The sequence below is a fragment of the Paenibacillus dendrobii genome (assembly GCF_009807035.1).
Classification (GTDB): domain Bacteria; phylum Bacillota; class Bacilli; order Paenibacillales; family Paenibacillaceae; genus Paenibacillus_AQ; species Paenibacillus_AQ dendrobii.
Genome location: NZ_WUBI01000006.1, coordinates 151,683 through 209,353 on the forward strand (window position 1 = coordinate 151,683; position 57,671 = coordinate 209,353).

Consider the following 57,671-nt stretch of genomic DNA (forward strand, 5'->3'; position numbering starts at 1 on the left):
TTACTACAAGGAAGTTATTGGCTATTTTAAGAATCCGCTTAATTTATATGTAAATGAAACGATGACAGAAATACTTCAAACATCTCTTGAGAAAGACATAATAACCATTGAAGACTTTCAACTTACAGATGATCAATTGTTAAATATAGTGAGAAATTCCGAAGATGATAACATTATAAGTAAATTGGACGAACTGATTAGTATGAAGAATAGTACAACTCAAACAAAGCTACCCAATGATTATTCAATTAAAGTTAAAACTAGAATTATTGATCCTATCGTATTAATTGAAAATAAGAGTTATAAATTAACAGAGATATCAGAAGAGGCAAAAAAAATAAATAACCAAATCACCCAGACAAATTAGGAGGTTTTCATGTCGATATCTGTATGTATACTAGCCAAGAATGAAGAGATGCATATTTTAGAATGTTTGAAAAGTGTAAAGGATATTGCAACAGAAATAATTGTAATTAATAATAACTCGACTGATAATACGAAGGAGATAGCCTTGGATTTTGGTTGTAAAGTTATTGACAGTCCTCATACCGTTTTAGATGAGGGCAGGAATTTATATCTAGAAGCTGCTACATCTAAGTGGATATTTATTATTGATGCTGATGAAAGATTGGATGATTTCACTAGAAATGAAATTCATAAGTCGATAAATGAAGCTGAAAAAAATGAGCGAATCTTGGCTTTAACATTAGATTCTTACCAATATATTGGTAAGGGAAGATGGGCTACTATCAAATTAATCAGAATGGTTAGAAATGGGGAAAATATAAGATATCAAGACACACCTATACATTCTGACTTAGAGACTTCTGTGCTGGAAAATAACGGAGAAATAGCTCACTGCAAAGCATTTGTTCATCATATTGATATTTTGATTAATAACCGAACTAAATTTAAAAGGGAGAGATATAAAAATCACATTATAGAGATGTTGAGAAATGAAAAAATCACATCAATTACAGGAGGATATCTCACTTGTTTCTTAGGTTTGGAATACGCAGCTATGAATCAATTTAATGTAGCTGAATCTCTTTATATTCAAGTCATTAATGATAATAAAGAAATTAGAGATTTTGCGAAGATTTTTCTAGCTCAGAATTACATAATGCAACAAAAATTTAAGGAAGCAGAAAGAACAATTACAACCTTGGAAAATGCGAATAATACTATAGATTATCAAATAACACCAATATTAACTGAAATTCATAGAAGTAAAGGTGAATTAGATATAGCAATAAATTTAATAAATAATTCTATAGAAAAGGAACCTCACCTAGCTCATAACTACTTAAATTTAAGTATTTTATATCAAGATATCAATCCCTTGAAGTCTATAGAAGCCATAGAAGATGCTAGTAGGATAAATAACTATGTGACTAATCCTATTATTAATAAAATAGGGGAGTCTCCGAATATATTTCACCAGCAAACATGTATTATTGATTCAAAATTTACAACGGTAGAAATTATGGAGAAATGTTGCAGAAAATTAGATTGTTTCGAACGATTTAGTCATTTATTTAGTGAAGATCGAGGTTGGATAAATGTTATATAGTGCAGATTTAGAATCGATAATCCCGTATTACAATAATTGGAGTGAAATCAGATTCATAGATAAAGGATTGTCAACGGATGACAAATACTACGTTAAATCAAAGTTAGATAAACAACAATATATAATAAGAATTTCCAGTGTGAATATTTTAAAAAGGAAACAGCATGAATTCGAAACAATGAAAAAAATAGATGAGTTAGATTTACCGATTCAAAAACTTATTGAATTCGGAGTTTGCCCAAACAACAACTATATTTACTCCTTGTATTCATGGATAGATGGAAGAGATTTAGAGGGTGAAATCTTATTTTATAATGAAAGTGAACAATATAGCATCGGTTTTAAAGCAGGGAGTATTCTTCGAAACTTACACCAAGGGAATATTATGCTAGAGAACTATAATTTTATTGAATCGGTAAGAAGGGATTTAGATAAACAAAAGGAAGAATACGACTTATGTAGATATAAAGTATCGAATGATAAGAAGATAATGAACTTTATTCAAGAAAATATTAACTGTCTTAAAGAAAGACCGTACACACTTTTACATGGCGACTTTCATATTGGAAACTTAATAATTAATGATAAAAAAGATGTGGGTGTCATCGATATGAACTGGTATAAATTTGGTGATCCATTCGAGGAATTTAAAAAGTTAATGTTTCTTTCGAGGAGAGTAAGCAAGGAATATGCTACAGGCCAAATTGACGGATACTTTAATTATGAAATTCCAGATAACTTCTTTAGAATAACTGCAGTTTATGTGGCTATCAATATTTTATTTAGTACTTTATGGTCAAGCAAAATAGGACCTGAGGAATTAGAAAGGGATCTGAAGAGAATAAATATGGTATATGATGATTATAATGGATTTTCAACCAATGTACCTAATTGGTACAACAATAAAAATGTTACGAAACATATCGAAGGTTCATGATAAGGTATACTGAAGGGGCTTAACGTGGAAAAAGACATCAAGCGAATGTAAGAGCACCCCTTAGAATAGACATTGGAAAAACCCCTTAGGTTATCCGATGAAATTCTAGGGGGTGCATTTTTTATGGCTATTAAAGGTCAAAAGTTTATGACGTATTCTGAAGAACTTAAAATGGAAGCAATTCGCTTGCATGTAGAGGAAAAAAGGACGTAACGGAAAATCAACAATCATTTGGGAATCCAAGATCAAGGTTGGATGAAGCGTTGGATGCGCAAATACCGTGAACAAGTTGATTTTGGTCTACTAGATCAGTAGCGATATGTTCAGCAGTTGAAACGGGAGAATGCGATGCTAAAAAAGTGTTTGGAAATCTGGATGCGGGAGGGAAAGAACAGCGCTTCAAGCTCATCGAACAAGCAGCGAACATCGTCCAAGTAGCCGAACACTGCCAACTCCCTGGCGTCTCTAGGGGGGGTTATTACGCGTAATTGAAGCAAAAGAAGAATGACCGAGATGCCGAGGCTAAACGACTCCTTCGCACCGTGTATAAACGCTACGAAGGAAAGTATGGCTACCGGGAGCCCAGCTGTTCTTGTGGCAGGATGAAGGTGTATGGATGAATCACAAGAAGGTACTGCGTCTTATGCAAAAGCTTGGTCTTCAAGCCAGTATTCGCCGGAAACGTCGATTTAATATGACATACCAGGCTGCCGAGCGTGTGGCTGATCATCTGCTTAAGCGAAATTGTTCGCTAAAGCATTCGCCAAGCAAAAAGACGTGACCGGATTGGCCGTACACAGCGACCAAGGGTTCCAGTACACGTCTCATGCTTATTACGTAAAATAAACAAACTGACGCCGGTACAGTACCGACGCCAGTATGCAGCCTAGGTGTTTTTTCGTTGTCTACTAAATGGGGTCTTCACCAGGATGGTATCGGATTTTCTTTGGACTTGGCAGACATCGCTTACTCTATCTTAGAGACCAGCTTAAGCAAATTTTCCGGAATTCTGAATTTCTCGTTGTCGATCAGCAATTGAAAATCCTCTTTGGCATCGGACTGATGGGCCAGCTTGATTTCTTCCATCTCGTTGTGAAGCTGCTCCATAGTGGTATCCAAATCAAAGGCCGTGTCTGCGGCTTTTTTTAGATCTGCAATCAGCCGATCCGGCACCGTTTCATTGCATTTGTAGAAGATCTTATGCTCCAGGCTCGCCCAAAAATCCATCGCAATGGTGCGGATTTGGATTTCCACGCACATGGATTCCTCGTGATCGGACATGAACACGGGGACTTCTGCCAGGATATGAAGGCTTTTGTAGCCGTTTGGTTTCGGGTTTTGAATATAGTCCTTGACGGACAGAATCTTCAGATCGCTTTGGCTTTGCAGCATTTCGCTGATTCTGTAAATGTCCGAAATGAAGGAGCAGGTAATCCGGATACCCGCGATGTCCTTAATGATATATTTGATGTCGGATAGGGAATTGGCTCCGCCTTTGCGCATCAGCTTTTTGAAAATGCTCTCCGGAGATTTCAGCCGGGATTTGGTATGCTCGATCGGATTGTAATCATGCAGCAATTGGAATTCCTCTTGCAGAATCTTGATCTTCGTTTCGACTTCCTGCAAAGCAAACTTATATTTCATCATAAATCGCTTAAGCTCTTTTTGGATGACTCGCATTTGTTCAATCGGATGATCTGACACAGTATACCGTCCTTTTTGTATAGATATTATGGTGAGGCGTGCTGCCTGTTTGATATTAGTATGAACGTTATTTTACAAGGCTGTCAAATGGCTGTTATGGGAAGGTGAATTATTGCGATCCGTCGTATCTATGGTAGAATAACGAAGGACAATAACCTATGCACAATCAAGTGGACAAGTAGGGAGCGAATGGACACCCTGCTTCTTTTTTTTTGAGACGATATGTCGTGAAATATACAATGAAGGAGATCAGAAATGCCAACGATTATAGCGAAGCCGTTTGATCCAGACATGCAGCAAGTGTTAAGTGAAATCACAACGGCCTATCATGCTGGGGAATTAAGTGCGAAGGAACCCTCCGAATTGCCGGAGGAAATCTATACCATTGAGGCTGAAGACACGATGGTGGGGTATGGCGTCGTGTGGGAGTATCATAACGGGAAACAGCTGATTCAGAAGGCGGAACGAGATTATTTCAGCGCCGACGAGAGATATCTCGAAAAGGACTTCTATATCGATATCAAAAGTCAAAGGGATTTCGTCTTTATTGAAGCATTGGATGTGCTAAAGGAGTTTGAAAAAAGAGGGTATGCTGCTTCCTTCGTAAACTGGCTTAAAGCGAAATATCCAAACAAAAGAATGTATGTATATACCTTGGATAAATCACGCAACTTTTGGTTTAAGCAAGATTTCGAGGTCTTGGGGAATACACCTTGGATGACCTATAATTGAATAAAGACCGGTAATAATTCATCGAAGCAACCTCTTATCAAGTAGGGGCTGCTTCGTTTTGATTCGCAGAGAAAAGCTTTACCCATCCTAAGCGGTACTGATTCACACCTATCTCCAGGGTCCCGTTGTTACATGTTTTTTTTATGCATCTCCCGGTACTGTCCTGGCGTCATGCCAGTATGCTTCTTGAAGACACGGACGAAATAGGGAGGATTGTACTGAACTATGTAAGCGATTTCATTCACCTTGAGATCGGTAGCGAGAAGCAGCTCCATGCACTTGCACAAACGCAGCCGGGTCACGTAGTCGATGAAGTTTTCTCCCATTACTTGTTTGAAGCCTCTGCTGAGTTTGAATACGCTGACGCCATACCGATCGGCATACTGCTCAAGTGAAATATTCGACAGGAATTCTTCGCGCAGATCGATCTCGATCTTCTCGACTACTTCCTTCATCGCGGTATTGTAGCTTCTGGACAAGGCGTTCACGTAAGGCCGGATGACCTTGATTTGAAACCATTCAATCATTTCATGCGTCTCCCGGATTTGGAGCAGCATCTCGAACAGTTGCGCGTCTTTATAAAGATGATGCGGGTTAATGCCCGATTTCCATACCGCATCGTAAATGCTGCCCAGCAGCTTTAACATTCCTTCTTGAACCCGCAGTTCCGTCCCCAAATGATGCTGAAGTACGGTCATAAATTCGCGAACATGAAGGACTGCCTTTTCCTCTAAGCCCATTCGTAGGTCATGAATGATCTCCCTTTCCAGTTCAAACGGGAACGTTGCCGATGAATTCTCCTCCGAGATGAAAAAATCTTGGACGTCAAGCAGTTGGTGTTCTTCGGTCATATTGCGATAACGCAGCGTTCTACGGGCCTCTTCCAGCATCTCAGGTGTATGCAAAACGGATTCGGACGTTCTGCTGATTACGATCGTTACTTTCAGCCACAACAAGCTTCCGATTGTTGAGACGATATCTTTGGATAGTTGGAGGAGAATTTTTTTATGGTCCTCTTGTGTCATATCCTTGGACATTACCAGCATAGCTCCCACATGCAAATCCTGGAAGTTAAAAACGTGGACATGCTGTGCTCTTGAGCTGCAAAGCTCATCAATGATGTTTGTTGAGGCGAACGCCACGAGTTGCTCATCCTTGCCTGAAACTTTTCCACTCGCCAATCCATGCAGCTTGACGACGAGAAAGGCAAATCTTTTATCATGAATATTCCATTCGAACTGCTGAAGTCTTTCGGCCACGTCCTGCTCCGTCAAATGGACAAATCTCCCTTGGAAAAATTGCTGCAAGAACCCTTCCCGGAGGTAAGGTAAAGACTGTTGGATCCGTGTTTCCAACGCATGCCTTTCCGTAAGCTGCTGCTTCCACTCGGCTTCGATGTAGGCAATCTCGCTGCTAGACGGAACACCAGCACCTTTAGTCTGATGAAACAAATTCAATAGTCGTTGAATGGGATGATATAACCTATTGGAAGTGATCCAGGAGATGGCGAGCGCGATGACGAGACCAAGCAAACTGACGAGAATGATCGCTTTCGACATCGCTGTGACCGGTTGTGTAATTTGCGTAATGGGTGTTGCCGACACATAAATCCATTTGCTGCCGAGTCTGGATATCTCGCCTTGGGAGACGGAATAGTTTAGGCTATTGAATTTATGCACGAATGTGCCAGCGGGTATCTGATTCGTAAGGACTGCTTGCTTCAAAGCTTCCTTAAGTGCCATGTGACGAGGATCTTCGGCATGCTTGTCCGTCGTGATGAGGGTTCCGTCCATTTCCATCATAAAAGCGATTCCTGCATCGGAAGCGAAGCTGTTGACCAGCCGATCAAGAACCTTCTTATCGAGAAAAACGAGAAAAGCGCCAAAGGGTTGCACGTTGGTCTCGATCGGAAGTTTGACCACAATCGCCTTTTTCTGCTTGATATCTGTAACGTAAATACTTTGTTTGCCGGCTAGCAGCGCATGATAAAGCTCCTTCTCGCTTCCATCGATAACAGGGTTCACGCCATTAAGATCGCTGATCACTTTCTCGGCGTTTTCCAGATACAGCGAAATGGATTCTATCAATGGATTGGATTGCTTCATTAGCTGCAGCGATTTATAGAGATCCCGCGTTTTCTCGAATTGTTGGGCGAAATTAATTCCGTTCAACGATTCATTGAAGTCGGGATTAAAGGCGAGCTGCGCCGAAAAAAGCTCAAGTTGGGTCAAATATTCGTCAAACCGCTGGATCGTTTGTTCTAGCTGCGTCTGATGGGCATTATTCAATTCTTTGATAATTCTATCCGTGCCGACGGAATAAATGCTGACTCCGATAAGAACGGCGGGAAGACAAGCGGCGATCAGCACGACGATTAGATTTTTCCAGTAAAAGGAACCTTTTCTCATTCTCGCTCGAATCATTAGTCCGGACCGCATCCTTTCGGGAGGTGATCATATTGTATATCCCGTTCAAGCATTCGGCAATTACTAATCGTTAATATATCGGCTTTTGCAAAAGAGTGCAATAGCCGGAAATGGCCGTGCAAAAAGAGATTGGTTGGCGGAAATGGCCGTGCAAAAAGAGATTGGTTGCCGGAAATGAGTTCGCTTTCCTAGTATGAATCCATACAGTCGTCATCAATAAATCACGAAATGGAGGTTCATGGATGAATACAAAGGATGGCAACGCATCCGTCCCGATTTTAGAGGCACACACGACTAAGAGGTCGTTGCATCGAGGAGTCTGGTCAGACTTGAAACGGGATAAATACTTATATGTGTTGGGGCTGCCGGGAATCATTTATTTTTTGCTTTTTAAGTACATCCCCTTCAGCGGGCTTATCATTGCGTTTGAAAATTACAGCCCCTATCTAGGTATTCTCAAGAGTCAGTGGGTGGGATTCGAGCATTTCCAGCGGTTTTTTTCCAATGATGATTTTTATTTGCTGCTGAGGAACACGCTTGCGATCAGCTTGCTGAATTTGTTGTTCTTTTTTCCATTCCCGATCATCTTGTCCTTATTGCTGAATGAAGTGAGAAACAGCGTGTACAAAAGAGTCATTCAATCGATTGTCTATATCCCGCATTTTTTCTCATGGGTCATTATCGCAGGATTAACCTACCTTATGCTCTCGCAGAGCGAGGGTCTGGTGAATGAGTTGCTGGAAGTGCTCGGCATGGCCAAGATCGGGTTCCTAACGAATTCTAACTCATTCTGGATGATGCTCACCGCGCAATCGATGTGGAAGGAGGCTGGCTGGGGAACGATTATCTTTCTTGCCGCCATCGCCGGAGTGGACCCGCAATTGAGTGAAGCGGCCACCGTAGATGGAGCGGGACGTTTCCGGAAGATGTGGCACATCACGCTGCCCGCCATCCGGAACATCATCATGATCTTATTGATCTTGCAGCTCGGCTCGATTATGGACACAGGCTTTGAACAAGTGTATTTGATGACAAACGGGGCTGTATCCGAAGTTTCAGACGTGTTCGATACGTACGTGTACCGGTCCGGAATCCAACAGGGACAATTCAGCTACAGTACGGCGGTTGGCCTATTTAAATCGGTTGTCGGGGTTGCGTTGATCTGCATGGCTAATTTTCTGGCTAAACGCTTCGGCCAGGAAGGCGTATTCTGAGCGTTTTTGAAAAGGAGAATGAAGCTGACGTGAAAAAGAAAATAAGCGACCACCTCTTTGAGGTGTGCAATATAGGCTTTCTTGCCTTAATCGGGCTTGCCACGCTTTTTCCGATTTACTACACGGTCGTTCTGTCCTTTATGGACCCGACCGAATATTATCAGGGAAAACTGACGCTTTTCCCCTCAAAATGGACCATGGAAGCTTATCGTTATCTGCTCTCGACAAGGACCTTCATCGATGCCCTCAGCGTAAGTGGATTTTTGGCTACAGTGGGTACGCTGCTCAGTCTTACCGTAACCTCAGGCTTGTCCTATATGCTGTCGAGAAAAAGATTGCGGTTCAGAAGACCACTCATGTTTTTGATTCTGCTCACGATCCTGTTCCAACCAGGATTAATTCCTTCTTACTTTGTCGTACGCGAACTTGGTTTGCTTGACAGTGTTTGGTCGCTCATTATCCCAAGTCTGACGGGTGGTTGGTATGTCCTTCTTATGAAAGGCTTCTATGACAGTATTCCTGACAGTCTCGAAGAAGCAGCGAGAATCGACGGCTGCAACGAAATCGGAGTCTGGTTCAAAATCATACTGCCTTTGTCTTTACCTGCTATGGTTGCCTTCGGCTTGTTTTATGCAGTCGGCTACTGGAATACATTTTTTAGCGCCGTGATGTATATCAATGACCACACCAAATGGCCTCTGCAGGTTATATTGAGGAATATGCTTACCGATCCCACTTCTGCCATGTCGGGCAACGGCCTTCAGCAGCTGCGGGAGGGTGCGAAAAAAATGCCGTCGGAGACATTGAAAATGGCGGCTGTGGTCGTGACGACATTGCCGATCATGTTGGTGTACCCGTTCCTTCAGAAGCATTTTGCCAAAGGGGCAATGGTTGGTTCTGTGAAGGAATGATCACATAGAAGTACAATATGTATAAGGGAGGAAATAGAAAATGAAGAGGCGCACACGTCTGACCCACTTGACCCTTGCTGTACCGTTGGCATTCTCTCTTGTTCTTACGGCATGCGGGGGCAGCGATTCGGCCAGCAACCAAGGAGAAGGTGAAAGTAAAACGTCTGGGAAACCGACTGAAATTACGACAGCGATCATGAACTACGAAGCCGATATGGTGGGCGAGGACAATGTCGTATGGAAAGAGCTCGAAAAAAGAACGAATACGAAACTGAAAATCACCTGGATTCCGGAAGCGTCATTTGATGAAAAGCTGAATGTCATGCTTGCTTCGGGGGATTTACCCGAATTGACTTATGTGGAGAGCATCGATACCCCACAGATCAGAAGCTTGATTTCGCAGGGTGTATTTTGGGATCTTACTCCCTTTATCAAGGATTATCCGAATATGAACAAGCTTCCGAAGGAAACATGGAGCAATAGCAAAATTGACGGGAAGCAGTATGTCATTCCGCGCTATTACCCGATTGTCGGTGGGGGGTTATTCCCGATCTTGAGACAAGACTGGCTCGACAAGCTAGGGCTGAAAACCCCGGAGTCACTTGATGATCTTTATCAGGTCCTGAAAGCGTTTACCGAAGGCGATCCGGATGGGAATGGCAATAAGGATACGATCGGCATGGCAGGATATCTTGGTTCGTTCAACTTCATTTTTAATGTGATGAACGAAACGGGAGGTGCATGGAAACTCCGGGACGGCAGCATCTATCCGTTGATTACGGAAGACAAATCCAGAGAAGCACTGCTCTATGTTAAAAAATTATATGATGAAGGGCTGATCTCACCAGATTTGGCCATTTTGAAGCTGAATCAGGTGCTGGAAGCGGTGAAAGGGAACAAGGCGGGGGCAGCCTCATTGTCGATGGCTTACTCATGGGAGGTTACCGGGGAACTGAGGAAAACACTACCAAATGCGGAATTCAGAGCGCTGCCTTATCTCAAAAGTACAAATGATGTGAAGTATGTTCCTGCTACCGGAGGTTTTTACGGGGCTTACTTGATTCCGAAGAAAGTTTCAGAGAGTAAGGTGAAAAGCATTCTGAAGTTCTTGGATTACGGTTACAGCCAGGAAGTAAACGACCTTGCCAACTATGGCATCAAAGGCGTCCATTACAACGAGGAGAACGGTCGGAAAATTTCCACGGAGCAGGCGAACAAGGATCTTGTTAAAGTAGGAGGAAACCTTGGAAGCATTTGGCGTCCCTTGGGCTTTGCACAGGTCATCGATAGTGTCGGGATCGCCAACGACGTTTACGAGCAGAACAAGAAAACTATTGATGAAAGATTGAAATCTTATCTTAAGGACCCTGCACTAGGCGTCGTTTCAGATGCTTACAATAAGTTCTGGCCGGATATCGACAAAAAAGTTACCGACTTCCGGGTTAAGGTCATTCTTGGTCAGGAATCGATCGACGCCTACGATCAACTCATCGCGAAAATAAAAGAAGATGCAAACTATAAGAAAGTGGTAGAAGAAATGAACGCAGCCTACAAACAAAGGGTTGCTGAGAATGGATTGGGCGAATAATGCAAGAGAATGTTGAAGGGAAGTGTGGAAACCATGAAATCAGATAGGAACAAACGAACGAATCCTGCTGACTGGAGAATAGCGACATCGTGGAGCCTGCGGGATGGTCATACGCCAGCCGCTATGAAGGTGGCCGGGCTTAGCAGCGTGGAGCTAGTGCTGGATTACAAAAATCTTGAGGAAATATTCTCCGATGGGAAGCGTCAATTATTTGAAATCTCGGTGCAGCAATTACACGATGCCCAAATGGAGCTTTGGTCCGTTCATTTGCCATTCACCCGGGAATTGGATATTTCAGTGACGGATCCTGTTCACAGACGCGCCGTTATCGAAGCGCAAGCGGAACTGCTTCAAATGGCCGCTTCGTGGAACGTACAGCATGCGGTTATTCATCCGAGCTACGAGCCAATCGAGGACGATGAAAGAGAAGCGCGGATCGCCGCATGCAGCGAATCGCTTCGCGAGCTAAGCTCTCTCGCTACTTCCATGGGCATACGTCTAGCGGCTGAATGCTTACCACGCACTTGTTTGGCTAATACCAGCGAGGAAATGCTGCGCCTTATTGCGGACGCGCCGGAATGTGGAGTCTGCTGCGACGTGAATCATTTGTACCAAGAATCTCCTGCGTCGTTTATCCGTACATTAGAAGGCCGGATTACTACGATTCACATATCCGACTTCGACGGTATTGATGAGAAACACTGGATGCCCGGGGAAGGAGTCATTGATTGGAACGATGTTCTGGATGCATTAGCAGATATCGGGTACAACGGTCCATTTCTGTTTGAAGTCATCAAGTCCGAACCGGAAGCACTGGTGACATGCTACAAAACATTATTGGAAAGAACGTGACAATGGTCAACAACAAACGGCCGGTCATCGTCATCTCGCTCATCACGGCTATTTGTCTACTCGGCGATTCGATGTTGTATGTTGTACTGCCGATCAGGTGGCAGGATTTTGGCCTTACTTCCTTATGGGAGGTAGGCGTGCTGCTCTCGGTCAATCGCCTTATCAGGCTTCCGCTCAATCCGCTGATTGGCTGGATGTATAAGAGAATGTCGAAAAGGGCTGGCATTCTGCTTGCCGTGCTGCTCGCAGTTGTAACGACGGCATCGTATGGAATGGCGGGGAGCTTTTGGCTGTTATTTATCATCCGTTCGGTTTGGGGGATCGCATGGAGTTTTCTTCGATTGGGTGGCTATTTTACGATTATTGAGCTGTCGGATAAAACGAACCGTGGTCAGTTTATGGGTACATTCAACGGATTGACAGGCATTGGCAGCCTTATTGGTATGCTGGCGGGCTCGTTCGCTGTCGAATGGTTCGGCATACGGAACGTCACGCTAGTTTTCGGCCTTGCCGCATTGGTAGCGGTGCCATTCGTTCTGAAATATGTTTCGAAAGGCAAGACGGAGGCGGATCATGGCGTACACGTCGTCGGCGGAGAACAAACGTTAAAGATTTGGCGAGAGCCATTCGTAGTTTGGACACTTGTCTCGGGCCTTATGACGGCGATGGTGTTTCAAGGTATGTACAATTCGACACTAAGCCGGCTCATTCAAGTGCATGAATCAACCTACGTGCAATTATGGACGTTATCGCTCGGTGCCGCATCGCTCGCCGGCATTTTACAGGCAATGCGGTGGGGATTGCAGCCTTGGTTGTCACCTTGGATCGGCAGAAGGTTCGACGTCGCAAAAGATCAAAGCCGCATGTTTGTTGTCTTGCTTGTCGGTGCTTCTTGCTTGCTGGCTATTGTGCCGTTTCATATGCCATTCGCTGTGTGGCTTGCCCTGCTCCTTGGATTGCAGCTTGGGATTACTGCCGTCAGTACGGTCGTTGACGCGCTGGCGACCGATGCATCGATGCGCGGTGTATCAAAATTGGCTGTCATGACCGGCTATACGATGGCAACCGATCTTGGCGCATCGTTAGGCCCATCCATCGCGTACACGCTGGACGGTATCGTTGGAACTTCATCTATTTATTGGTGTGCCGCCGCCGTTCTGCTTCTTCTGGCGGTTCGATGGCTGACACCATTTCAGGAGTCTCACCGACCGATCCGTACGACTGCGTTACAAGAGAAGAAATGATGGAGGAAATTAAATTCGCACCCCACGCAAGTGCGAACTAGGAATCATGCTCTACGCCTCACACGAATGAATATTTTCCCAAGCCCATCCCACTAGGGATGGGCTTCTCTGTGCCTACATGCATTTCGGGATAACTCAATTAATGTCGAATCCTCGCTCATTTCGGAAGTAGAACCTATGATATGGAACTTTTTCCCTAGTCCACCGGAACCTTATATTTTCTGAAATAAAATTTTATAGTAATTACAACTATATTTAGTTAAATTTCAAAATAAAATTTTACAAGAATTTAACGAAAACAAGGAAGGGGGCTTACTGAGCACCGCTATACTTTTCTGAATTGGCGTTCTACGAATGGCCCTGATTTCTAATCACTAGAATAGGAGGTAAGTAATAGAATGATAAGGAAAAGGACGAAAAGGATATGGTCATCGCTCCTTAGCGGCGCGGTGATGCTGTCCATGCTGCTCCCGGCCCAGCAGGTGCTGGCTGAGCAAGCGAGTGCGAGTGAGGTAGGCGGAGGTGTTGTCGATGAGAGGCAGATACAGATTGGACCGGGTGCAACCTATACGTGGAAGAATATGAGGTTGGATCGTGGGCTGGAAAAGCTTCATATGGTGGAATTCGATCCGAAAAATCCCGCGCTGTCGCTTGAGCCGGGCATGACGGATGGTAAAGTGTACGGCATGCAGGGCGTCAGCAAGATGGCCAGCGATGCCGATCAAGAAGGAAACCGAGTCATTGCGGGTGTGAACGGCGATTTCTACGATATGTCTTCCGGCGTGCCGCTGGGCATGTTCATGGGTAGCGGTACGATGCTGACGAGTCCGCCGGATGATTGGTTCGCCTTCGGTATGAAGGCAGATGGTACGACGGTATACGGGCCCAGCCCGAAGCTGGCGCGGACGCTGACGATTGGCGGCAAGCCAGCGGAACTGAGCTCCATCAACCGTTCGCGGGGGACAAGTGATCTGGTGCTGTATACGCCGGATTTCTACGCAACCACGATGACCAATGATCTGGGTGATGAAGTGGTGCTTGATGTGGTTAAGGGGGAAATGAAGAGCGGGCAGACCCTGCAGCTGAAGGTTGAGCAAATACATAAGGACAAGGGGAATACGCCGATTGTCGCAGGCAAGGTCGTATTATCTGCTTCGGGCAAACAGCGTGACATTCTCTCCGGCCTGAAGGCTGGCGATGACGTTGCCTTGAGTTTAAATCTGGAAGGGACTTGGAGCGATGTGACGATGGCGATCGGGGGCTCGACGCTGCTCGTCAAAGACGGGGTGGCCCAGCCTAATAGCGATCCTGCGGCGCATCCGCGTACGGCAGTCGGGACGAAAGCCGATGGTTCTGTCGTGCTGCTCGAAATCGACGGCCGCCAGCCGGGTTTCAGTGAAGGTGTGACTTTGGCCGAGCTGGGACAGGTCATGAAGGATATGGGAGTCGTGAATGCGATCAACATGGACGGCGGCGGCTCGTCGACCTTCATTGCCCGGATGCCTGGCGACACGGGAAGGAAGCTGCTGAATTCGCCTTCGGACGGCGGAGAACGCAAGACGGCAAACGGCCTATTGCTGGTGAATAAGGCGCCGGAGGGAACAGCGGATAAGCTGGTCGTTTCACCGGAGCTGCAGCGCGTGCTCATCGGCTCGGCAGTATCTTTCAAAGCTGCCGCAGTCGATGCGAATCTGCATCCGGCGGCCTTTAACGGTACGTTCCAGTGGAGCGTCAATCCCAAGATCGGAACCATGGACGATCAAGGAAAGTATACCGCGGGTACCGATGCGGGCACGGCCGGCATAACGGTTACATCAGGAGCATTAAGCGGAAGTGCCAAGGTTGAGATCGTGGATACGTTGACTGAGCTTTCATTTGGCGATGAAGTGAAGAGCTTTGCCCCCGGCAAATCGGAACAGCTGAAGATCACGGCGCTTCGCAACGGCCAGGTCATTCAGGCGGATAACAGCCAGCTCCAGTGGCGGGTGGAAGGACCGATTGGCACAATTGACGGAAACGGCGTTTTCACTGCCACCGGCGAGACGGAGCAAAGCGGAAAAATTGTCGTCAGCTATAAAGGCATCGAAGCCTCCGTTGACGTGAACATCGGTCAGCCGCCGGTTGTGCTGGAGGACTTCGAAAAGGGGTTGGATGCGTATCTTCCATCGGCAGGCGCCCAGTTCAATTCGACGAAAGTGGGCATTGAAACCGATGAGGATCTCGTACGCTTTGGCAGCGGATCTTTGAAGCTGGAGTATGACTTCACCGGCAAACCGGGGACGTCGGGCGCCTATCTGCAGACGAAAAGCGCTGACGACAATATCGAGATTCCGGGCTATCCGGAGAAAATCAGCATGTGGGTGTACGGCGATGGCAAGTCCCACTGGCTGCGTGCACAGCTGCGCGACAGCAAAGGGGCGATTCCGCTTGATCTTACCGATCAGACCATTGGTGTCGATTGGGTAGGGTGGAAGTATATCGAAGCGGATATCCCGAAGGGGCGAACGCTGCCGCTGACGATGGATATGCCTGTACGTTACATGGAGACGTCCGGCGCGAAAAAGGATGCCGGTGTCATCTATGTCGATCAAATTCGCGCGCTGTACGGCCCGAATGAAGACGACATGGAGCCTCCCGTTTTGAAAAACAACTCGCCAGCGGAAGGCGATACCGTTCATAAGAATCAGCCGGTCATCACGGTTTACGGCGAGGATGCAGGCTATGATCCGGTGAAGCATCCGGGCACGTCGCTGATTGATCCGGATTCGATCCGGTTCGATCTGGACGGCGTGCGCGTGCAGCACACGCTCTATCCGCCGGAGGGGAAAATCTACTATACGCCGGTGGCGCCGCTGGCAGACGGGCTTCATCAGGCAAAAGTGTCGGTGAAGGATCTGTCTGGCAACAAGACGACGAAAGCCTGGACCTTCAATGTCGATACCGGAGCCTCCAAGTTGACCTATGATACGCCGAAGAGCCTGTATGCAGGCCAGACGTATTCGGTGGATGTGACAGGAGTGAAGTCCGCGGATCTGAAGGATGGGGAGCTGAGCCTTGCTTTTGATCCGTCGAAAGTGGAGAATATTAGCTTCATTCCGGGCAGCAAATTGAATGCATCCCAGGCGCAGGCTGACATCGACAGCAGCAAGGGAACGATTACTCTGACGTTTAGCGGTCTCAATAATGCTTCATTAACCGACGAAGACGTCATTGGACAAATTCAATATGATGTGAAAAAGGATGCCTCCGGAACGAATATCATCCAATTCGTGTCCGGCAGCGTATCGTTTGTCAGCACGGGCAGCGTGCATTACACTTTCTTCGGTCTGCCGATCTCTTCCGAGATCAAGAACAGTCTGTCGGTGGCATGGAATGAAGATGGAAACATCCAAGGTTATGAGACCGTATTCCAGGTCAAAGGGGAATCGGGAGCTCCGGCAGAAGGAGCACAGATTCTTGTCAACGGAGACGTTATTGGAACAACCGATGCCGAAGGTCAGTTGAAGACCAGCGCTCTTACTTCGGCAGTGAAGACTTATAAGGTGCAGGCTGCAAAAGGAAACTTCTACAGCGCGGTGGCTGAATTCAAGGTGTCTCCGCTATCCGGATCGGAAACGCCATACAATATCAACGTGAGCATGGGCGAAGATCCTGCGGTGTCGAGAGGATTCACCTGGCATACGAACCCGGCCACGGTACCAACCGTCGTCGAACTCGCGAAGCAGGCGGATTTTAGCGGATTTGACCAAGCCAACGTCCAGAAAACGGAGGGGACAAGCTACCTGTATCAAACCTTGGATCTGGGTGCTGTCCGTGTTCATAAAACTGTTGTTAACGGACTTGTGCCGGGTACGGCTTACGTCTACCGAGTTGGAGATGGCAATGGGCATTACAGCGAGCAAGGGAGTTTCACAACAGCCGGGGCTGCCGGTGAACCAACTAAGTTCTTGTATTTTGCGGATTCACAGGCTGGTGATCTCGCAGGGTACAAGCTGTGGGGCAACACGGTAAAAAAAGCGTTGGAGAATACGCCTGATGCCGAATTCATGGTGCATATCGGCGATATGGTCGATAAAGGCTTTAACGAGCAGGAATGGAAATGGTGGTTCAGCGAGGCCCAGGAAGCACTGCTGCATACGACGCTGATTGGTGCCATCGGCAACCATGAGGTTATGGGCACGAAGGAAAACAATGATTTCCTGGCCCATTTCAATCAGCCGGGGAACGGGCTGGATAGCCTGAAGGGAAGTAACTTCTCCTTTGATTACAAGGATATTCATTTCATGGTTCTAAACAGCGAATACCAGTATGAAGAACAGCAGCAGTGGCTGGAGAAGGACTTGTCGGAAACGACGAAAAAGTGGAAAATTGCAATCTTCCACCGTGGTCCGTACGGCAGTATCTATGATACGGCGGACATCAGACGACTGTGGGCACCTGTCCTGGAAAAGCATCAGGTCGATCTGGTTTTGAACGGACATGATCATATCTATCTTCGGACGTACCCGATGATGAATAACCAAATCGTCGAAGACGGCAAGGGGACGACTTATGTCGTCGCAGGGTCCACCGGACCGAAGTTCTACTCGCTGACCCAGCGCGACTGGCAGCGGGTGACGGACGATGAAGCTACTCAAATGTATGCTTCGGTTGAGGTGGATGGAGATCAGCTGAAGTTTGTAACCAAGACGGTAGGCGGCCGTGTCGTCGACGAGTTTACGTTGTCCAAGCAGACAGTGGCTCCCGAACGTGTCGATATTGAGGAGCAGAATCTGCAGCTGGCCGTAGGCGAGGCGAAGCAGCTTACCGCGCATGTGAAACCGGAGGAGACCGCGGATAAGAGCGTAACGTGGTCCGTGTACAGCTCCGAGCCTGCAGACCAAGAGGTTGTGACCGTATCGCCGGAAGGCCGGGTCACAGCCCGCGGAATGGGAACAGCCGTCGTGAGAGCGACAAGCACGGTAAATCCTGAAGTGCATGGTGAGACGACGATTACGGTGAACCGGATTCCGGATGGATCAATGGATTCCTTATCCTTCAAGGGCAAGGCTACCCTGAAGGCGGGTGAGACGGACCAGACCGTAACGGAAGCTGTGTATCAGGACGGAACGCATATTCAGCTTTTGGATGGCGTGGTATACGACAGCAACCAGCGCGATATCGCATCCGTGGATGAGCAGGGAATGGTTACTGCATTGTCGGAGGGAACAACAGTCATTTCGGCGACTTATGACTCCTTCCATGCAGAATATGTACTAAACGTTCAAGCTGCCGGGAATCCGGGGGGCGGCGAAGGCAATGGAGGAGATCCGGGCAATAATAACGGCGGAGGGACGGCAGGTTCGGTCACTCCGCCAGTAGGACCTCCTATACAGCCGGAGAATACGGGGAGATGGAATGTGTCCGCAAGTGCGCTTTCTGCACTTTTGGCTAAAGGACAGCCTGCCTTCAGTACGGACAAGCCGTTTGAAGAGCTGATTCTGCCTGGCAATGCAGCCTCGCTGCTGAAGGAGACACCGATCACGGTGAACGCCGGCAATGTTGGATTGACCATCCCTGCTGAGGTTCTTCGCTCTTTAAGCGAGCTGGTGCCTGCCGAACAGCTGGAAGGAAGCACGATGAAGTTGAGCGCAGTCCGTTTGAACGGAAGCGAAAGTGAACAGTGGGTGGCAACGAAGGGGCATGAATCAGGCGCTTCCCTTCGCTTGGGAAGCGACCTGCTGAAATTCGCTTTGACCATTACCACGAAGGACGGCAAGGTTTATCAGATATCCGAACTGAACAAGCCGATTACGCTGCTGCTTCCGGTAGCTTCCGATGTGAACCGCAAGCTGACCGGAATCTATACACTGGATAGCTCGGGTGCGCTCAAGTATATCGGAGGGGCAGCCGCCAATGACCAACTGAGAACCGAGATGTACAGTCTTCAGTCAGAATATGCCGTATTAGAATACAGCAAAATCTTTACGGATACGGCTGCGCACTGGGCCGCGAAGGTGATTCAGGAGCTGGCCGCGAAGCATCTGGTCGAAGGTATCGACAGCAGCCGGTTTGCGCCGGATCAACCGGTCACCCGCGCGGAAATGGCTGCATTGCTGGTGCGCTTGCTGGATCTGAAAGGAGACGGCGTGACGTCATTCCAGGATGTATCTGCGGATAAGTGGTACGCCGAAGCCATCTCTGCTGCCGTTAAGGCTGGCATCGTTCAAGGCGTCGACGCAACGAGTTTTGCACCGGATGCGTTGATTAAGCGTCAGGAAGCGGCCGCGATGATCATTCGAGCCTACAAGGTTGCGGGAGGTCAGATCGGCAGCAATGGCACGGCCGCATTTAACGATATAACCGATTCGCCGGCATGGGCGCGGGAAGCGGTGCAGTCTGCACATGCAGCCGGTTTGATGCAAGGTCAATCGCAGCAGCGGTTCAATCCGCAAGGGGCTGCAACCCGCGCGGAAAGCGCACAGATCATCTATAATATCATGAGCAAGCTGAAATAAGCAGCATGACCAATGCAAGGCAGGGCCAGCGAAATGCAGGCCCTGCCGTTTTTTTATTCAATTGACGAGCGGTGGAGATGCTTTAAAGCCGACAACCTTGATTTCAGATGCAGTGTGAAAAACTTTCTAAAGAAATCAAGCGAATGAGGCTTGTTGTCTTTTTTTGGGTAATAATATATAGAAGGCAGCTTGAACTATCCGCATAAGAGGAATTGACATTCATAACTGTGTTTAGTATGATTACAGTACTTCTTTTGTTACTTTTCTAATTACAGTTAATGGCGTGTGAGTTGATATACATTTGAAGATAGGGGTGGAATGATGATGACATTCGAAATAAGCGATTGGGTCCAAGGAAAGACAGTAGATGGTGAGTTCGTTCACGGATACATTGAAACGGTCGGACCCCAGCAAGAAATCGTTCGGGTACGTGTCGTTCAGTCGGATAATCCGAAGGCAATAGGCAGAACCATTGCTCTGCGTGGCCCTTGGTTGAAGCAGCTCCCGGTTAACCCCCTTGGAGATCAGAAGAACCTTGAAAGTCTGATTGACCTTGCCCTGTCCACCTCGGATGAGACATGGTTTCAAGAGCTGACAGACCAATTGAACGCGCTGAATACTAAAAAGCACAAGGGTGCTCGGGACCTTCGGATCAAAGGCTCGGTGGTTAACCGCTTGGGCTTATACGAGAACAAATAACTTATTCGAGCACTAATAAATAGAAGCGAAGCCACGGATGATTCCGTTGCTTCGCTTTTTTTCAACCTTAAAATAAGCCCATGAAGGAGACGGGGAAATATTCCGCTTCTTTTTTGATGCCTATCTGTGGTATCGTTATGTGTTATGACGTAAAAGAACGGCTTGTGGAGACTCTATGATGAGATGCCCAAAGTTACGTGTATACGAATACATGTGTTCAAAATGAAGGAGATAACATGACATTTAATGATTTGAATATCGCCCCTGCGATTTTAAAAGCGTTAGCCAAAGAAAACTATACGAAACCTACACCCATACAGGAACAGTCGATCCCGGCGGTGCTGGCAGGCAGAGACTTGCTTGGCTGCGCCCAAACGGGCACGGGGAAGACGGCTGCATTTGCCGTTCCCACCATTCAGCTGTTAAGCCAGCAGCCTCATCAACCGGGTACGGTGCGCCGCATCCGTTCATTGATTTTGACGCCGACCAGGGAACTCGCGCTCCAGATCGATGAAAATATGAAGGCGTACAGCCGCTTTACGGATATTCGCTGTTCGGCGATTGTAGGCGGAGTTTCGCAAAAGGTACAGGAGCGGGCGCTCCAGCAAGGCGCAGACGTGATCATTGCAACGCCGGGCCGACTCATCGACCTCATCAATCAAAAGCGCATCGATCTGCAGCATGTTCAAATCCTGGTGCTGGATGAAGCCGACCGGATGCTGGATATGGGCTTCATTCATGACGTGAAGAGAATCATCGCCAAGATGCCGGTGAAAAAACAAACGTTGTTCTTCTCGGCGACCATGCCTCCGGAAATATCCAAATTGGTGAAAACCCTTCTGGTCGATCCCGTCAAAGTGGAAATTACCCCGGTGTCTTCCACGGCCGAACGGATTAAGCAGTCCATTTATTTGCTGGCGTCCGGAAACAAGCAGAAGCAGTTGAATGAATTGATGAAGGATTCGACGATCGTTTCGGCACTGGTATTTACGCGGACGAAGCGCGGCGCTGATCGGGTTGTCAGAGATTTGAAAAAGGTGAACGTTTCGGCTCAGGCCATTCATGGCAATAAATCGCAGACAGACCGGCAGATTGCTCTGAAAAACTTCAAAAGCGGGGTCACGCGCGTACTGGTCGCGACGGATATCGCCGCCAGAGGCATTGATATCGATGAGCTGTCCCATGTCATCAACTTCAACCTGCCGAACATTCCGGAAACTTACGTGCACCGGATCGGCCGTACCGGAAGAGCGGGATTGAGCGGAACGGCGATCTCCTTCTGCGAAGTCGATGAACTCCCATTCCTGAAGGACATCGAGAAGCTGATCGGCAAGAAAATTCCGGAGGTCACTGGACATGACTTCCCAATGCCGAAGTCCTCGAAATCCGTAAAACCGCAGCAGCCGCCAAAACCAGCCGCAGCCAGAACCGGCAAGCCAAAACCAAGCGCTGCCCGCAAGCCGAAGGATCAGGAGCCTCGTCATGCGAAGGAAACCTCCTCCCGCAATTCCAAGGGGAACTCAGCGCGTAATTCGCAAGAGAATCCGTATCGCAAATCGCGGGGGAGCAGCAAGCCCCAAGCAAATCCGAGCGGCAAACCGAGATCCGAACGGTTCCAAAAGAAAAGCCAAACGGGCAGCTCCCGTTCGTAGAATCGGTTGATATCTTTTGATTCGGAGTTTGAAAGTGGATTCTGTACAACGAAACAGCCTGTCTGCATCAGCAGACAGGCTGTTTTTTATTTCTCGGCAATGATCATGAACCGCGCGGAGTTGGACCTGATACCTTGATCTGTTTGGTTTTCTTCAATAAACCGGTGCAGGATTTGAAAATCCGTATCGCTCTGGCCGAAGTCCGGTACAATGGGGGTGAATTTCAACAGAAAGATGAGATCTTCAATCGATGAATAGTATTCAGTGGCGTCGTATTTAAAGGTCTGGACTCGGGAAAATCCGGCATTCTGTAATTCTGCAGCATAGCGATCTTGGAGAATGCCCTGTTTGATGTTCCATGCCTGTCCTCTTCCAAAAGCCTGTTTTAAATTGATTTTATCGCCTTCGCTGACCTGCTGGGTAAGGAAAACGCCATCTTGGGTTAGTACGCGTGCCGCTTCCTTGGCATTGAATTCCGAATGTCTGCAGGTCACCAGATTAAAAAACGCCTCCGGGAAATGCAGCTGCTCCGCATTCATGTGCAAAAATCGCACATTCGGCTTACCGGACCTGCCGAGATTGTAGGCCGCTGTTTCCAACATGCCTTCAGACTGGTCGATGCCGATCAGGAGCAAGGCTGAATCCGCGATGGCTAACAAGGCTTCGCCGCCGCCGGTACCGATATCGAGCAGAACATGCCCAGGTCTGCAAAGCGAGGTCACTCTATCGTGAAAATTCCATGCTTCCCCTTCAACAATAACGTTTAATCGGCTGAAATCCCAACCGTTTAATCGTCCTACTTCATTGTAAAAATGCTTGTATTCATTTGGGTTCAACGTGTAGCTCCACCTTTCAAATCAGGAATCCGTTCATTCGAAAAAAGATGATTTCTGCGATCAGAGGGCAGACGAGTCCCTCGATAGCTGGCACGCGTTTTGATCCAGCCCGATCTTTATGTACTTCGAACGATACGGAAAAGCATCCCATTCACCTCACTTGAAAGAATATATCTATCATATTTCAAGAAATGCTGTCTAATCAATGACTAAAAATGTAATATTATGGATTGTGATGATTTCCTGTTTTTGCTATCCTTTTAATAACAGATTAAAAGAATCGATGAATTGAGGTAGAGACGATGAATCGTAAGATGATATTAACGACGGCCGCATCCCTGGTCATTGGCGTTGTCGCCGGAACGGGCATTATGATGAACGACCAAGCCTACAGCTCAGTAAAACAGGCCGTGGGCGGCGGAACAAGCAACTCCGTTGGTCAGATCGACATCAGTGGAATGGACATAGAGACAGCCCTTCAGGCCGTACAAGGAGAACGCACGAAACTTCTGGATCAGCAGTTGAGCCAGCAAATCGCCGACGTGCAACAGAGAAACGAACAGCTTGCCGGCATGAACAACCTTCTGAATGATATTAACAACGCGAAATCCCAGCAATCTTCTGACGGGCAATACACCCTTCCGGATAACGTGGCTAGTCAGCTAAAGGATCAGGGGTTGGGCGATGGCTCGAAGACAAGCTACACGAAGGATGAGCTCGACAAGGCTGCCCAGGATGTGAAGGGGAAAATTGATTCCATGAGCAACTCCCAGCAAATGGACATGCTCCGGTTGCAGTCGTTAAGCAACAAGAGGAACGAAGCTTTTGACGTCATGACGAATTTTGTGAAAAAAATGCAAGATTCCAGAAGCAGTATCATCGGAAATATGAGATAATTGAAATGTGAATTGATATCAGAGGGAATCTGCCGTAACGGCGGATTCTTTTCGTTGTATGGAGAGATGAGAATGAGCACGATGGCGGTAGAATTTCTGAAGGAGCACCCGCTTTTTCGCGGTGTACCCGTGCCCGAGCTGGAAGGGGCAGCAAGGTCGATGCATGAAGAGAGCTTCCAGGGCGGAGACAGCCTGATTGTTGAGGGCAGCTACGGCAATTCCTGTTATTTCATTATGAGCGGACAGGTACAGGTCGTATCGCGAAATCTGGTGGGTCAGTCCGTGACGCTGGATGTGCTGGGCGAGGGAGAGCTGATCGGTGAAGTGGCTCTTTTTCTGGAGGAAAAGAGAACCTCCGGCGTACAGGCCATCGGCGAGGTGAAGGCGCTCCGGCTCGAACAGAATGCCTTTAGCCGCCTTGCCGCAGCTAGCCCAATGTTTCATGAAAGCTTGTCCTTCTCGGCGCGCATCCGTACGATGCATGCCATGCTCAGCAAAGCGACCATCTGGGCCGCGATTCCCAATGCGGAACTACGCGGGCTCGCTGAAGTCACTGTCAGACGGAAGGTATACAAGGGGGACGTGATTGTGGCGGAAGGCGTGATGGCCGACCGGTTCTACATGATCGCGGAGGGACGATTCGAGGTCCGCACGGGCCGCAAGAAAAAAGCGATATACGAGGCCGGCGATTATTTCGGCGAGATGGACCTGTTAACGGGCGAAGCGCAAACGGGAACGGTAACGGCACTCGAGAACGGCGAGCTAATGGTGATGGGCCGCGACGAGTTTCACTTCGTCCTTCAGCAATATGAGCCGGTCAGACGGCAATTCCATGAAGTGCTGCGCATACGCAGGCCGGACTTGCTGAACGATGCGGTCAAGGCCAAGCTACAGTTTACGGAAGAGACGATGGACAATAAATCGCCGGCCCCAACCGGCGCAGACGCGGCGATACCTGCGCCTTCCCCGGCCAAAAAGGAACGCTGGATGGATATCCTGCTGATCCTCGGCGGAATATTCGTCGCATTTACGATACTTGCGGCCTGGCTGAAGCAGCCGTTATGGATTTATGCGGCGCTGTTGTCCGGGGGATTCGTCGGGCCGGTATCCTTCGTGGCTTATATGCGAAGCTCGCAGCTGCTCGGTTTTAGACCCTTGCGGCTGGTCACGGTTTTTGCGGCCTCGGCGGTCATCGCCCTGCCCATTGCCTGGCTGCTCGAGCATGAGTGGCTGGACATCACTGGCATGCAGTCGGATCCTTCCGGACATGCGCAGGCAGCCATCCTGATCGCAGTCATTGAAGAGATCGCGAAGCTGCTCGTCTGCATGATCTTCCTGCGCAGCCGCAAGCAGCGGTTCCTGATGGATGCGATCGTGTTTGGCGCGGCTGCCGGCATGGGCTTCGCTGCCATCGAGAGCATTCTGTACGGTCTGACTTATCTGCAAAACCATGCCACATCGGGCATGCTGGCGGTATTATGGGTGCGTGCACTGATTTCGCCGTTCGGACATGGTACATGGACGGCGATTGCCGCCGCAGGCATCTGGTATGGTCTGGGACGTAGTACGGGCCAGGCGGGAGACGGCAGCATGCGCTCAAAAAATTGGCTGACGATGATCGCACTGATGATGCTTAGCATCCTTCTGCATGCCTTATGGGATTATCAATATGCCACCGGAGCCCTGAAGCTGATCGGAATGCTGGTCGTCGCCATTGCAGGTATCGCGCTGCTGTTTGTGCTGATCCGGCGGGCCTCGCGCGATGAGCAGTACATGCTGTATGCCGTCAACCCGGAGCAGCAGCTGGAGGAAAGGCTGAAAGTTGCTGTCAGCACCGAGCACGCAAAAAGTAGCGATACTCACTCCCTGGTCTGCGATGCATGCAAAACCGTCTCGCCTGCAGGTTCCAGATATTGCGGCCGCTGCGGGCAGGCATTGAAGCTATAGAAGAGTGGATATGAAGCAGGCCGCCGGGGAGGATTTCCCTGGCGGCTTGTTTTTTGAAATGAATTGTGAGGAATCCGTAGACAACAGCGATGGCAGCAACGACTGGCCTAAGAGCGACCGCTAGAACCAACCCAAGAAGCATTCCTCTTAGCCACGGCTTCAGCTTCCGAAAGATGATTGTCCCCCAAAGCATTCCTTCGTATAATGTAACTCACAAGCATCAAGAACAGGGGGATCTCATATGAGTCTTGAAATTGAACGAAAATTTTTGCTGCCGGTATATCCGGCGGCGTTAATCGAAGAGAGTGCCATCCGGATCGAAAAGGAGCAGCTTATCGAGCAGACGTATTTGGCCCTAGCCGGGGATCAGGAGCTGCGGGTCCGGAAGATTACCGATCTCGCGGATCATCGCACCGAATATACCCACACGTTTAAAAAAGGCCATGGCATCGCTCGCGAGGAAGTGGAGTATTCGATTTCGGAGGGAATTTACGAACAAATGATCCATGCACATCAGGCGGTGCCTTTGATCAAAAAACGGACCACAGCCCTGTGGGGCGACACAAAGATTGAAATCGACGAATATGAGCAAATTCAATTGATGGTGCTCGAAGTGGAGTTTGGTGCAATCGAGGAAGCGGAGAACTTCATTTCGCCCGAATGGTTCGGCCGGGATATCAGCACCGAGAAGCAATACAGCAACAAAAAAGTGTGGAAAGAATTGCAGAAGAAAAGATTATCATGACAAATTTCCATAAAATGTTTATGATGAACAATGATAATCAAATATTGTTGAAAATAGGTGCCAATGATGTGTCGTAATAGACGCATGGATTTGGTTAAAAGGGAAGCGGGTGTTTTTTAACTCATGCTTTCTTTTAGTTGCATGTTCTATTAAACCTCTCAACTTTTCCTAGTTGAGGGGTTTTCTTTATACTGCGCAAAGCATTAATAGAAAAGAGAATGTAAACCTATAAGATTGGAACGATAAACGACACTATTAAAACTGCGTCTGATTCCGTACATTTTTGAACCGGGTCTGGCGGGTCTAGATCTGTATCCTTGATGGCATATAATCGATGCCTCTAATCTGGAAGGGAAATGGATACCCTAAATGTTAAAAAACTCCAAAGTTTTTAAAAACCAAAAAGTAAGGTAACTAAAGGGGAGGTCAAAGATAAAACAACTTAAAAAGATTTTTATTATTTTATTTTTGTTTGTTGGTGTTACAAATGTGGCGTTATCTACAAGTTACGCAAATGAAATTGGGGACAAACTCTCGGATATTAAATCAACGGTAGATAAGACTAATAATTCGGATCTATGGGTAACCAATTTCACAAACACAAATGATTTAAAGCTTTGGAGTGCATTAGTAAGAAACACTGTGCAGAAAAAAGAACACCAGTTAGATTCTGTCTCGATTGGCTCTATAAAAAAACAGTTTAATGAATTGGAAGAGCGTAAAGAAAAGTTGCTTAGATCGAATGCAAGCAATTTAACAATAGGATCAGTATTAAATAAGTCCAGGAGCAGCATACCAGTAACTGAAAGTATCTATAGTGATGTAAGTTCGTCAGAAACTACCGAAGCTATGTTACTGGAAGATTATAAATTATTCTATAAAAATATAGCCCAGGAGCGGGGCGAATATTATGGAGTACCTACGTATAATATTCAGTTTGGAGAAAGTCAACTTATTACTAGACCTGTACCAGAACCAGATGGTACGAAGTATACCATTATGTACTGTGATGGGCCTTTTTATCCTGAGTCAGCTTATATGAGGACTGAGGAATTAGTCGTGAAAAACGGAGAGCTTAAATTTAATTTTGTTACCAATACTGACGAAGTGTATGAAGGCGGCTACTGCTATGTTTTTATGGGGGAGGATTTCACAGACGATCAAATATTTAGAGTTAATGTTAGTGATAGCAACCATATTTTTGATACGCAACCCCCAAGTTCTCCACAAGGGTTAAGAACAATACAACAAACCAAGGATAGTATTACATTTACATGGCAAGCTTCTACAGATAATATTGGAATTTCCGGATATAAAGTTACCTACGGAAAGACTAATATGGTTGATTTATTAGATAATTCAACTCTTGTACATACGATTTCAAATATAAATATGAATGAGACAACTAAAATTAGTGTGCGCGCTTGGGATGCCGATGGAAATTTATCAGAACCGGCAGAATTGATATTAATCGAAGATAAAGAGGCTCCAACGGCTCCACAAGGATTAAAACTAGATAAACAGACTGAAAATGATATAACTATTTCATGGCAAGCATCTACAGATAATGTCGGGGTTACGGGGTATATGATTTCTTATGGAACGTCGCAAAATGTGCTGGTTACGGTGCCATCTGAAGTGCATTCTTATACCTTAAAGAACCTCAGCTCAAAGGCTTCGCATCAAATACTGGTAGTAGCTCTAGATGCTGCTGGAAATAAGTCATCGCCTAGCGTAATTACTGTCAAAGAAGATACTGTAGCTCCCAGTGCTCCTCAAGTAGTAAATGCAGTTAAGAAATATGATGGCAGCATCCGGATCTTAACGCCGCGTGATGTAGATCTAGTAAAGGGAAGGGAGGGATTGTCATTTTTTAGAGCGGACAAGAACCCAATTCCCGTTAATACCAATATAGCTGTTACGTCAATGGCGAGACTTAATACGATTTCTAATTGGTATGCAAAGGAAGATAATGTAACTACCGGACATGTAACTTTAGTCACTTCAAAACGTAGTGAGATGTACAAGTGGGGAGCTTACAGAAATATTAATGATCTGAATTGGGACAACTACTACTATCTAACCAATACACTGAAGGGATTTGTTAAATTTGTGCCTAAATCAGCTAATAAATGAGCAAGTTATATCGGCAAAAATTTTTCTTGAAGATACGTTTGATGCACAATTGTTTGTAGTGTATAAAGGCTTAAATTTATACGAGATGATTCTGATGTTAGAGAATAAGAGAATACGTAAAGAGAGTGGTTTGTTTGTTACTTGTATCGAGTCAATACTATCTGAACTATCTAAAGATAGCATCTTACAAATGAAAAATTCTGTGAAAGTAAATGATCAAGTTGTACAGCTTGTTGAATCATACTCACTAAATGAAAATGAAACTATAAGAATTGAACTGCAATGTGATTATAATGGCATAAGTTATTCAGGTTCAAGTCTGGAAGAGTTCGATTATGCTTTGGGTGAATTAGAAGATAAAATGAATATTAAATTTCAAGTTTGTGCCAACTGTAATAATGGAAATATAACCTCAATAAGTGATCTTCGACATGGCTGGCATTGTTTTAGAAACATTGAGAATCAACTAACATCTCTTGCGTGGTTCGAAAGAGATGAGGAATTTGAAGAGTCTATATCTAATGTAAGTGCTCTTCATTGGTGTCCGAAGTTTTTAATTAGGGAGTGAAATGGCTTCATACCGCATGCGAGTGTAACAACTCCATGTGGTTTCTTTTTTTGATAATAGCTCCCACCTAGTGCCGAATGAATCGGGCGGCTTAATCCAATTAACCATAACCTTCATAAGACAAGACCAGTACAAGAATCCTCAATTCCTTTGTACGCACAAACGATTGGAAAATGTTATCGAAATATCGCTATACCGTTGCACTAAACAGGTTGGTTATGGTCAGATACCACCATGATTGACTTGTTTTCTGTTATCTTTGCTTTTTTGTGTTTTCTCTAATATGAGCCTTAACAAAATATTATCCTGTTCCGATAGAAAGGGGAAAGGTCAGTAGACGCATCTTAACAGAAGGAGAGCACGAAAATTCATTGTGGGGGCGATAAACGGGATTTAGATGAATATCCAATAACTGAAATGGGATTTACAGTGATTGTTACAAGAAAGAACTCTGCTGACGAGCAGTTTACATAGAAAGAATAGGTGAATTATAGGGGGGACTTCGTGAAATGAGTAACAAAAAGAAATGACAAACCACTGTTAATTCGATATGATGAGCAATGATAATTAAATATTGATGAAAATAGGTGCCAATGATGTGTCGTCATAGACGCATGGATTGGTTAAAAGGGAAGCGGGTGTAAATCCCGCGCGGTCCCGCCGCTGTATGAGAGGAGTCCTTGCAAGAATACCACTGGGAAAACCGGGAAGGTTGCAAGGGTGATGATACTTGAGCCAGAAGACCTGCCTATTTTGGTTACGCCATTAACTCTACGAGCGATAGGGGGTGTTTATTAGTGCATGCTTTCTGTAGCTGTATACTCTATTAAACCTCTCAACGAATCCAAGTTGAGGGGTTTTTTTGTGTTGGGCGAAGCATGCTGGAATGAACGCTTTTGAAGAGTCTGTTTAAAGAACCAGATTGATAGAGAGAAAGGGGTATTACAAAATGAGAAAAAATAGAATAGCAGCGTGGCTGATTGTCATCAGTATGCTGTTCTCCATGTTCTTCCCGGGATTATCGGTGTCTTATGCTGACGGAGGGACGAATGGAGAACCGGCGGGATACGTAACCCTATCGGTAGAAAAATTCACATTGGGGCAGGGATATGTCAGTGAGCCCGTAAAGGTACCTTTTTACGAGGGAGAGAATGGTGCGGCGCTGATTACCCAGTTCTTGGGTGAGGGCAATTATGATCATACCGGTAATATCGAAAGTTCGTTTTATTTAGCTGCCATAAAAGATAATGATACGAGCGAAGCTCATGTGCCTCAGTATATTCTGGATCAGGCAGGATCCATAGATTCGAGAGCTGAGGAGGGCTGGCTTGGGCAGTTCGATTATACCCCGATGTCCGGCTGGATGTATGCGGTCAATAATGAATTCCTCAGCTATGGCTTCTCCAATTATTATCCGCATAACGGGGATGTCATCCGGACCCAATTTACGGTATATGGATACGGGGCCGATCTTGGAGGAGGCTTTGAAGGAAGTTACATTCAGCCTGCCGATAAAGATGCGCTTACCGCTGAGGTCGCTGAAATAAATAGCAGCCCGGATAAGGATGCCCTGTTGTCCAGATCGGATGTGAGGTCTGCTTACGATCAAGCGTACGGCCTGCTGACGAACATGGAAAGCAGTCAGGGTGACGTTAACGCGGCGTATGTTACTTTGACGGATGCTCTGACGCATGAAGAAGAACAACCGAATTTGGAGCAACCAGACACAGAAAAACCGGTGATCCATGTTGAGGGTATGCAGCATCAGCAGGAGGTCTTGGACAGCGATATAAGCTTCAGCGTCACGGTTACAGACAATGTGTACCATGACATCATTCCCCAAGTGACGCTGAAGGGAGTCGTTATTCCGCAAACGGACGGTGCGTACAAGGTTTCGCTGAGTCCCGGCGCCAACACCATTCATATATCGGCCGTTGACGGGGCAGGCAATCAAGCAGATGAGGACTATGTCGTCACATACACCGTAAGCACCGCTCAGTTGGCCAAAGAGCAGCTGGATAAAAGCTTGGCTTATATCCTTCAAACCGTAGATAATCCGAAATTTGGAACTAGCGGCGGGGAATGGTCCGTTTTATCGTTAGCCAGAGGTAACTACCCGGTTCCAAACGATTACTATAAAAAATATTACGATAACGTCGTTACAGTCGTACAGGACAAAAAGAATGAACTGGACAAAACGAAATGGACGGAGCATTCCCGACTGGTTCTGGGCTTGACCGCCATCGGCAAAGACGTTACGGACGTGGGCGGATACAGTCAGCTCGACAAGCTGGCTGATTTCAATTCGGTCATCAAACAAGGAATCAATGGGCCGATCTTTGCTCTTATCGCATTTGACAGCCAAAAATATGAAATTCCTGTCGTAAATGGCGTGCCGGTTCAAACGACTAGGGATATGCTGATTAGCTACATTCTCGACCGTGAAGTCAAAAAAGGAACGGAAAATGCAGGCGGATGGGCGTTGGGCGTAACGACTGCGGATACCGATATCACCGGCATGGCCATTCAGGCTTTGGCTCCTTATTATGGCAGCCGGGAGGATGTTAGAGCAGCTGTTGATAGGGCCGTAAGTTGGTTGTCCAATGCTCAAAACGCGGAAGGAAGCTATACGAGCTGGGGAAGCACCAGTAGTGAAAGCATTTCACAGGTAGTCACTGCTTTGAGCAGTATTGGAATCGATTCTGATCAGGATTCCAGGTTTATTAAAAACGGTCATTCGCTGCTGAGCGCTCTGCTGACGTTTGGCTTGCCGAATGGGGGCTTCATGCATGCGAAGCCTAGCGGCAACCAAGTGGCACAACCAAATGGAATGGCAACAGACCAAGCGGCCTATGCGCTAGTAGCCTATGATCGGCTGACGAATCATCAAAACCGTCTGTACGATATGACGGATGTAGAAGGCGCATCATCGGGAGTGCCTACAGAAAATATCAGTGTTCCGAATGGCGGCCAAAATTTTAATTTAGTGATTACCGCTGCAGATGCGAGCAAAGAATTCAATATCGCTGTATCTGAAGCAAAAGAAGGCAAAGTTGTTCTTCAACTGCCGCGGAACACTTATCTTCCCCAAGTAAAGGCTGTAAAAGGGACTGTTTCGTCCTTGATTCCGCGTGGGGCGCAGATGACATCCGGTGATGGCTCTGCATTGGAGATCCTTACATTTAAGGACATAGCCGATCAAGAATTAAAAAACAAGATTGAAGGTATCATCCCAAATAACTCCAAACTGGACAAGGTTGAACAAGCCTTCACGATTGGAGGACAAAAGAAGGTCGAGTTTAATCAGTATGTGACCTTGACCTTTACCGGATTGAAGGGTAGATCAGCTGCCTATATCCAAGAGGGTGTTCCTTATGCGATCCAAAAGTTTGCAAGTAATACGGAGGGAATCAATAGCGGTAAGAGTGAGTTTGCTTATGACAGCGGCAATGACCTCATCGTCAAAACCAAGCATTTTACGGATTACATCGCTTACGCCTCAAGCACCATCGAAACGCCTGGAGGAAATGAAGGCGGTAGCAACGGCGGCGGAGGCAGTGGGGGTGGAACGGCGCCTCAGCCTAAGCAATATGCGACTTTATCTGTCGATAAGCTTACGATCAATAAAGGATATGTCGTTTCGCCGACCAAAGTCGAACTGAAATCAGGTGACACGGCTTGGTCTGTATTGCAAAGAGTACTGGAGAGCAAGGGTATCAGCTACGATTATACATGGACCGAAAAGTACGGGAGCGTGTATGTCGAATCCATTGCCGGCGATGGAGAGTTCGACCATGGCAGCGGCAGCGGCTGGATGTATAACGTTAACGGAACCTATCCGGGATACGGCGCAAGCAAGTATACCCTAAGTGACGGCGACCGTATCGAATGGCGTTATACGACGAATCTGGGTGAAGATCTGGGAGAGGACCTCAGTCAGTGGGAACCCGATCAGGGAGGAACATCCGGGGGTGGGGCAATTGCTCCGGGAATCGTCATCAACAAGGATGACAAAACACCGGTGATTAATGTTCCGTCCAATATTCAATCGGATTATACGCTGAACATCACAAAAGCACTACAAAATACGAATAATATTACGGTTAACATTCCAGATGTGAAGGCCAAAGTCATCTTGAATCTGGAGGATGTGAAGGATAACATCCCGACGATCACCGCGATCAAAGGGAGCACTTCGATCGTGATCGACAAGGGAACCCGGGTGAAGTCGGGAGACCGGAAGGTGGAAGTTCTTACTTCCAACCAAGACTCTAAGATCAAGGAACTTATTCAAGAAACCCTAACCGGACAAGACCGGCTGGATTCCGTCAAGAATGCGTTTGTCGTAGGGAACGCATCAACTCCGGTCGTCGTGGACAAGCCGGTTACCCTGATTCTGAAGGGAGCTGAGGGTCAACTTCCCGGCTTTATCGATAACGGCAAATTCACGCCGATCAAAGTACACGACTCCGAGGAGCAGGGAGCTGCAGCCGTCAAAGGCAATGAAACGCAATTGTATGCATTTGTGAAAGGCAACGACCTGTATATCAAAACGAATCGTTTAACAAGCTTTGCGACGTACACGGTAACCCAGGCGTCCGTGAAGCCGGAAACCGATTTGAATCAGCTTTATGCCGATGCGTCTTCGATCTCCGCGTGGGCATATGAAGCAATCAGAGAAGCAACGAAGCAAGGGTTTATTCAAGGAAGCAACGGCAAATTCAATCCGAAAACAAACATTACGAGAGCGGAATTCGCCAAAATCCTAGTCAACGTTCTGGGACTCGATACGAAGAATAGCCAAGTCTCCAATTTCAAGGATGTTCATCTGAATGATTGGTTCTACCCTTACGTGCAAGCGGCCAATCAAACGGGAATCATGACGGGATACAACAATGAATTCCACCCGAATGAAAATATCACGCGTGAGGAAATGGCGGTAACCACCGTCCGTGCATTGGGCGTTCAACCATCCAAAGTGACGACGGCCATCAAGGATATTAATAAGGCATCCGCATGGGCAAGAACGGACATCGGTACGGTTTCCGAGCTTGGACTCATGACGGGCAGCGACAATCAATTCCTTCCCAAAGGCGTAGTAACCCGGGAAATGGCGGCGGTCGTATCTGCGCGCGTGTACGAATTTAAGAAGACGAGCAAGCCGGAAACAAATGGAGGCCAGACAGGCAATCCAGAAGATCAAGGCAATCAGACAGTTAACCAACCGGACAAGCAAGCGGACACGAAGGTGAAGCAGCAGCTGAAGGACACGGAGGCTTTTCTGCAAAAATCGGTTACAGACCCTACCATTGCGACGGTGGGCGGAGACTGGACGATCATGGGACTGGCCCGCTCCGGAATTCCCCAGCCGGATGCTTACTACGCCAAGTATTATGCGAATGTGGAGAAAATCCTGAAGGAAAAGTCGGGTAAGCTGCATTCCGTCAAATATACCGAATATGACCGGGTGATTTTGGCGCTCACCGCCATCGGCAAAGATGTGGACCAGGTAGCCGGATACAACCTGAGAGAATCGCTGGCTGATTTTGATACGGTCATTAAGCAAGGTATCAACGGTCCGATCTTCGCGTTGATTGCGCTGGACAGCAAGCATTACGACATTCCAGTCGTCAAAGGCGTGAAGACTCAGACGACAAGAGAACTGTTGATCGACTTCATCCTGAAACGGGAGATTAGCGGAGGAGGCTGGGCATTAGGAGAGCGTCCGGATGCAGCAGACCCGGATATTACGGCTATGGTCATTCAAGGACTCACGCCTTACTATGCGTCTAATCCGCAGGTCAAAGCATCTGTGGACCGCGGAATCGCATGGCTGTCCAAAGCCCAATCCGCGAACGGAGAATTCACGAGCTGGGAGTCCTCGAACTCGGAAAGCGCCGCGCAGGTCATCGTCGCTTTGAGCGGTCTTGGCATCAATCCGGATACGGATGCGCGGTTCATCAAGAACGGTAAATCGGTTGTGGATGCCCTGTTGGGTTACGCAGCTCCGGGCGGTGGATTCTACCACGTCAAATCGGGCGGCAAGGATAACGGCGGTGCCAAGCCGGGAGAAGTGGACCTGATGGCAACCGACCAGGCCATGTATGCACTCGTGGCTTTCGACAGAATGGCAAATGGACAGAATCGACTTTATGATATGACGGATGTGAAATAGTTAGTCATGTACCGGGCAGGGGAATCTTGTGATTTCCTTGCCCAGTCCTTTAAGGTGGGAATCAGATATGAAGAATAAAAAATGGTTATACGCCGTGCTGATCGTCGCTGTCTTGGCTGTGGCCTTCTTCTGGGGCGGTCATGATCAGAAGAAACAAGCGGCTACAAAAACGGATGTAAGCCAGACGGATCAGGGTACCCCAGCGACTACCGGTTCTCCTTCCGGTATTACGTCACCTGATGAGGAGAAGAGTCAGCCGGAATTAGGAGCCCAATCATCCGACAAATCTGCGGACAACCCTACCGGTACGGAGGATACCGCAAAACCTGCAGCCAGTGCGGCAGATCCAGCCGCTAAAGACAGCGGAACGGGAGCCAAGCAGCAGGATGCGAAGGAATCTCAAGATGCTTCCGTAACAATGGATGGCACTAGTGCGTCCCCCAAATCGGACTCTGCGAAAACAGATAACGCCGGGAAAGCGCCGGCAGCGGATGAAAAGGCACCTGCGAAAGCCTCGTCCAAGACGCCGGAAAAAAGCACGGTTACCAAGCCGGACGACCAATCCGCAACCAAGCCCGGTAAAACGGAATCAGCCGCAGCAGATACCAAACCGAAGAAGGATAAGTATCAAACGGATCCTGTGCCGGCGGGCAAACCGAAGCCCGTGGAGTGGCAGGATGCGAACGTTGACAAGAAACAGCAGCTAACCGCGACCTTGTCCGTCTCGGCGGCATCGATTTTGGATCACATGGATCAGTTCAACAAGGACAAGCTTGAGGTTCTTCCGAAAGACGGTGTGATCTACAAAGCACAAAAGGTGACCTTTTTTGAGGGGGAATCGGTGTTTGACGTGCTGCTGCGGGAGATGAAAAAAAATAAAATCCATTTGGAATTTTCCATGACCCCCATTTATAACAGCAATTATATTGAGGGCATTCACAATTTATACGAATTCGATTGCGGGGAGCTCAGCGGCTGGATGTACAAGGTCAACGGGTGGTTCCCAAATTATGGAAGCAGTCGTTATGCGCTGAAGGATGGGGATGTCATCGAGTGGGTGTATACCTGTGATCTGGGCCGCGATGTTGGCGGATATGTGGCAGCCGGAGGAAAGCAATAATGCGGGATGTCTTTTCAACCTATCATCCGGTTGTCAATTTCGCTTATTTTACCGCGATGCTGCTGTTCAGCATGATCTTTATGCACCCGGTCTTTCAAGTCATCGCTTTAATTAGCGCGCTCGCTTATTCCGTGCTGTTAAAAGGAAAAAGCGCCGTCAAATTTCATACCCTGTACATGCTGCCGCTGCTGCTGTTCATGGCTGTCATCAATCCGGCATTCAATCATGCTGGCGTGACCATCTTGTTCTATTTGAAGAGCGGAAATCCGGTGACGCTGGAATCGATTCTGTTCGGGGCGGCGGCAGCCTGCATGTTCGTGACCGTCATCGTATGGTTCTCCTGCTACAATGCCGTGATGACGTCGGATAAGTTCATTTATCTTTTTGGAAAAATCCTGCCTTCGCTTTCTTTGATCTTTTCGATGGTACTGCGGTTCGTTCCAAGATATATCACTCAAATGAAGGTGATCTCAAGTGCCCAGAAATGCATCGGCAGAGACATCTCACAGGGGAATGTTGTTCAGCGGGCACGTAACGGCATCAAAATATTATCCATCATGACGACTTGGGCGCTGGAGAATGCAATCGAGACGGCGGATTCGATGAAATCAAGAGGTTATGGACTTCGGGGCCGAACAAGCTATTCCATCTTCCGTCTGGATCGGCGTGACCGAATCATGCTCGCTCTTATGTCGACGTTCATTGCATTCGTACTGATAGGTGCGGTCATGGGCGAGAACACCATCCGCTTTTTTCCGTCGGTCAAAATGTCTGGAATAACGCCAATGAGCATTGCGGTATATACCGCTTATTTTCTTTTATGCATGGTACCCGTGCTTGTCACGATTGTGGAGGGGATCAAATGGAAGTTTATCGTATCGAAAATGTAAGCTTCGCCTTTCCCGGGCAAAAGCGGAAGGCGCTCTCCCATATCGATCTTACGATTCAAAGCGGAGAGTTCATAACGTTATGCGGGAAATCGGGCTGCGGGAAAAGCACGCTGCTGCGCCAACTGAAGACCGTCCTGAGACCGCATGGGGAGCGGGAAGGGATCGTATACTTTGGCGGGCGACATTTGGATGAGGCGGATCAACGCACGCAAGCCTCGAAAATCGGATTCGTGCTCCAAAATCCCGACAACCAGATCGTGACGGATAAGGTGTGGCATGAGCTGGCTTTTGGGCTGGAAAGTCTGGGCGTGGACCCGTCTTCGATTCGTTTGCGCGTGGCAGAGATGGCGAGCTTTTTCGGCATTCAAGCGTGGTATCACCGTAGCGTGTCGGAGCTTTCCGGAGGGCAGAAGCAACTGCTTAATTTGGCGTCCATCATGGCGATGAACCCTTCGGTCTTGATTTTGGATGAACCCACCTCCCAGCTCGATCCAATTGCGGCGGCGGATTTTCTGGAGACCGTGAAGCGGATTAACCGGGATCTGGGCACCACCGTGGTGATCACGGAGCATCGCCTGGAGGAGCTGCTTTCCATCTCCGACCGCCTGATCGTGATGGAGGAGGGCCGGATTATCGCGGACGAGACGCCGGTGAAGGCAGGGGAAATGCTCCATGCCATGAACCATGCGATGTTCAAGGCGATGCCGTCTCCAATGCAGATTGCCGCGGGAATGGGTGGGGAAGGAGCATTTCCTGTCACGGTAAAAGAAGGACGGCAGTGGCTGGATGCGTTATTGGGAGATAACCCCCGGGAGTATCATGAAGAGCTCAAGGAGGCTGACGGGAAAAAGGAACCAGCCGCTCGCCCTGCCATTGCGTTCAAGGATGTATGGTTCAAATACGAGAAGCATGGGCCCGATGTCATTAAAGACCTGTCGTTTGAGGTGCAGGAAGGGCAATTCTACTGTATTGTAGGCGGAAACGGCACGGGCAAAACAACCACGTTGTCGCTGATTAGCGGCATGCATAAGCCTTACCGGGGAAAGGTTCACATAAGCGGTAAAAACCCCGCAAAGATGCCGTCCCGGGAGCTTTTCAACCAATACCTGGGGGTACTGCCGCAGAATCCGCAGACGTTGTTCGTAAAGAAGACGGTCGAAGAGGATTTATACGAGATGCTGTCCGGCACCGGGATGACAAATGAAGAGAAGGCGGAAAAGGTAGGAGTCGTAGTGGACTTTGCCGAACTTGCGCCTTTGCTGGCTATGCATCCTTATGACCTGAGCGGAGGAGAGCAACAGCGGGCCGCCCTTGCCAAGGTGCTGTTACTCGAGCCGAAGATTCTGCTGCTGGATGAGCCTACGAAAGGGCTCGACGGATTCTTTAAGGAGAAGCTGGCTGGACTATTGAAAAAGTTGAACGCGGCTGGGGTAACGATCGTAATGGTCTCTCACGATATCGAGTTTTGTGCCAAACACGGCGAAATATGTGCCATGTTCTTTGATGGGAGCATGATTACATCGGACAGCGCAAAGGCGTTTTTTGCAGGCAACAGCTTCTATACGACGGCGGCGAACCGGATGGCGCGCCATAGGTGGAGCGAGGCCGTAACTATTGAGGATGTGATTGAACGATGCAAGGCAACGAGCCTGCAAGCAAGCGTCTAAGCCGGCGGACGCTCTGGGCTGCCATTTTCATTCTGGTTCTGATCCCGGCGACGATTCTGCTGGGAGTCTATGTGCTGAATGACCGGAAGTATTATTTCATTAGTCTGCTCATTGTGCTGTACACGATGGTTCCCTTCGCTTTGGTTTTTGAACAGAGGAAGCCGCAAGCCCGGGAGCTCATTGTGATAGCGGTGTTAACGGCGATTGCCGTGGCAGGTCGCGGAGCTTTTTTCATGCTGCCGCAGTTTAAGCCGGTGGTGGCGATCGTCATTATTGCAGGGGTCAGCCTGGGAGCGGAAGCAGGATTTCTGGTTGGGGCCATGACCGGCTTTGTTTCCAACTTCTTTTTCGGACAAGGTCCCTGGACGCCCTGGCAAATGTTCTGTTTCGGCATTATCGGTTTTCTGGCAGGCATTTTATTTAAGAAGGGGTGGCTTCGCAAGAGCAAGCTGTCGCTCTGTATCTATGGGGGGCTGGCAACCTTTGTAATCTATGGAGGCATTATCAATGTCGGCTCGCTCCTGATGTTTACGCCGGAATTCTCCTGGCCTGCACTATTGGCCACCTATATCTCGGGTTTTTGGTTTGATATGGTGCATGCGATCTCCACGGTTTTCTTCCTGTTCATCATTTCGCGGCCAATGATCGAGAAGCTGGATCGGATCAAGACGAAGTACGGCCTAATTGAGCCATAGAAGGCAAGAAGGCAAACATACAAAAGAATGCAGAAGCAGGGAGCATCGAAGGATGCTCCCTGCTTTCTTTTTCAATTGCGGAATAAACGCGTCTGTCTTTATTTCATCGTCCAGTTCGTTACCTTTTTGACAGCCGCATCGGCATCCTTCAGGTCCGTTTCGCCAAGGCTAAGGAGCGTGCTCCATTGTTTGACGCGGTTTTTACCATTAGGCGGCTGATTGTAGTCGTTGGTATCCACGATTTTGGTGCGCTCGGCGTAAAATTTGGTCATGAAGGTCTTTTCGTCCTTGCTGCTGCCGGAACGGGATAGGATACCTTCCAAACTGCCGGAGTCTCCGTCTGCGCCTTGGTTCAGGGCGGTATCTACGAAAGAGCCGATGATCAGGGCGGAAGTGAATCCGCGTTTCTTCGCTTGATCTACACTGTACTTGATGTACACGTTATAGAAGGTGCGCCACATGGCTTCTCTCCAGGCGGCATCGTTTTGGAGGCCGTTGATTTTTTTGACGAACACGGAGTTGCTGTCGGTAATTTTCAGGATGGATCCGCTCATTTTGCCGTTGACCCCGATACGCTTCAGTCCGCCTTCAACGGTCGGATTGCTGGCCCCTTTGATCCGGTCATATTCTTTGAAGAGTGCAGGGCCATCCGGGCCGGTATCATTGGAACCGCCGGTCGTCGCGCCGAAAATGCCGATCGTGTATCCCCGGTTATCTTTGATATCTTCGCAGTATCCGTAGTATTTCGTCCAGTTCAGGTCATCCTGCTCCGGCTTATTCACAAGCATCATGATGTTATCCCATTGCTCCCCGTCGAGTCCCGTATTGGTTTTCAGAAACTGTAGGGTGTCGGGTGAAAAGTTGGCATCGTGGCTGCTGGCTGCGGCTGCAACCGCTGGGCTGTTAAGATCGCTGCTTGCTGCCGACAAGGATTCAACCGTTGCCGCTTCCGAGTCGCTGCCAAGCTCGGTTGAATCCAGAACTTGCTCGGCGGCAGCATTATTTTCTTCTGCGAATGCCTTGGTTTGCACAGGACCGGACATGGCCGTAATCGAACCGAGCAGGGCAAAGCTCAGAATCATCGCAATCCATTTCCCTCTAGAAGTCGTTGGTTTATTATGAGTTAAATTCATCATTGTATCCCTCCAAAAATTTGTGGTTGTTGCCAATTTACATCTTCATATCCGTTGGTGATACTCGATAAGTAAAAGCGCTTTAACTTTTTGGCGGAGAAAAATGAATAGATTGATTTACGTTAAATCAGCACGATCATATTTTGTTATGATCATCTCCTTTTCGTTAAAATAATTTAAGCGCTTAAACTTTGTGGGCGAAAAAGGCTACTTCCTAAGAAGTAGATTCGTTTCCGCTTCTGAGAGCGATTTAATCCATGCATCTGCTTTCTGTCAACGTATGATGTAGCAAGAGCATACAGGAGAACAATACGGCTTGTACAGGGGTATAAATAACTAAAATTTGATCCATTTGTGTGTAGACACTTTCTCCTATACCCGCATAGGATGTCATTCTTTTGTTGAAATTTGTTGCGGGAAGCAGCCAAAAAACGCAGATCCAGTGCTCCGGCCTGCGTATCTTGTTGGCTATATTCTTTCTTCAATCTCTTTCACGGCGTCAGCCGGTTGAATCAAGGCAATTCACATCAGTGGCTGCAATTTCACTGCGATTCAGTCTGCTCTTGATATTGGTTCATCAGATCCGCTAATTGGGCAGCGGCGTCGTCGGAGAACATGAGCTTCAGATTGTCGTCCGACATCCGGGCCGATACGGAGGAATATTCGACCATTTCCGCTTCATAAGCACAAACTGCCTCGTTGATATCGGGATGCCCGATTATGGCCAGCGCCAGCTCCGCGGCATCCAGCATGGCCAGGTTTACGCCTTCGCCGGCAAAAGGGGACATCAAGTGGGCAGCATCGCCGATCAGCGTGACGCCCGGTTTATGTTTCCATGTTAGGCCGACGGGCAGCATATAAATGCGTCTTGGATAGATGGCGTCTTCTGCGAAACGGATATAATCCTTCAATACGTCATACCAATCGCTGAAATATTCCAACAGCTGCCGTTTCGCTTCTTCGGGCAAACTGAATGGAATGTCGCAGGTATCCAGCCAATCCTGTTCAGCTCTGAAACTCAAATATACTTTAATACGGCCGTCTCCATTGAGCTGGGCCAGTATGGCCTTATGGTCCGCAAGAGCAAACAGCTTTCCGCGTCCGTTAAACGAAGCGAGTTCGGGATGGGCTGAGGCGGCATCAAGAACGTTCAACTCCACCATGCTAAGTCCGGTATATTCGGCTGTAGCATCTGTCAAAAGCGGACGAATGCGGGAGAAGGCGCCGTCTGCGCCAACGACGAGATGAACGGTGTCCACATGCCCGTTTTCAAAGCGAAGCTCATGCATCCCGTTATGAAGCGGAACTGCCTGAATCAATTGATGACCGTAACGAATGCATTCGGGATCAAGAGCGTTTAATAAGAGCTCGCATAGCGTACCGCGATCGATTTCGGGCCGATCCCCTTGTACGCCCTCTTCGGCCACTTCATCCATATGGAGCGTGCCGGTTTTATCGAACAGGCGGAAGTCTTCTCCTTCATAGCGGGCGATTGCTTGGAATTGGTCGTATAAACCGGCTTGCTTGAGCGCGAATTGCCCTGAATCCCCATGGATGTCGAGGGAGCCGCCTTTCTCGCGGTTGGGATCAAACGCTTCGCGTTCATACACGACGGTCTGAATGCCGTGCCGTTGCAGAATCAGGGCCAGCGTCAGTCCTCCCGGCCCTCCCCCTATAATTGCAATGCGCTGTGGTTCCTTTGATTGTGCCATTTCTGTTGTCATATGGTTAACACCTCTCGAGTTAGATTATTGTATTGGCTAGGGATAGCATACGCCGGCTATATGAACTGAATGTGAACCCCAAAACTGGCGGTTCCCGTAGCACGAGACTGATGATGTCAGGCAGTATGCTGTTTATCTATGTAGAGGTGGATGGAAGGAGGCCTTTAAAATGGCGTTCGGATATCTCATGTTTTATGGTTTTTATATGGAATGACCTTGCAGAAAGTTCTCTGCATAAGGTAACTTGAGTATACAAATGTTTACTTGCATAGCAGGCCGCTTGAAAACATAAAAAGTACATATGAAGGGGGATTGCACCCATGTGGATCGCCTATGCATTCGGCTCGGCGCTGTTCGCCGGCGTCACCTCGATCCTCGCCAAAATCGGCATCCGAAACGTGGACTCGAACCTGGCTACCGCGCTCCGGACCTGGGTAGTGCTGTTCTTTTCGTGGCTCATGGTGTTTATTGTGGGGTCGCAGGATACGATAACGGACCTGAACGGGAAAAGCTTGCTCTTCCTCGTGCTGTCGGGGTTAACGACGGGAGCTTCATGGATATGCTATTTCCGGGCGCTGCAGCTCGGGAGCGTCAATAAGGTCGTTCCGGTCGACAAGTCGAGCAACGTGCTGACGATGATACTGGCGTTTATTTTCCTCAGTGAACGGATTACATGGATCATGCTGGTTGGCATGGTGGTGATTGCGATCGGCACATATATGATGATCCAGAAGAACAAAGCGGAAAAGGCTGCTCCTGCCGAACATAAAAGCTGGCTGGTTTATGCCTGCCTGTCGGCCGTATTCGCGGCTCTGACCTCGATTCTGGGTAAGATCGGCATCGAAAACGTCGAGTCCAACCTGGGAACGGCCATCCGGACGATTGTCGTGCTGATTATGGCCTGGCTGATCGTTTTCATGCAGAAGAAGCAGGGAGAGATGAAGCGCATCGACCGGAAAAGCTGGCTGTATATTGCGTTGTCCGGTCTTGCCACAGGGCTTTCCTGGCTCTGCTTCTATAAGGCGCTCCAAGACGGCCCCGCCAGCGTGGTGGTGCCGATCGACAAGCTGAGCGTGCTGTTAACGGTGCTGTTCGCGCTCGTGTTCCTCAAGGAAAAGCTGTCGGTGAAGTCTACGATTGGACTGCTGCTGTTAACCGCGGGGACGCTGGCTTTGCTGATCAAAATGTAGGTGTGGAATGCAAAAAAAGCTCGCCGGAATGGCGGGCTTTTGACGTTCTTATAACCTGTCTGGAGAAATAAAGCAGGAAAATGAAACGAATTTTCGTTGACGGCTAAGCAGTGATCATCCAGGTTATACCGTATGGATCGGCAATTTCCAGGCATAAATGCATCACTTTGTCCCGATGTTCCTGCTGAGCGCTTACGGCTTGTCCGAACATCCCTTCCATTGGATTTAATAGATTTCGTCGTCTTCAGGTCTCGAAAAGAATCTCACCCGTGCGGGTAAGGTCGTAGCCGGCAATCGCCTGCAGTTCCTTCCGGAACCCGTCCGACCGCAAAATATCCAGCAAAGACTGAATCCACGGCAGGTTCTCTGCCGTTTTCAGCATGACGAGGTCGTAGCGTTCTTCGATCAGCGGGATAAAATCCACCTGGCCGACGATCGCCGCGGCTTTTTCGATGCCGACGCCGACATCGGCTTCGCCCGAGGCCACTTTGGCAGCCACCCCGATGTGGTTCGTCTGCTCCAGCTCATATCCGGTCAGCTGCTGCGGTGTAATCCCGTGCAGGCGAAGCTGCTCGTCCAGCAGGACGCGGGCGCCGGAGCCTTTTTCACGGTTCATGAAGCGCAGGCCGGGACGGCTCAGGTCTGACCATGCCTCAAGCCCGAAGGGATTGCCCTTCTGCACGTATAGTCCGGCATTTCGGGACAGCAGATTGACAACCACATACGATGATCCGACCAAAAGTTTACGGATGTAGGGGAGGTTGTATTCGCCCGTATCTCCATCCAGCAGATGGGTGCTGACGATGTCCGATTCGCCGCGGTACATTGAGATCAGGCTGTCGAGGCTGCCGACGTACGCGCGGAGGGGCCGGATGCCGGAGATGCTTTTTTCCATGTATTTGACCAAAATATCCAGACTAATGTCCTGTCCCGTGACGACGATGGGGCGCATGCCGCTTGCAACCGCGCTTAAATGAGGGCGATCCGTTGCCGGGACGGCCTGAGGAACTGGCAGCGGCGCGGCTTGCTTGCCTTTTGCACGCTGTTTATAGGCTTCGAAATCCGCAGCATCGACGCGCATCTGCTTGCCGACACGATAGGATGGAAGCTCTCCCTTCTTGATCAGGTCGTAGACCGTGAGCTTGGAGATTTTCAGCATTTTGGCAATTTCTTCGGTAGTATAGGAAACATCGCTGGACATTCGGAATCCTCCTCATTCAAAAAAACAATCCGTTCTTTCAAGTTTTTACTATTCTTTATTGTAGCATAATTGAATGTGAAAGTTTTTTGAAGCAGGTTTACAAGCCCAAAACAATCTAGGTATAATTTAATATTATTTATATCTAATTATAACTAAACATAACATTGGGGGAAGTTTTCATGCGTTTTAAAAGCAAAAATAAAGTGATTTTGTATGCTTTGGTTGTCATGATGCTGGCCTTCGCTGCCGGCTGCGGGAACAGCTCCGACACGAAAACGGACAGTAATGCGACCAACGCGAGTACAGCGGATACGAATGCCTCGAAGGTCGCGCCTGCAGAATTGGTTGATCTGACCATCTCCGCGGCTGCAAGCATGACCGATGCATTGAATGAGATCAAGACAGCCTATGAACAAGCCAATCCGAATATCAAGCTAAGCTTTAACTATGGGGGTTCCGGTGCACTGCAAAAGCAGATCGAGCAGGGGGCTCCGGCGGATCTGTTCCTGTCGGCAGCGGTCAAGAACATGAAGCCTCTCGTTGAGCAGAACCTGATCGAAGAAGGCAAGGAGAAGACATTACTGAAAAATGAGCTGGTGGCCGTTGTGCCGGCGGATGCCAAGGCTTCTGTCGCGAACATGGGAGACCTGAGCCAGGCCGACGTGAAAAAAGTAGCGATCGGCATTCCGGAAAGCGTTCCGGCGGGGAATTATGCCAAGGAGGCACTGACGAACGCCAAGCTGTGGGACCCGCTGCAACCGAAAATGGTTCAAGCCAAGGATGTGCGTCAAGTGCTGCAATATGTGGAGACGGGGAATGCCGATGCCGGATTCGTGTATAAAACGGATGCCCTGACTTCGTCCAAAGTGAAAATTGCGTTTAACGTAGACCCGGCTTCGTATTCGGCTGTCGAATATCCGATCGGCATCGTGAAGGCGACGAAGCATGCCAAAGAAGCGGAGGATTTTTACAATTACCTGCAATCTCAGCCGGCGATGGATGTGTTCACGAAGTATGGTTTTACTGTCGCGGAGTAAAAGGATGTGTCAATGATGAACGGGCATGATTTTTGGTCGCCTGTTAGAATTTCTTTGCAGGTCTCGCTGCTGTCCGGCATCGTGGTGCTCATTCTCGGCGTCGCAGCGGCCAGGTGGATGTCCAAACGGAAATTCAAGGGGAAAATCATGCTGGAAACCGCATTATTGCTTCCGCTTGTGCTTCCGCCAACGGTCGTCGGTTTTCTGCTCCTCGTTGTTCTGGGCCGGAAAAGCTGGGTCGGGCAAGCCATCGAATGGCTGTTTAACGCACCTGTAATCTTTTCTTGGTGGGCAGCCGTGATCGCTTCGGTAGTGGTATCCTTCCCGCTGGTATACCAGACGATGAAAAACGGCTTTGCTACCGTTGATCCGGAGATCGAGAACGCCGCACGAGCCAGCGGAGCGAATGAGTGGCAAGTATTCCGGTACATTACTCTTCCGATGACCTTCCACTCCCTGGGCACGGCATTCATTTTGGGCTTTGCGCGGGGACTCGGCGAATTCGGTGCGACCTTGATGATCGCGGGGAACATTCCGGGCAAAACCCAGACGATCCCGACAGCCATTTACGTGGCGGTGGATGCGGGCAATATGGGCATGGCTTGGGCGTGGACCGGCGCCATTATCATTATTTCATTCTTGATGCTGCTGCTGACCGGCAGCAGGAACACGGTACATGAAGCCTCTTCGGCTGTGAAAGCCAAATAGGTGAGAACGAAACAATACCATTCGATGCATAGAAGAAGCGAGGGCCGCAGGCCTCTCGCTTTTTGTTTTTCCTGAACAATTTCATGCTTGTTTAGATTTGGTATATACCCGGATTTCTCACGGTTTGCATGTGCCTGTCCCTGTGCGCGTTCCAATCCGCCTCATTCATTCGGAATTGTTCGGGCGCAGACGGAACCAATGCCAGATCTCTTCCACATCGGATTGTTCCAAATGGCTCAGCGACTGATTATATTGACTTGCGATCAGGCTCACTTTAAAGGAACGCAGGTTTCGTCTTTTCTGCCGCCGTGTCGCGGTGACCTGAAGTGCAACGACCTGCGGACGCCGGACATATCGGGTAATGCGGGAAATGGTCCGGCTGCGCATCGTAAGCTGCTTCTCCCGGAGGGCGAAGCCCCTGTCCCGGTAAGACAGCGCCGTCCACAAGATAGACAAGGGGAGCAGCAGCAGGGACCATAAGCCCGGCATTTTGAAATAACCAATGCAAATAGCACACACGGCGGCTGTTAGCGCCACATCGAGCTGCAGGGTCATCCATAAAGCGCGCCGCGGCGATTTGCGGTCGGCCGTTTCCGCCTTGAACTGCGGTACGATCTGTTCCAGAAGTTTCCCGACCTGCTTCATCGGAAGCATGGGATGCAGCATCAGATGTTTCTCGGACTCCGATGTAAGAACATGCAGCTTCACCTCTGCGTAGCCGAAGGGCTGGCGCAACAGACCTTCCTTGACCGAGACGGCCTGCACGCGCTTCGGCGAGAAAAATAGCTGTTTGCGGTCTAACAGTCCGGACGTGACGGCGATCTGTTTGCCCACGCGTTCAACCTTGAAGCCTGCGTATTTGACCGTGAACAAGATGCCCGACAAAATCCAGGCCAGTACAATCGCAACCGGAACGATGGCGAACCAGCCGCCAGGCAGCCAGCTTCCGGCTTCCCAAAACAGCCTCGCATACAGCTTATCGGGCAGAATGTCGTCCGCAACCGAGAATACGCCTGCTGCAAAGGCAAATGCCAACGACAGATTAAACGAAGTCAGCGCCGCGATGAACAGTCTTCCGGGCGAAAGCGTCAGAAGTACGCTGCGTTCTTCGACTGGCAGGGTCACGGAGGGGCTTGGCTGCAATTGCAGCGCCGATGGAATATTTGTCGCAGCGTCAGCATTTGACTTGGCCGGACTCCCCTCCGGCTTTCCGATGGCTGATATCGGGTTGTCCCCAAGGTGGGAACCATTCATGTATATTTGCTTCGCAGATTCCTGCTCCTGTAGCACGATATTTGCCATATCCGGTGCTGCTTCGGGATTCCTTACCTCGCTTGGTGCGGTGCGTTCCCGCAGCCATTGCTGCAGACGAAGCGCTTCGCTGGAGGATACGGCGGGAAGTCTGCCCCCGTCTTCATCGGATTTGCCCGGCGTGTCCAGCTTGACTTGGGTTAGTCCGAGGATCCGCTGCACGAAAGGCTGCTCCATGTTCATGGAATGAATCCTTCCGGTGTAGATCGACAGCTCCTCCCGGAAGATCACTCCTCGCCTAATGACGATCCGGTCATCCGACAGCCGGTAGACAAATCGGTTCCACTGCAGCCATCCGTACAAGAGAAGGAGCGCAATACCCGTGATAACGGCGACGATCATCCAGGGAAGCACAGCCGGCGTTATGGTTTTGCCTCCGAATATTTTATATGAGAATAGGATAATTACGGGAAGAAGAGCCTTCAGACTGTTGATCAGCGGGAAAACGATGTACAGCTTGTGAAGACGGTGCTCCAGCAGTTCATTCATCATGCTCCACCACTTTCGCAAGCTCGCCGATGCGCTGTTTCAGGCTCTCTGCTTCGCGAAGTTCCAGAGCTTTAATAACATGGCTCGTGGCGGCCGTGACCACCTTCACCTCTGCCAGGTTGTATTTGCGCAGCAGCGGACCCCGCTCTAGCTCCACATGTTGTACGCGGGTCATCGGCACGATGATGTCTTTATACCAAATCCATCCGGATTTTATTTCCAGATCCTCTTCTGATACACGGAAGCCGAACATCCGGTAGGCAATCCCTGGTGAAACCCAGGTATACCAGATGAGAAGCAATATACTTAAGGCAAGCGCGATCCAGCCCGGCAGCACAGTCCAGTGCCTCCATGCAGCGAAAACAACATATGCAGTGGAGACGGCGATGAATATCAAGCCCATGATGAACCCAACCATGCGCGATACTTTCACGGAGTCCGGGTGGCAGCGCCGCATCAAATCCATTCTCTGGTCGATTTTTCTAACCCCCTCAAGGTGAAGTGCTTTCATTTTATTATATTGTATCATGGCTGCTTAAACTTTCTCTTACAGCAATTCTTAACATCCGCTGAACAGGCATCCCCTTCCGGTTTCTCTGAATCTTTCATATTCGAAAGTCAATTTTACGTATAAAATGGTGATATAATCCAGCTGTTAGAAGCAATGAGGAGGCGGGCCATGGAAGAGAGGCACAACCAGACATGGAGCCCTGTAGAGGGCAAGCTGATGACCCGGTGGGCGCATGAAGTAAATCCTGAAAATGTCCTTCCCGAATACCCGCGGCCGCAGATGGTCAGGGAGCAGTGGATGAACTTGAACGGATTATGGGAATACGCGATCTGCCCTGTTCAGGACAATCCGGCGTCGTATGACGGATATATTCTGGTTCCATTCCCGGTGGAATCCTCTCTGTCAGGGGTGGGCCAGCCGCTTGAGCCGGATCAGCGTTTATGGTACCGGAGAGCGTTTCTTATACCGGAGAACTGGCAGGGCCAGCGCCTGCTTCTGCATTTTGGCGCGGTAGACTGGAAGACGGAGGTATGGGTTAACGGATACCGGGCAGGAGAACATATCGGGGGTTATTGCCCGTTTACGCTCGAAATCACGGACTGCTTGAACGATGGAGATAATGAACTCGTCGTCATCGTATGGGACCCGACCGAAACGCATGGGCAGGAGCGGGGGAAGCAGACGCTGCAGCCCAAAGGGCTATTTTACACAGCCGTGTCCGGCATCTGGCAGACCGTTTGGCTGGAGCCGGTTCCGCAGAACTTCATCCATTCTTTTCGCCTCATGCCTGACATCGGTCAGCAAGAGCTTCACATACATATGGAAATTCAGGATTCAACCTGCAGCAGCACGATCTATGAAGCAGCCGCATATGAAAAGGGAATCCGGATTGCATACGGCCGGTGCGGACCGGGAGACACGCTGAAGCTGCCTATCCGAAATCCGCGGCTTTGGAGCCCGGAGGACCCCTTTTTATACGACCTGACCATCCAGCTGGTGGAGAACGGCCAGCCAGTGGATACCGTGGAGAGCTATTTCGGCATGCGTTCATTCCGAGTCGAGAAGGATCATCAGGGTATCCCCAGGCTGTGCCTGAACGGCCAGCCCGTATTCCAGCATGGCATTCTGGATCAGGGATATTGGCCGGACGGACTCTACACCGCCCCGACGGATGAGGCCTTGGCTTACGATATCATCATGACCAAGAAACTGGGCTTCAACATGACCCGCAAACATATCAAAGTTGAGCCTGCCCGCTGGTACTACCACTGCGACCGGCTGGGTCTGATCGTCTGGCAGGACATGATCAACGGCGGCGGAGGTTGGAATCACTGGCATCATATTATCTTGCCGAACCTTTTCGGGGCGTTCAAGGTGAAGGATGATAAATACAAATCCTTGGGGCGGGAGGATCCAGCCAACCGGGAACAGTATCGTCAAGAGCTGAAAGAAATGGTGGATACGCTGTACAACGTCCCGAGCATCGGGATGTGGGTACCATTTAATGAAGCCTGGGGACAATTCGATGCCGCCGAGACGGCTGAATGGCTTATGACTTACGATCCATCGCGTCCTGTCGACCACGCCAGCGGCTGGCATGATCAGGAGGTTGGCCAGATGAAGAGCGTTCACATCTACTTCCGCAAGCTTCGCATGCCAAACCGTATTAAAGGTCGGGCCGTCGTGATCTCTGAATATGGAGGCTACAGCCTGCTTGCGAAGGGTCATGTCTGGCAGGAAGGGAAGGAAGTCGGATACAAGAGATGCAGATCGCAGGAGGAACTGACCACTGCCTATGGCAAGCTGATCCGTACGCAGCTGATGCCGCTCATCGCCAAAGGCGTTTGTGCCGCTGTATATACGCAGTTGACGGATGTGGAGACCGAGATCAACGGGCTGATGACCTATGACCGTGAAGTCGTAAAGCTGGATCCGGAATGGTTGATAAAGCTTCATCGGGAGCTGCTGTCCGATTGTGACCCAGGTTATTCATGCTTTGATTATGAAAGGCGCAGGGTTCATAAAGTATAGAAGGAAGGGGGGGCGAAAGCCCTCTTTTTTTTGATTCGGAGGGTGCGATGTTCAGAATATATTCAGAGCTTTGTGCTTTAATCATAGTAGTAAGTCTTTGGAAATTGGGGATATCGTAAGCCGTGCCAGACTCGGTGATCCGGGTTTGGCAATGAAGAATGAAGTGTGTGGTGAATGATATGGTTTTATCGGACAAACAACAGGAAGCGCTGGAGATGGCGCAAAAACACGGCGGAAAGCTCATGCGCTGGAAGCAAGGCGGATATTGGACGTACCTGGAGGCGATTCAGGAACGAGTGTACCCTTCACAGGAGGCTTTAGACCTCGAATGGTACTGCACGACGAATACCATATTTGCCTTGGTCCGGCGAGGATATATGATGATGGACGATTGGGAACACTGTTCGGTCATCCCGGGTATGCATACCGAGAATTAAGTTTGTTCATGAAAGATGCTAGAAGTGTATATTCCTTGAGACTCTTTGTTGCTAAAATAATGATGAGGGTAGGCAATGAAACTCAGGGGGAGAGAAAGGCTTTGAAGACCATAATCGTCGACGATGAAAACCTGGCATTGCGGAAAATGGAAAGGCTCCTGCAGTCGCAGGACGGCTTCAATGTGAATGTGGAGCTGATCGGAGCATTTCAGAGTTCCCGCAGCGCATTGGCTATTGCGGCCGAAAAGGCACCGGATCTTGCCTTTTTGGATATTGAAATGCCCGAGATGAGCGGTTTTGAATTGGCGGAACGTCTAATGGAACTGCATCCTTCCATGCAGATCGTTTTCGTTACCGCCTATCAGGATTTTGCGGTAAGGGCGTTTGAGATCAATGCTCTGGACTATTTGCTTAAGCCTGTACATGCCTCTAGACTGGCCGTGACCATGAATAGGGTATCGCAGTCTTCGTCCGCCGGACCGTGTCAATCCGCATCGCTCTGCTGTTTGCGGAGCCTGCATTTTATAGACCAACATCAGGAAGCGCAGTCCTTTCCATGGAAAACGCTGAAGGCACCCGAATTATTCGCTTATCTGATCTATTACCGCGGCAAGACGGTGAGCAAACAAACGCTGATGGATCTCCTCTGGCCGGACCATGACATTAAAAAAGCGACGACCCAGCTCCATACCGCCATCTACCAAATCCGCAGAATGATCAAAACCTACGAATTGGATATTAAAATTAAATATCAGGATGAGGGTTACCGTCTCGAATGGGGGAGCGTTACGTTGGATGCCGAGGAATGGGAAACCAGCTTACGCGAAGCTCCGGCTGTTATGCCGGGGACGCTTGATATGCACATGGCGATCATGGATAAGTACACGGGGGATTTTCTGGAGGAACACAGATATACGTGGGCGGAGCCCGAACAGGAGCGTCTGCGTCTGCTCTGGCTGGATCATGCCAAAGAAATTGCAGAATGCCGGTTTGAGTCGGCGCAGTATTCAGAGGCGATCGGAATGTATCAGAAAATGATCGAAAAGCTGCCTTATATCGAAGAGGGATATGCAGGCCTGATGAGGGTATACGCAATGCTTCACCATCCGGGTGAGGTTAGGCGGGTTTTTCAAATGTTGGAGGAATCCCTTCTTCTGGAATACGGCATGTCCCCAAGCAAGGAGCTCATCGAATGGTACCGGAAGTGGGAACGGGAGAATTCCTTCATTTCATAGATTAGAGATTGGCAATTAGCGGGAACCATGCTGCTGAAAACAGGGGAAGACCGTTATCTTACGCTAGAACAAGAACAAACACGTACAAGAAGTCGCATGCAGGCGGCTTTTTTGTTTTCAAGATATAATGCTTGTCCCTGTAGCGGTAGACATTCTGAAGCAGGGCAATCATAAGTTGTAACAGCCTGCTCGCTTTATTAATATCCGGCGATTTGATAAAATATGGATAATCAGAGAGTTTCGTCAAGTTCTTCTTTGAGTTTCAGCGGAAATTTTTGTCTTACATTTGCGGGTCTTGAGGTGGAAATTTATATATAGGAGGTATTTACATGCATGTAGAGCGCGGTAGACTGGCATTGGATAATAAAAATGATCCTCCTATCAAAAAAGAATTGCAAGAAATTCAAGAATACATTGTTAAAGAGTTCAACAGGATCGATAAACAGTATACCGGAAACAACAATAAAATTTTAAAAAGAAAAGTTGCACACAGGGTAGCCCTCATGGTATCGGATATCGATTATAAACAATTAAGTATAAAAACCTTAGATCAATTGTTTAGCCAGTTTGACATGACTTTTAAGAAAGCGATGGATCTTTTGGAGGGGGATTATGATAAGAAACGGATCGCTTTATTTGGGTAAGTCAGAATCAGTGTCTTATGAGGTGCAAATCGCCTGAATATGAGTAATACATAAAAATAGAAATAGTAGATGAACATAAAACCCAGCCCGCTGATACAGCGGCTGGGTTTTATGTTCATCTCGGAATTTCGAAGGTAATGATGGTTCCCTCACCAAGTTGGCTTTCGATCTGGAGTCCCTTGCCGTAAAGTTGCCTCAAGCGCCGATCGGTATTACGAAGACCGATGCCCTGTCGACCTTTCGATTGATGCAGATGATTCAGATGATTCAGAAGCTGGTGCATCTGGTCATGATCCATTCCGGGTCCATTGTCGGCGATGGTGACAAAGATACAGTCTTTCCGGCTCATCATCTGGATATATACCGTTCCTCCATGGGCTCGTCGGAGTGCCCCGTGCTTTACGGCATTTTCCACGAGCGGCTGGATGGTCAGCGGCGGCAGCTGGGCATGAATATCCGGACCTTGGTTCCAAACGATGTTCAGTCGTTCTCCAAACCGTTCCTGCTCGATGTATAGGTAGGAGCGGACAAGCTCGAGCTCATGCTCCAGCGATACGAGCTGGCCGGCATTTAACGAATCGAAGCTAAGTCTCAAATACGTGCTGAAGGCGTCGATCAGGTCATTCATTTTTCCGGTATCGATGTCGCTAAGAGCCGTGATGGAATTCAGTGTATTGAACAGGAAATGCGGCTGGATCTGGGCCTGAAGATACGCTGCCTCCATGCGAAGCCGCTCATGTACGGATTGCTTCAAATCGGTGAGAGCCCGTACTCTGGACCTGAGCTCCAGGGCATCGACCGGTTTGGTGACATAATCACTGGCCCCTGCCAGAAAGCCGGCATACATGTCCTCAGGACGGCTTCGTGCAGTCAGGAGCAGAACGGGAAGCTCGGATAGGGAAAAGCGCTCCCGGACGAGCCGTGTCAGCTCATAACCCGAAATCTGCGGCATCATCACATCGGCAATCACCAAATCCCAGGATGACGACTGCAGCAGCTCCAGCGCCTCTTGCGTGCTTGTTGTTCTGACGATCTCGTACTGCTCCGACAACAGGTCACCGAGAATCTTCAGATTCATAGAATCATCGTCCACTGCCAGAATTCTCGGTCTGTCAGAAGGGAGAATACGGGCGACGACAGGCTGCGCTTCAGGAAATTCGCGGGCCGCAGCCGCGTAGCTCCCATGAATTGAAGCAGTACCAGTCAGCAGTGAATCCCCGTCATCTGACTCATCAGAGAGAGGAAGATTAAAGGTGAATACCGAGCCTTCTCCAGGAGCGGATTTTACGCTCAGCACCCCGCCGTGCAGTTGTACCATTTGCTGACAAATACTCAGTCCGAGGCCGAGGCCGCTTGCCGAGGAGTTAGTCCGCAGGCTTCCCTGCTCATAGGGCAGAAAGGCTTTTTGCTGCAGCTCCTCATCCATTCCCGCGCCCGTGTCCGACACATGTATCCAAGCTTGACCGTCACGAATCTCTGCTTGGACGGAAATGCTGCCTTCTTCCGTAAACTTCACCGCATTATGGACCAAGTTGAACAGAATCTGGACAAGCCGGGTTTCATCCGCCAACACAAACGGAAATGCTTCAGGAATATCGATGCGGAGCCGTACCTTTTTTCCTTCCGTCAAGAATTGCAGCATATCCAGCACGCCCGATGCGACCGCTTGAATCCGGATGCTGCCGAGGTGAAGTTTGATTCTTCCTTCCCGGAGCTGGGTCAGATCAAGCAAATCATTCAGCATCAGCGTCATGCGGCGTCCGACCGTAATCAGCAGCTGCAGATTTTGCGCGCTTTGAGAGTTCAGCTGCTTGTGATTTACCTCCAGCACGTTCTGCGCAATGTTCATCATGCCGTGAAGCGGCGTTCTCAGCTCATGCGATGTGCTCGCGAGGAATTCATCCTTCATTTTATCGGATTTCTGGAGCTGCACGGCCAATCTGGAGGTTTCGTTGTACGTGTTAATAAACTGCTTGAAACAATAAGCGCCAAATGTGATGAAAGCAACGATGAGATCCACGGGATAATACACTTTCTCAAACCATTCCGCCGATTGGACGATTCCCCAAATCACGTTGTTTGCGAGCGCGGAGGTGATCAGAACCAAGTAAATAGCATCTCGTTTATTGAGCATGGCTTGACGGATTGAGGCTGCGAAGGCGACGAGGAACGGAAAGAGATATATGCAATAAAGAAAATATCTGGCCTGAATAATGACTTGGACAGGTGCCAGCAAGCCTAGAACGGCATGCAAAGTTCCGACGATGATGAAGAGATTGAAAATTCTATGATAACGGTAAGCCGGGAGCAATTGCTTGATAGCCAAAAGCAGGAATAGCGCAACGGAGTCGTAGGCCAAGCGGTAGATGTGAATGCTGGCTTCATAACTCATGGGCATCCATACGAAGAGAAGCTGGCTGTCATCGACCAAGGTCATGACGATCGCACTGAAGACGGCAAGCATGAAGTAAATCAGGAATCTCTGCGGAAAGCCGCTGATGTAGAGAATGAAAGCATAGATGAGATGAATGGCAAAAATGGAGCACACCAGGAGCTGCATGCTGATCGTGAACAGCTGTGAGAAGTTTACCTTTTTATCAAATCCGAATTTGATCGGCTGGAAGATGCCTCCTTCACGGGGGTTATCGAAATTCGCCACATGCAGCATCAGATCAATTTCGCTTTTGTCCGTCGAAAAATACACGGTATACGGAACGACGCGAGCCTGATATGTTTTTTTATCCGCCGCGGGTTCACCCATTTTTTTCAGAGAGCGTCCGTTGACGAACACCTCGGAGGAGGTAGCTATTTTAGCTATTTGCAGGCCGAAGGATTGCTGCTCGTCCGGATGAATACGGATCCGCAGACGATACGTACCATAGCCGTATGTATTTGTACCGGAAGATAGCGACTTATTCCAGCTGCCGGGAACCTGTATATACTCCTGCGGGGAAGGCGGCACTTGCCGGGATGAGTCCGCATCCAGAAGCTGATTCGGATAGAATTCCCACTCGCCGTCGAGCGGTATGGAGCGGCTTTCCGCGAAGTTCCAACTTCGTAAATCCAGTTCGCCGCGTACGGCAACCGGATGTGCAGGCGAAGCATTGCAGGACAACCAGACAATGCGGATCAGGGAGAGCACCAGTATAAACAAGCCGGAAACCCATAGTATATGTTTTATCTTCATAATCTTTCTTTCTTTTTGCTTGTAATGGATGCTGCTTTATTCTAAATATAGTCGGAGTTGTCCGGGGAAATCAATCATTTCCAGGTGTCAGGTTTTCTTCGATCACATAGGACCGAAATAACTCGGCAGATGGGGATAAGGGATTTCCATGCAACCAGGCGAGTCCGATCTCCCGGTAACAATAGGGCTCAGAGATGGGGATTTTTTTGATTTTGTCTGAACTGACTCCGTGGAAGGAGGGGATCAAAGTCACTCCAAGTCCCGCGGACACAAGTCCGGCCAAGGTGGATACGTCTTCACCCTCAAATGTGACGAGAGGTGTAAATCCGGCTTGTCCGCAAAAACCATTGATCAGCTTTCTCATTCCGAGGCCTTCCTTGAAGCCGATAAAATGTTCTTTAGACAGTTCGCTCAGCGCCACTTGGGTTCTTGCGGCCAAACGGTGGCCGGCAGGTACATAAAGATACAATTCCTCTTTGAATAACGGGTACCAGGTGACCTCCGGATAGGGATCGAAAGAGCTGATCAGGCATAGATCGATTTCTCTGTGAAGAAGCTTTTGAAGGCTGGTGAATATGTTGCTCTGATGGAGCTGAATGTCCACCAAAGGATATCGTTGATGAAACCTGCGGATCATTTCAGGCAATACGGATATGCCCAGGGTTTGTAGAAAGGACAGGGCAACCGTGCCTGTATAAGGATTTTTCAACTGGTTGATTTCTTGGACGCCAATCGAAATCTCGTTCAGTCCATTCTCGACCCGTTTTAAAAACAGCTTCCCGAAATGATTCAGCTGAACGGAGCGGCCTATGCGGTCAAAAAGGCTGACCCCAAGTTCCTCCTCCAGTTTGGAAATCGAACGGCTGAGGGCAGGCTGAGAAATGGCCAGCTGCTCGGCGGCCTTTCTAAAGTGCTCGGTTCTTGCGACGATACGAAAATATTCAAGCTGCTGCCATTCCACGATTACGACCTCTCTTCATTTTCGATAACAAAAAGGTATCAGTTCTATAATCATAACACATTGGACGTTATCGTTATGTGCGGATTACACTTACGTAGGATCAACAACGAGGAGAGATTTTCATGGAATATATTGAACGGGGTACCCCTGCGTATCGGCGGACCTTTC

General features: G+C 48.6%; 41 protein-coding genes and 1 riboswitch (2 of these 42 cut by a window edge). Of the genes, 31 read left to right on the forward strand and 10 right to left on the reverse strand.

The genetic code is table 11. From position 1 onward, the window contains the following. The 4 genes from GRF59_RS26605 to GRF59_RS26625 form a co-directional block, all read left to right on the forward strand. Window positions 1-367, forward strand: partial view of an HD domain-containing protein gene (locus tag GRF59_RS26605; RefSeq protein WP_160500751.1) — the 3' portion only. Its footprint begins 578 nt before the window's first position; 367 of the gene's 945 nt are visible here — the last part of the coding sequence; its start codon lies off the left edge, out of view; it ends in the stop codon at window positions 365-367. Window positions 368-376: 9 nt separating this feature from the next. Next, window positions 377-1,573 carry a tetratricopeptide repeat-containing glycosyltransferase gene (locus tag GRF59_RS26610; RefSeq protein WP_160500752.1) on the forward strand — a complete coding sequence of 399 codons (1,197 nt, stop codon included), beginning with the start codon at window positions 377-379 and terminating at the stop codon, window positions 1,571-1,573. Next, the gene (locus tag GRF59_RS26615) at window positions 1,563-2,510 is read left to right on the forward strand and encodes an aminoglycoside phosphotransferase family protein (protein ID WP_160500753.1); all 948 of its coding nucleotides are present in this window, start codon (window positions 1,563-1,565) and stop codon (window positions 2,508-2,510) included. Before GRF59_RS26610 ends, GRF59_RS26615 begins: the two co-directional genes overlap by 11 nt. A 592-nt stretch (window positions 2,511-3,102) precedes the next feature. Continuing rightward, complete coding sequence (locus GRF59_RS26625; protein WP_272915034.1) at window positions 3,103-3,291, forward strand: IS3 family transposase; 189 nt, start codon at window positions 3,103-3,105, stop codon at window positions 3,289-3,291. 185 nt (window positions 3,292-3,476) lie between these two features. Here GRF59_RS26625 and GRF59_RS26630 read toward each other — a convergent pair whose 3' ends face one another. Beyond that, on the reverse strand, window positions 3,477-4,157 hold the full coding sequence (locus GRF59_RS26630) for a GTP pyrophosphokinase (protein ID WP_237392071.1): 681 nt from the start codon (window positions 4,155-4,157) through the stop codon (window positions 3,477-3,479). A gap of 312 nt (window positions 4,158-4,469) precedes the next feature. On the opposite strand from GRF59_RS26630, the gene GRF59_RS26635 reads away from it, so the two are divergent. Then, a complete protein-coding gene (locus GRF59_RS26635) occupies window positions 4,470-4,946 on the forward strand; it encodes a GNAT family protein (protein WP_160500755.1) in 477 nt (158 codons plus the stop codon). 128 nt (window positions 4,947-5,074) lie between these two features. Here the strand turns inward: GRF59_RS26635 and GRF59_RS26640 are convergent, their stop codons facing one another. After that, complete coding sequence (locus GRF59_RS26640; RefSeq protein WP_160500756.1) at window positions 5,075-7,354, reverse strand: helix-turn-helix domain-containing protein; 2,280 nt, start codon at window positions 7,352-7,354, stop codon at window positions 5,075-5,077. 260 nt (window positions 7,355-7,614) lie between these two features. Between GRF59_RS26640 and GRF59_RS26645 the strand changes: the two genes are divergently transcribed. From GRF59_RS26645 to GRF59_RS26680, 8 genes are all read left to right on the forward strand, one after another. Next, window positions 7,615-8,586, forward strand: coding sequence for an ABC transporter permease (locus GRF59_RS26645; RefSeq protein ID WP_160500757.1), 972 nt, complete (start codon window positions 7,615-7,617; stop codon window positions 8,584-8,586). A 29-nt stretch (window positions 8,587-8,615) separates the two neighbouring features. Further along, complete coding sequence (locus tag GRF59_RS26650) at window positions 8,616-9,497, forward strand: carbohydrate ABC transporter permease (RefSeq protein WP_341480147.1); 882 nt, start codon at window positions 8,616-8,618, stop codon at window positions 9,495-9,497. Window positions 9,498-9,537: 40 nt separating this feature from the next. Continuing rightward, window positions 9,538-11,085, forward strand: a complete 1,548-nt coding sequence (locus GRF59_RS26655) for an extracellular solute-binding protein (RefSeq protein WP_160500758.1) — start codon at window positions 9,538-9,540, stop codon at window positions 11,083-11,085. Between the two features lie 33 nt (window positions 11,086-11,118). Next, window positions 11,119-11,937, forward strand: coding sequence for a sugar phosphate isomerase/epimerase family protein (locus GRF59_RS26660; RefSeq protein WP_160500759.1), 819 nt, complete (start codon window positions 11,119-11,121; stop codon window positions 11,935-11,937). Beyond that, a complete protein-coding gene (locus tag GRF59_RS26665; protein ID WP_202128896.1) occupies window positions 11,907-13,181 on the forward strand; it encodes an MFS transporter in 1,275 nt (424 codons plus the stop codon). Before GRF59_RS26660 ends, GRF59_RS26665 begins: the two co-directional genes overlap by 31 nt. A 398-nt stretch (window positions 13,182-13,579) precedes the next feature. Continuing rightward, on the forward strand, window positions 13,580-19,678 hold the full coding sequence (locus GRF59_RS26670) for a phosphodiester glycosidase family protein (protein ID WP_160500760.1): 6,099 nt from the start codon (window positions 13,580-13,582) through the stop codon (window positions 19,676-19,678). A 324-nt stretch (window positions 19,679-20,002) separates the two neighbouring features. Continuing rightward, a complete protein-coding gene (locus tag GRF59_RS26675) occupies window positions 20,003-20,377 on the forward strand; it encodes a hypothetical protein (RefSeq protein WP_160500761.1) in 375 nt (124 codons plus the stop codon). A gap of 236 nt (window positions 20,378-20,613) precedes the next feature. After that, the gene (locus GRF59_RS26680) at window positions 20,614-22,029 is read left to right on the forward strand and encodes a DEAD/DEAH box helicase (protein WP_160500762.1); all 1,416 of its coding nucleotides are present in this window, start codon (window positions 20,614-20,616) and stop codon (window positions 22,027-22,029) included. Window positions 22,030-22,115: 86 nt separating this feature from the next. Here GRF59_RS26680 and GRF59_RS26685 read toward each other — a convergent pair whose 3' ends face one another. After that, on the reverse strand, window positions 22,116-22,865 hold the full coding sequence (locus tag GRF59_RS26685; protein ID WP_160500763.1) for a class I SAM-dependent methyltransferase: 750 nt from the start codon (window positions 22,863-22,865) through the stop codon (window positions 22,116-22,118). 302 nt (window positions 22,866-23,167) lie between these two features. On the opposite strand from GRF59_RS26685, the gene GRF59_RS26690 reads away from it, so the two are divergent. From GRF59_RS26690 to GRF59_RS29540, 10 genes are all read left to right on the forward strand, one after another. After that, entirely contained in the window at window positions 23,168-23,761 is a 594-nt protein-coding gene (locus tag GRF59_RS26690) for a hypothetical protein (RefSeq protein WP_160500764.1), read from the forward strand. Between the two features lie 72 nt (window positions 23,762-23,833). Then, on the forward strand, window positions 23,834-25,708 hold the full coding sequence (locus GRF59_RS26695; protein ID WP_160500765.1) for a cyclic nucleotide-binding domain-containing protein: 1,875 nt from the start codon (window positions 23,834-23,836) through the stop codon (window positions 25,706-25,708). A gap of 241 nt (window positions 25,709-25,949) precedes the next feature. Continuing rightward, a complete protein-coding gene (locus GRF59_RS26700) occupies window positions 25,950-26,453 on the forward strand; it encodes a CYTH domain-containing protein (RefSeq protein WP_160500766.1) in 504 nt (167 codons plus the stop codon). Window positions 26,454-26,942: 489 nt separating this feature from the next. Then, a complete protein-coding gene (locus GRF59_RS30180) occupies window positions 26,943-28,589 on the forward strand; it encodes a fibronectin type III domain-containing protein (protein ID WP_341480148.1) in 1,647 nt (548 codons plus the stop codon). A gap of 94 nt (window positions 28,590-28,683) precedes the next feature. Then, the gene (locus GRF59_RS26710) at window positions 28,684-29,157 is read left to right on the forward strand and encodes a hypothetical protein (RefSeq protein ID WP_237392072.1); all 474 of its coding nucleotides are present in this window, start codon (window positions 28,684-28,686) and stop codon (window positions 29,155-29,157) included. 568 nt (window positions 29,158-29,725) lie between these two features. Next, a riboswitch (cobalamin riboswitch) is annotated at window positions 29,726-29,923 on the forward strand. 183 nt (window positions 29,924-30,106) lie between these two features. Further along, entirely contained in the window at window positions 30,107-35,332 is a 5,226-nt protein-coding gene (locus GRF59_RS26715) for an S-layer homology domain-containing protein (protein WP_160500769.1), read from the forward strand. Between the two features lie 67 nt (window positions 35,333-35,399). Continuing rightward, the gene (locus tag GRF59_RS26720) at window positions 35,400-36,452 is read left to right on the forward strand and encodes a DUF4430 domain-containing protein (RefSeq protein ID WP_160500770.1); all 1,053 of its coding nucleotides are present in this window, start codon (window positions 35,400-35,402) and stop codon (window positions 36,450-36,452) included. Beyond that, window positions 36,452-37,342, forward strand: coding sequence for an energy-coupling factor transporter transmembrane component T (locus GRF59_RS26725; protein WP_160500771.1), 891 nt, complete (start codon window positions 36,452-36,454; stop codon window positions 37,340-37,342). The genes GRF59_RS26720 and GRF59_RS26725 overlap by 1 nt, the downstream gene beginning before the upstream one ends. Next, entirely contained in the window at window positions 37,315-39,009 is a 1,695-nt protein-coding gene (locus tag GRF59_RS26730; protein ID WP_202128897.1) for an ABC transporter ATP-binding protein, read from the forward strand. The genes GRF59_RS26725 and GRF59_RS26730 overlap by 28 nt, the downstream gene beginning before the upstream one ends. After that, complete coding sequence (locus tag GRF59_RS29540; protein WP_202128898.1) at window positions 38,976-39,704, forward strand: ECF transporter S component; 729 nt, start codon at window positions 38,976-38,978, stop codon at window positions 39,702-39,704. Before GRF59_RS26730 ends, GRF59_RS29540 begins: the two co-directional genes overlap by 34 nt. 98 nt (window positions 39,705-39,802) lie before the next feature. Here GRF59_RS29540 and GRF59_RS26735 read toward each other — a convergent pair whose 3' ends face one another. Together GRF59_RS26735 and GRF59_RS26740 are read right to left on the reverse strand one after the other, a co-directional pair. Next, window positions 39,803-40,837 (reverse strand): chitosanase, encoded by a 1,035-nt coding sequence (locus GRF59_RS26735; RefSeq protein ID WP_237392073.1) that lies wholly within the window; start codon window positions 40,835-40,837, stop codon window positions 39,803-39,805. Window positions 40,838-41,379: 542 nt separating this feature from the next. Beyond that, window positions 41,380-42,549, reverse strand: a complete 1,170-nt coding sequence (locus GRF59_RS26740; protein WP_237392074.1) for an FAD-dependent oxidoreductase — start codon at window positions 42,547-42,549, stop codon at window positions 41,380-41,382. 332 nt (window positions 42,550-42,881) lie between these two features. On the opposite strand from GRF59_RS26740, the gene GRF59_RS26745 reads away from it, so the two are divergent. Further along, complete coding sequence (locus tag GRF59_RS26745; protein WP_160500773.1) at window positions 42,882-43,751, forward strand: EamA family transporter; 870 nt, start codon at window positions 42,882-42,884, stop codon at window positions 43,749-43,751. A 244-nt stretch (window positions 43,752-43,995) separates the two neighbouring features. On the opposite strand, the gene GRF59_RS26750 is transcribed toward GRF59_RS26745, so the two are convergent. Then, window positions 43,996-44,952, reverse strand: a complete 957-nt coding sequence (locus GRF59_RS26750) for a helix-turn-helix transcriptional regulator (protein ID WP_160500774.1) — start codon at window positions 44,950-44,952, stop codon at window positions 43,996-43,998. A gap of 179 nt (window positions 44,953-45,131) precedes the next feature. On the opposite strand from GRF59_RS26750, the gene modA reads away from it, so the two are divergent. Together modA and modB are read left to right on the forward strand one after the other, a co-directional pair. Continuing rightward, a complete protein-coding gene (modA, locus tag GRF59_RS26755) occupies window positions 45,132-45,989 on the forward strand; it encodes a molybdate ABC transporter substrate-binding protein (RefSeq protein ID WP_160500775.1) in 858 nt (285 codons plus the stop codon). A gap of 12 nt (window positions 45,990-46,001) precedes the next feature. Then, window positions 46,002-46,697, forward strand: coding sequence for a molybdate ABC transporter permease subunit (gene modB / locus GRF59_RS26760; RefSeq protein WP_237392092.1), 696 nt, complete (start codon window positions 46,002-46,004; stop codon window positions 46,695-46,697). Window positions 46,698-46,862: 165 nt separating this feature from the next. On the opposite strand, the gene GRF59_RS26765 is transcribed toward modB, so the two are convergent. Continuing rightward, window positions 46,863-48,518, reverse strand: coding sequence for a PH domain-containing protein (locus tag GRF59_RS26765; protein ID WP_237392075.1), 1,656 nt, complete (start codon window positions 48,516-48,518; stop codon window positions 46,863-46,865). Further along, entirely contained in the window at window positions 48,490-49,008 is a 519-nt protein-coding gene (locus tag GRF59_RS26770; RefSeq protein ID WP_202128900.1) for a PH domain-containing protein, read from the reverse strand. The genes GRF59_RS26765 and GRF59_RS26770 overlap by 29 nt, the downstream gene beginning before the upstream one ends. Window positions 49,009-49,176: 168 nt before the next feature. On the opposite strand from GRF59_RS26770, the gene GRF59_RS26775 reads away from it, so the two are divergent. The 4 genes from GRF59_RS26775 to GRF59_RS26790 all read left to right on the forward strand — a co-directional run bounded on the left by GRF59_RS26775 (window position 49,177) and on the right by GRF59_RS26790 (window position 53,355). Then, on the forward strand, window positions 49,177-51,039 hold the full coding sequence (locus tag GRF59_RS26775; RefSeq protein ID WP_160500777.1) for a glycoside hydrolase family 2 protein: 1,863 nt from the start codon (window positions 49,177-49,179) through the stop codon (window positions 51,037-51,039). A gap of 179 nt (window positions 51,040-51,218) precedes the next feature. After that, window positions 51,219-51,476 carry a hypothetical protein gene (locus GRF59_RS26780; protein ID WP_160500881.1) on the forward strand — a complete coding sequence of 86 codons (258 nt, stop codon included), beginning with the start codon at window positions 51,219-51,221 and terminating at the stop codon, window positions 51,474-51,476. 101 nt (window positions 51,477-51,577) lie between these two features. Beyond that, window positions 51,578-52,711 (forward strand): response regulator, encoded by a 1,134-nt coding sequence (locus tag GRF59_RS26785; protein ID WP_160500778.1) that lies wholly within the window; start codon window positions 51,578-51,580, stop codon window positions 52,709-52,711. Between the two features lie 329 nt (window positions 52,712-53,040). Then, a complete protein-coding gene (locus GRF59_RS26790) occupies window positions 53,041-53,355 on the forward strand; it encodes a hypothetical protein (RefSeq protein ID WP_160500779.1) in 315 nt (104 codons plus the stop codon). Window positions 53,356-53,470: 115 nt separating this feature from the next. Here GRF59_RS26790 and GRF59_RS26795 read toward each other — a convergent pair whose 3' ends face one another. Beyond that, window positions 53,471-56,542, reverse strand: a complete 3,072-nt coding sequence (locus GRF59_RS26795; protein ID WP_202128901.1) for an ATP-binding protein — start codon at window positions 56,540-56,542, stop codon at window positions 53,471-53,473. A 70-nt stretch (window positions 56,543-56,612) separates the two neighbouring features. After that, the gene (locus GRF59_RS29890) at window positions 56,613-57,503 is read right to left on the reverse strand and encodes a LysR substrate-binding domain-containing protein (RefSeq protein WP_160500780.1); all 891 of its coding nucleotides are present in this window, start codon (window positions 57,501-57,503) and stop codon (window positions 56,613-56,615) included. A 122-nt stretch (window positions 57,504-57,625) separates the two neighbouring features. Here GRF59_RS29890 and GRF59_RS26805 point away from each other — a divergent pair, with 122 nt between their 5' ends. Then, a protein-coding gene (locus tag GRF59_RS26805; RefSeq protein ID WP_160500781.1) for an MFS transporter crosses the window boundary here: on the forward strand, window positions 57,626-57,671 show its beginning. It continues 1,163 nt past the right edge of the window; the window shows 46 of its 1,209 coding nt (coding positions 1-46); the start codon lies at window positions 57,626-57,628; its stop codon lies off the right edge, out of view.

Excerpts from the sequence above, each read along its gene's own strand:
- modA (WP_160500775.1), top strand. The coding sequence starts at position 45,132 with ATGCGTTTTAAAAGCAAAAATAAAGTGATTTTGTATGCTTTGGTTGTC.
- GRF59_RS26680 (WP_160500762.1), top strand. The coding sequence starts at position 20,614 with ATGACATTTAATGATTTGAATATCGCCCCTGCGATTTTAAAAGCGTTA.
- GRF59_RS26660 (WP_160500759.1), top strand. The coding sequence starts at position 11,119 with ATGAAATCAGATAGGAACAAACGAACGAATCCTGCTGACTGGAGAATA.
- GRF59_RS26770 (WP_202128900.1), bottom strand. The coding sequence starts at position 49,008 with ATGAAAGCACTTCACCTTGAGGGGGTTAGAAAAATCGACCAGAGAATG.
- GRF59_RS26630 (WP_237392071.1), bottom strand. The coding sequence starts at position 4,157 with ATGATGAAATATAAGTTTGCTTTGCAGGAAGTCGAAACGAAGATCAAG.
- GRF59_RS26730 (WP_202128897.1), top strand. The coding sequence starts at position 37,315 with ATGGAAGTTTATCGTATCGAAAATGTAAGCTTCGCCTTTCCCGGGCAA.
- GRF59_RS26670 (WP_160500760.1), top strand. The coding sequence starts at position 13,580 with ATGATAAGGAAAAGGACGAAAAGGATATGGTCATCGCTCCTTAGCGGC.
- GRF59_RS26640 (WP_160500756.1), bottom strand. The coding sequence starts at position 7,354 with ATGAGAAAAGGTTCCTTTTACTGGAAAAATCTAATCGTCGTGCTGATC.
- GRF59_RS26715 (WP_160500769.1), top strand. The coding sequence starts at position 30,107 with ATGAGAAAAAATAGAATAGCAGCGTGGCTGATTGTCATCAGTATGCTG.
- GRF59_RS26645 (WP_160500757.1), top strand. The coding sequence starts at position 7,615 with ATGAATACAAAGGATGGCAACGCATCCGTCCCGATTTTAGAGGCACAC.
- GRF59_RS26780 (WP_160500881.1), top strand. The coding sequence starts at position 51,219 with ATGGTTTTATCGGACAAACAACAGGAAGCGCTGGAGATGGCGCAAAAA.
- modB (WP_237392092.1), top strand. The coding sequence starts at position 46,002 with ATGATGAACGGGCATGATTTTTGGTCGCCTGTTAGAATTTCTTTGCAG.
- GRF59_RS29540 (WP_202128898.1), top strand. The coding sequence starts at position 38,976 with ATGCAAGGCAACGAGCCTGCAAGCAAGCGTCTAAGCCGGCGGACGCTC.
- GRF59_RS26720 (WP_160500770.1), top strand. The coding sequence starts at position 35,400 with ATGAAGAATAAAAAATGGTTATACGCCGTGCTGATCGTCGCTGTCTTG.
- GRF59_RS26750 (WP_160500774.1), bottom strand. The coding sequence starts at position 44,952 with ATGTCCAGCGATGTTTCCTATACTACCGAAGAAATTGCCAAAATGCTG.
- GRF59_RS26775 (WP_160500777.1), top strand. The coding sequence starts at position 49,177 with ATGGAAGAGAGGCACAACCAGACATGGAGCCCTGTAGAGGGCAAGCTG.
- GRF59_RS26700 (WP_160500766.1), top strand. The coding sequence starts at position 25,950 with ATGAGTCTTGAAATTGAACGAAAATTTTTGCTGCCGGTATATCCGGCG.
- GRF59_RS26695 (WP_160500765.1), top strand. The coding sequence starts at position 23,834 with ATGAGCACGATGGCGGTAGAATTTCTGAAGGAGCACCCGCTTTTTCGC.
- GRF59_RS26665 (WP_202128896.1), top strand. The coding sequence starts at position 11,907 with ATGCTACAAAACATTATTGGAAAGAACGTGACAATGGTCAACAACAAA.
- GRF59_RS26610 (WP_160500752.1), top strand. The coding sequence starts at position 377 with ATGTCGATATCTGTATGTATACTAGCCAAGAATGAAGAGATGCATATT.
- GRF59_RS26745 (WP_160500773.1), top strand. The coding sequence starts at position 42,882 with ATGTGGATCGCCTATGCATTCGGCTCGGCGCTGTTCGCCGGCGTCACC.
- GRF59_RS26740 (WP_237392074.1), bottom strand. The coding sequence starts at position 42,549 with ATGGCACAATCAAAGGAACCACAGCGCATTGCAATTATAGGGGGAGGG.
- GRF59_RS26725 (WP_160500771.1), top strand. The coding sequence starts at position 36,452 with ATGCGGGATGTCTTTTCAACCTATCATCCGGTTGTCAATTTCGCTTAT.
- GRF59_RS26635 (WP_160500755.1), top strand. The coding sequence starts at position 4,470 with ATGCCAACGATTATAGCGAAGCCGTTTGATCCAGACATGCAGCAAGTG.
- GRF59_RS26790 (WP_160500779.1), top strand. The coding sequence starts at position 53,041 with ATGCATGTAGAGCGCGGTAGACTGGCATTGGATAATAAAAATGATCCT.
- GRF59_RS26615 (WP_160500753.1), top strand. The coding sequence starts at position 1,563 with ATGTTATATAGTGCAGATTTAGAATCGATAATCCCGTATTACAATAAT.
- GRF59_RS26690 (WP_160500764.1), top strand. The coding sequence starts at position 23,168 with ATGAATCGTAAGATGATATTAACGACGGCCGCATCCCTGGTCATTGGC.
- GRF59_RS26655 (WP_160500758.1), top strand. The coding sequence starts at position 9,538 with ATGAAGAGGCGCACACGTCTGACCCACTTGACCCTTGCTGTACCGTTG.
- GRF59_RS26710 (WP_237392072.1), top strand. The coding sequence starts at position 28,684 with ATGTTAGAGAATAAGAGAATACGTAAAGAGAGTGGTTTGTTTGTTACT.
- GRF59_RS26735 (WP_237392073.1), bottom strand. The coding sequence starts at position 40,837 with ATGAATTTAACTCATAATAAACCAACGACTTCTAGAGGGAAATGGATT.
- GRF59_RS26795 (WP_202128901.1), bottom strand. The coding sequence starts at position 56,542 with ATGAAGATAAAACATATACTATGGGTTTCCGGCTTGTTTATACTGGTG.
- GRF59_RS26675 (WP_160500761.1), top strand. The coding sequence starts at position 20,003 with ATGACATTCGAAATAAGCGATTGGGTCCAAGGAAAGACAGTAGATGGT.